General features: G+C 36.3%; 47 protein-coding genes, 3 pseudogenes and 1 riboswitch (1 of these 51 cut by a window edge). Of the genes and pseudogenes, 32 read left to right on the forward strand and 18 right to left on the reverse strand.

Annotated elements, in window-relative coordinates; genetic code table 11:
* Positions 1–168 precede the first annotated feature (168 nt).
* Positions 169–300, reverse strand: coding sequence for a hypothetical protein (locus NSQ40_RS04195; protein WP_003203194.1), 132 nt, complete (start codon positions 298–300; stop codon positions 169–171).
* A 334-nt stretch (positions 301–634) separates the two neighbouring features.
* On the opposite strand from NSQ40_RS04195, the gene NSQ40_RS04200 reads away from it, so the two are divergent.
* The 6 genes and pseudogenes from NSQ40_RS04200 to NSQ40_RS04225 all read left to right on the forward strand — a co-directional run.
* Entirely contained in the window at positions 635–1687 is a 1053-nt protein-coding gene (locus NSQ40_RS04200) for a DUF5667 domain-containing protein (protein ID WP_341286062.1), read from the forward strand.
* Positions 1688–1765: 78 nt separating this feature from the next.
* The gene (gene sigI, locus NSQ40_RS04205) at positions 1766–2488 is read left to right on the forward strand and encodes an RNA polymerase sigma factor SigI (RefSeq protein ID WP_033798662.1); all 723 of its coding nucleotides are present in this window, start codon (positions 1766–1768) and stop codon (positions 2486–2488) included.
* Complete coding sequence (locus tag NSQ40_RS04210; RefSeq protein ID WP_341286063.1) at positions 2481–3671, forward strand: anti-sigma factor domain-containing protein; 1191 nt, start codon at positions 2481–2483, stop codon at positions 3669–3671. Before sigI ends, NSQ40_RS04210 begins: the two co-directional genes overlap by 8 nt.
* 561 nt (positions 3672–4232) lie before the next feature.
* Positions 4233–4391 (forward strand): annotated as a pseudogene (locus NSQ40_RS04215) (IS6 family transposase); the annotation flags it as partial.
* Between the two features lie 136 nt (positions 4392–4527).
* On the forward strand, positions 4528–7881 hold the full coding sequence (locus tag NSQ40_RS04220; protein WP_098716173.1) for a glycosyltransferase: 3354 nt from the start codon (positions 4528–4530) through the stop codon (positions 7879–7881).
* A 79-nt stretch (positions 7882–7960) separates the two neighbouring features.
* Positions 7961–8099: pseudogene (locus NSQ40_RS04225) on the forward strand (tyrosine-type recombinase/integrase); the annotation flags it as partial.
* Positions 8100–8214: 115 nt separating this feature from the next.
* On the opposite strand, the gene NSQ40_RS04230 reads toward NSQ40_RS04225, so the two are convergent.
* The 3 genes from NSQ40_RS04230 to NSQ40_RS04240 form a co-directional block, all read right to left on the reverse strand.
* Positions 8215–9420: an ABC transporter permease gene (locus tag NSQ40_RS04230; RefSeq protein ID WP_098716172.1), complete on the reverse strand. Its 1206-nt coding sequence runs from the start codon at positions 9418–9420 to the stop codon at positions 8215–8217.
* A 69-nt stretch (positions 9421–9489) separates the two neighbouring features.
* Positions 9490–10914, reverse strand: coding sequence for an amino acid permease (locus tag NSQ40_RS04235; RefSeq protein ID WP_018767658.1), 1425 nt, complete (start codon positions 10912–10914; stop codon positions 9490–9492).
* Positions 10915–11065: 151 nt separating this feature from the next.
* A riboswitch (Lysine riboswitch) is annotated at positions 11066–11248 on the reverse strand.
* A 387-nt stretch (positions 11249–11635) separates the two neighbouring features.
* Positions 11636–13075: an NADP-dependent glyceraldehyde-3-phosphate dehydrogenase gene (locus NSQ40_RS04240; RefSeq protein WP_098716171.1), complete on the reverse strand. Its 1440-nt coding sequence runs from the start codon at positions 13073–13075 to the stop codon at positions 11636–11638.
* Positions 13076–13916: 841 nt separating this feature from the next.
* Here NSQ40_RS04240 and NSQ40_RS04245 point away from each other — a divergent pair.
* The 3 genes from NSQ40_RS04245 (at position 13917) to NSQ40_RS04255 (ending at position 18964) form a co-directional block, all read left to right on the forward strand.
* Positions 13917–15671 (forward strand): ABC transporter ATP-binding protein, encoded by a 1755-nt coding sequence (locus NSQ40_RS04245; RefSeq protein ID WP_018767656.1) that lies wholly within the window; start codon positions 13917–13919, stop codon positions 15669–15671.
* Positions 15668–17668: an ABC transporter ATP-binding protein gene (locus NSQ40_RS04250; RefSeq protein WP_098716170.1), complete on the forward strand. Its 2001-nt coding sequence runs from the start codon at positions 15668–15670 to the stop codon at positions 17666–17668. The genes NSQ40_RS04245 and NSQ40_RS04250 overlap by 4 nt, the downstream gene beginning before the upstream one ends.
* A gap of 453 nt (positions 17669–18121) precedes the next feature.
* The gene (locus NSQ40_RS04255) at positions 18122–18964 is read left to right on the forward strand and encodes a GNAT family N-acetyltransferase (protein WP_098159423.1); all 843 of its coding nucleotides are present in this window, start codon (positions 18122–18124) and stop codon (positions 18962–18964) included.
* 369 nt (positions 18965–19333) lie between these two features.
* Here NSQ40_RS04255 and NSQ40_RS04260 read toward each other — a convergent pair whose 3' ends face one another.
* Both NSQ40_RS04260 and NSQ40_RS04265 read right to left on the reverse strand, forming a co-directional pair.
* On the reverse strand, positions 19334–19603 hold the full coding sequence (locus NSQ40_RS04260) for a hypothetical protein (protein ID WP_003205990.1): 270 nt from the start codon (positions 19601–19603) through the stop codon (positions 19334–19336).
* Positions 19603–19902, reverse strand: a complete 300-nt coding sequence (locus tag NSQ40_RS04265; RefSeq protein ID WP_016104021.1) for a DUF2089 family protein — start codon at positions 19900–19902, stop codon at positions 19603–19605. The genes NSQ40_RS04260 and NSQ40_RS04265 overlap by 1 nt, the downstream gene beginning before the upstream one ends.
* An 857-nt stretch (positions 19903–20759) precedes the next feature.
* Here NSQ40_RS04265 and NSQ40_RS04270 point away from each other — a divergent pair.
* The 3 genes from NSQ40_RS04270 to NSQ40_RS04280 are packed head-to-tail and all read left to right on the forward strand — an operon-like array spanning position 20760 to position 23011.
* Positions 20760–21560 carry an amino acid ABC transporter substrate-binding protein gene (locus NSQ40_RS04270; RefSeq protein ID WP_003195492.1) on the forward strand — a complete coding sequence of 267 codons (801 nt, stop codon included), beginning with the start codon at positions 20760–20762 and terminating at the stop codon, positions 21558–21560.
* Positions 21547–22245 carry an amino acid ABC transporter permease gene (locus NSQ40_RS04275; RefSeq protein WP_098187958.1) on the forward strand — a complete coding sequence of 233 codons (699 nt, stop codon included), beginning with the start codon at positions 21547–21549 and terminating at the stop codon, positions 22243–22245. The genes NSQ40_RS04270 and NSQ40_RS04275 overlap by 14 nt, the downstream gene beginning before the upstream one ends.
* 31 nt (positions 22246–22276) lie before the next feature.
* Positions 22277–23011 carry an amino acid ABC transporter ATP-binding protein gene (locus NSQ40_RS04280; RefSeq protein WP_003195496.1) on the forward strand — a complete coding sequence of 245 codons (735 nt, stop codon included), beginning with the start codon at positions 22277–22279 and terminating at the stop codon, positions 23009–23011.
* 48 nt (positions 23012–23059) lie between these two features.
* Here NSQ40_RS04280 and NSQ40_RS04285 read toward each other — a convergent pair whose 3' ends face one another.
* A complete protein-coding gene (locus NSQ40_RS04285; RefSeq protein ID WP_003195499.1) occupies positions 23060–23257 on the reverse strand; it encodes an alpha/beta-type small acid-soluble spore protein in 198 nt (65 codons plus the stop codon).
* A 419-nt stretch (positions 23258–23676) separates the two neighbouring features.
* Between NSQ40_RS04285 and NSQ40_RS04290 the strand changes: the two genes are divergently transcribed.
* Positions 23677–23925, forward strand: a complete 249-nt coding sequence (locus NSQ40_RS04290) for a hypothetical protein (protein ID WP_003204734.1) — start codon at positions 23677–23679, stop codon at positions 23923–23925.
* Between the two features lie 285 nt (positions 23926–24210).
* Here the strand turns inward: NSQ40_RS04290 and NSQ40_RS04295 are convergent, their stop codons facing one another.
* Together NSQ40_RS04295 and NSQ40_RS04300 are read right to left on the reverse strand one after the other, a co-directional pair.
* Positions 24211–25881, reverse strand: a complete 1671-nt coding sequence (locus NSQ40_RS04295; protein WP_341286064.1) for an IS200/IS605 family accessory protein TnpB-related protein — start codon at positions 25879–25881, stop codon at positions 24211–24213.
* 170 nt (positions 25882–26051) lie between these two features.
* A complete protein-coding gene (locus NSQ40_RS04300) occupies positions 26052–27440 on the reverse strand; it encodes a YheC/YheD family endospore coat-associated protein (RefSeq protein WP_097786739.1) in 1389 nt (462 codons plus the stop codon).
* A gap of 768 nt (positions 27441–28208) precedes the next feature.
* Here NSQ40_RS04300 and NSQ40_RS04305 point away from each other — a divergent pair.
* The 7 genes from NSQ40_RS04305 to budA all read left to right on the forward strand — a co-directional run bounded on the left by NSQ40_RS04305 (position 28209) and on the right by budA (position 36136).
* Positions 28209–29366, forward strand: a complete 1158-nt coding sequence (locus NSQ40_RS04305; RefSeq protein WP_258248651.1) for a DUF445 domain-containing protein — start codon at positions 28209–28211, stop codon at positions 29364–29366.
* Positions 29367–29938: 572 nt separating this feature from the next.
* A complete protein-coding gene (locus NSQ40_RS04310) occupies positions 29939–30472 on the forward strand; it encodes a sigma-70 family RNA polymerase sigma factor (protein ID WP_098148866.1) in 534 nt (177 codons plus the stop codon).
* Between the two features lie 4 nt (positions 30473–30476).
* Positions 30477–30884 carry a PadR family transcriptional regulator gene (locus NSQ40_RS04315; RefSeq protein ID WP_098148865.1) on the forward strand — a complete coding sequence of 136 codons (408 nt, stop codon included), beginning with the start codon at positions 30477–30479 and terminating at the stop codon, positions 30882–30884.
* 7 nt (positions 30885–30891) lie between these two features.
* The gene (locus NSQ40_RS04320; RefSeq protein WP_098135236.1) at positions 30892–32157 is read left to right on the forward strand and encodes an FtsW/RodA/SpoVE family cell cycle protein; all 1266 of its coding nucleotides are present in this window, start codon (positions 30892–30894) and stop codon (positions 32155–32157) included.
* Between the two features lie 766 nt (positions 32158–32923).
* Complete coding sequence (locus NSQ40_RS04325) at positions 32924–33277, forward strand: YlbF/YmcA family competence regulator (protein ID WP_006093678.1); 354 nt, start codon at positions 32924–32926, stop codon at positions 33275–33277.
* Positions 33278–33667: 390 nt separating this feature from the next.
* The gene (gene alsS, locus NSQ40_RS04330; RefSeq protein ID WP_097786742.1) at positions 33668–35356 is read left to right on the forward strand and encodes an acetolactate synthase AlsS; all 1689 of its coding nucleotides are present in this window, start codon (positions 33668–33670) and stop codon (positions 35354–35356) included.
* A 21-nt stretch (positions 35357–35377) separates the two neighbouring features.
* Positions 35378–36136, forward strand: coding sequence for an acetolactate decarboxylase (gene budA / locus NSQ40_RS04335; RefSeq protein WP_003195514.1), 759 nt, complete (start codon positions 35378–35380; stop codon positions 36134–36136).
* Between the two features lie 26 nt (positions 36137–36162).
* Here budA and NSQ40_RS04340 read toward each other — a convergent pair whose 3' ends face one another.
* Entirely contained in the window at positions 36163–36777 is a 615-nt protein-coding gene (locus NSQ40_RS04340) for a DNA-3-methyladenine glycosylase (RefSeq protein WP_003195516.1), read from the reverse strand.
* Positions 36778–36912: 135 nt separating this feature from the next.
* On the opposite strand from NSQ40_RS04340, the gene NSQ40_RS04345 reads away from it, so the two are divergent.
* From NSQ40_RS04345 to NSQ40_RS04355, 3 genes are all read left to right on the forward strand, one after another.
* Positions 36913–37785 carry a Cof-type HAD-IIB family hydrolase gene (locus tag NSQ40_RS04345; RefSeq protein ID WP_003195518.1) on the forward strand — a complete coding sequence of 291 codons (873 nt, stop codon included), beginning with the start codon at positions 36913–36915 and terminating at the stop codon, positions 37783–37785.
* Positions 37786–37924: 139 nt separating this feature from the next.
* Positions 37925–39415 carry a coproporphyrinogen III oxidase gene (locus NSQ40_RS04350; RefSeq protein ID WP_003195520.1) on the forward strand — a complete coding sequence of 497 codons (1491 nt, stop codon included), beginning with the start codon at positions 37925–37927 and terminating at the stop codon, positions 39413–39415.
* A 479-nt stretch (positions 39416–39894) separates the two neighbouring features.
* Positions 39895–41451 carry a fatty acid--CoA ligase gene (locus tag NSQ40_RS04355; protein ID WP_097786743.1) on the forward strand — a complete coding sequence of 519 codons (1557 nt, stop codon included), beginning with the start codon at positions 39895–39897 and terminating at the stop codon, positions 41449–41451.
* A 35-nt stretch (positions 41452–41486) separates the two neighbouring features.
* Here NSQ40_RS04355 and NSQ40_RS04360 read toward each other — a convergent pair whose 3' ends face one another.
* Positions 41487–41957 (reverse strand): hypothetical protein, encoded by a 471-nt coding sequence (locus NSQ40_RS04360; RefSeq protein WP_003195524.1) that lies wholly within the window; start codon positions 41955–41957, stop codon positions 41487–41489.
* Positions 41958–42302: 345 nt separating this feature from the next.
* On the opposite strand from NSQ40_RS04360, the gene NSQ40_RS04365 reads away from it, so the two are divergent.
* Positions 42303–43781: a SulP family inorganic anion transporter gene (locus NSQ40_RS04365; RefSeq protein ID WP_098148861.1), complete on the forward strand. Its 1479-nt coding sequence runs from the start codon at positions 42303–42305 to the stop codon at positions 43779–43781.
* Positions 43782–43837: 56 nt separating this feature from the next.
* On the opposite strand, the gene NSQ40_RS04370 is transcribed toward NSQ40_RS04365, so the two are convergent.
* Positions 43838–45238 carry an O-antigen ligase family protein gene (locus NSQ40_RS04370; RefSeq protein ID WP_199667582.1) on the reverse strand — a complete coding sequence of 467 codons (1401 nt, stop codon included), beginning with the start codon at positions 45236–45238 and terminating at the stop codon, positions 43838–43840.
* 275 nt (positions 45239–45513) lie between these two features.
* Here NSQ40_RS04370 and NSQ40_RS04375 point away from each other — a divergent pair, with 275 nt between their 5' ends.
* From NSQ40_RS04375 to NSQ40_RS04385, 3 genes are all read left to right on the forward strand, one after another.
* Complete coding sequence (locus NSQ40_RS04375) at positions 45514–46302, forward strand: enoyl-CoA hydratase (RefSeq protein WP_003195529.1); 789 nt, start codon at positions 45514–45516, stop codon at positions 46300–46302.
* A gap of 61 nt (positions 46303–46363) precedes the next feature.
* Positions 46364–46687: a hypothetical protein gene (locus NSQ40_RS04380; protein ID WP_098101221.1), complete on the forward strand. Its 324-nt coding sequence runs from the start codon at positions 46364–46366 to the stop codon at positions 46685–46687.
* Positions 46688–46743: 56 nt separating this feature from the next.
* Entirely contained in the window at positions 46744–47070 is a 327-nt protein-coding gene (locus NSQ40_RS04385) for a nucleoside triphosphate pyrophosphohydrolase (protein WP_258248647.1), read from the forward strand.
* A gap of 302 nt (positions 47071–47372) precedes the next feature.
* Here NSQ40_RS04385 and NSQ40_RS04390 read toward each other — a convergent pair whose 3' ends face one another.
* Positions 47373–47570, reverse strand: coding sequence for a hypothetical protein (locus NSQ40_RS04390; protein WP_003206043.1), 198 nt, complete (start codon positions 47568–47570; stop codon positions 47373–47375).
* A 545-nt stretch (positions 47571–48115) separates the two neighbouring features.
* On the opposite strand from NSQ40_RS04390, the gene NSQ40_RS29400 reads away from it, so the two are divergent.
* Positions 48116–48214 carry an SEC-C metal-binding domain-containing protein gene (locus tag NSQ40_RS29400; RefSeq protein WP_170958726.1) on the forward strand — a complete coding sequence of 33 codons (99 nt, stop codon included), beginning with the start codon at positions 48116–48118 and terminating at the stop codon, positions 48212–48214.
* Between the two features lie 92 nt (positions 48215–48306).
* Positions 48307–49356, forward strand: a complete 1050-nt coding sequence (locus NSQ40_RS04395) for a M42 family metallopeptidase (protein WP_041488280.1) — start codon at positions 48307–48309, stop codon at positions 49354–49356.
* 263 nt (positions 49357–49619) lie between these two features.
* Here NSQ40_RS04395 and NSQ40_RS04400 read toward each other — a convergent pair whose 3' ends face one another.
* Genes NSQ40_RS04400 through NSQ40_RS04410 form a run of 3 tightly spaced genes read right to left on the reverse strand, consistent with a single transcriptional unit; the run spans position 49620 to position 53375 of the window.
* Entirely contained in the window at positions 49620–50723 is a 1104-nt protein-coding gene (locus tag NSQ40_RS04400) for a Ger(x)C family spore germination protein (protein ID WP_258248648.1), read from the reverse strand.
* The gene (locus NSQ40_RS04405; protein WP_003206036.1) at positions 50720–51823 is read right to left on the reverse strand and encodes a GerAB/ArcD/ProY family transporter; all 1104 of its coding nucleotides are present in this window, start codon (positions 51821–51823) and stop codon (positions 50720–50722) included. The genes NSQ40_RS04400 and NSQ40_RS04405 overlap by 4 nt, the downstream gene beginning before the upstream one ends.
* Positions 51824–51827: 4 nt before the next feature.
* On the reverse strand, positions 51828–53375 hold the full coding sequence (locus NSQ40_RS04410; protein WP_258248649.1) for a spore germination protein: 1548 nt from the start codon (positions 53373–53375) through the stop codon (positions 51828–51830).
* Between the two features lie 715 nt (positions 53376–54090).
* Here NSQ40_RS04410 and NSQ40_RS04415 point away from each other — a divergent pair.
* Positions 54091–55044, forward strand: coding sequence for a TRM11 family SAM-dependent methyltransferase (locus tag NSQ40_RS04415; protein WP_033796971.1), 954 nt, complete (start codon positions 54091–54093; stop codon positions 55042–55044).
* Positions 55045–55141: 97 nt separating this feature from the next.
* On the opposite strand, the pseudogene NSQ40_RS29405 reads toward NSQ40_RS04415, so the two are convergent.
* Positions 55142–55354, reverse strand: a pseudogene (locus tag NSQ40_RS29405) (IS66 family transposase); the annotation flags it as partial.
* A 6-nt stretch (positions 55355–55360) separates the two neighbouring features.
* Complete coding sequence (locus tag NSQ40_RS04425; protein WP_003195545.1) at positions 55361–55507, reverse strand: YflJ family protein; 147 nt, start codon at positions 55505–55507, stop codon at positions 55361–55363.
* A 393-nt stretch (positions 55508–55900) separates the two neighbouring features.
* On the opposite strand from NSQ40_RS04425, the gene NSQ40_RS04430 reads away from it, so the two are divergent.
* Positions 55901–57349: an amino acid permease gene (locus NSQ40_RS04430; protein WP_033794534.1), complete on the forward strand. Its 1449-nt coding sequence runs from the start codon at positions 55901–55903 to the stop codon at positions 57347–57349.
* Positions 57350–57365: 16 nt separating this feature from the next.
* A protein-coding gene (gene gabT / locus NSQ40_RS04435; RefSeq protein ID WP_003195549.1) for a 4-aminobutyrate--2-oxoglutarate transaminase crosses the window boundary here: on the forward strand, positions 57366–57671 show its 5' end (the start). 1023 nt of this gene lie beyond the right edge of the window; 306 of the gene's 1329 nt are visible here — the first part of the coding sequence; the start codon lies at positions 57366–57368; the stop codon falls past the right edge of the window.

The raw sequence follows: 57671 nt of genomic DNA on the forward strand, positions 1-57671 counted from the left end.
GACTTCATAAACGGGCGCAATTGTATAGAAACACGGGCAGAAAATGATCAAACTTTTTTATAAAAACTGTACACACAATCCCAAAGAAAGAGTCGATTTTGATCAATCTTTTTTCAAAATCGATTCTTTTTGTGTACCATAGAATGTGAGTTTGTAAGAGGTTTTTGATCAAACTTTATACCAAAGCAACAGTTGTACGAAACCAACATCTCTAGCAAGATCTCGTAAGATATTTGGAGATAAAAAGCTTTGAATCTCTTGAGCAAATAGTTGTAATTCATCAGATACAGAAATAGACATACAAAAACGCCATCCTTTCCTATGATTCTACAGAAAGAATAGCGTATTTTTTCATTTTAGGGGGTATTTTGTTTTATTGGCTTGATAGCGATGTGGTGCTACCCCATAAAGAATATTGATATGTGAGGGTTTTACTGCCCGCGAATAGCGAGATAAAATGAATGCGAGTATTTTTACATATGAATCTATGAAAAAGTTGATGAAATTGTCAGCTTTTTATTTTTGAAAAAAATTGTTTATCTATTTTTATAAAAAAATGTTTTTTTGACCCCTATAAAATTTTTATTTCCTCCGAATATGTATAGTGAAGAAAGCAAATGGAGGAAAAATCATTATGAAAAAAACACTATTAAAAGGCACTATGGTAACTATGATGGCATGCAGCCCGTTTCTGATGGGAACAGCAGCGTATGCTAGCGAAAACACAGATGCGGTAAAAACAACGGAAACTGAAAAAACATCTTTAGTACAAGGTGACGTCTTTTATTTTGTGAAAACTATGGTTGAAGATATTAAAATGGCTCTTGCGACAAACGATTTAGAGAAAGCGAAGCTATTGTCTGAGCAAGCCGCGGAACGAATTACTGAAGCAAGTGTACTAATTGAAAAAGGAAAAGGCGATCTTACACAAGATACATTAGAAAAAGCGGCGGAAGACTTAGAAAAAGCAGATAAGCTTTCTGGCGAAGAGAAAGCAGAAACAGAAAAACCTGCTGGCGAAGAAGAAAAAGAAGCAGCGAAAGTAAAAGTGCACATCGGAAACAACATCGAAGCATTAGCAAAAGTGCTAGATCAAGTGAAAAATCCGAAAGCAAAAGCTGCAATTACCAAAAATATAGAGAAGAGTTTTTCAAAGATTGCAGCTAAAATAGAGAAAGAGAAAGAGAAAGAGAAAGAGAAGAGAGAGAAAGAGAAAGAGAAAGAGAAAGAGAAAGAGAAAGAAAAACAAGCGGACGCTATTGCAAAAGAAAACAAGAAAGCAGATCAAAATACAGAAGTAACTCCAGCACAACCAGAACAAGTAACGCAACCAGAACAAGTAACACAACCAGAACAAGCAACACAAGCAACACAGCCAGCAAAACCGGCACAGCCAGCACAACCAGCAAAACCGGCACAACCAGCACAACCAGCAAAACCGGCACAACCAGCAAAACCAGCACAACCAGCAAAACCGGCACAGCCAGCACAACCAGCAAAACCGGCACAACCGGCACAACCGGTACAACCAGCGCAACCAGCACATAAACCGGCTGTTTCTCATGAGAAGCATGAGCAATCAAACCACAAGGGTCAAACAGAAAAGAATGATCATCAAGACAACGGTAAAAAAGTCGGTCACGAAAAGCATGAAGAACAGCAAGAAGACAAGCACAAAGAAAAGTAGTAAGAAAATGTGATGAAATGGTCACTTCTTTAGTGACCATTTTGCTATTTGAAGCAAAAGGAGGGAGGGGGATTACTAGTGTTGAGTTTAGTGATGAAGATCATAAAAAAACCGAAAATAGAAGATATCGTATGTAACATACAAAACAACGGAGGAGATAAGGAAGCTTTTATCGCACAGTATCGGCCTTTTATTCGAAAATCAATCTCGTCTGTCTGCCGCCGGTATATTACGGAGCAGGATGATGAATACAGCATTGGATTGTTTGCGTTTAATCAAGCAATTGAACAGTATTCATATAAAAAAGGAAAATCTTTTCTAGCGTTTGCTGAGCTTCTTATAAAAAGGGATGTAATTGACTATATACGCAAGGAGTCTAAGCATAATCTCGTCTTTTTAAAAGAAGACCAGCAAGAGGAAATGGTAGAAATGCAGGTATCGCTTACGGAGTATATGAAAGAGATGGAAAACAGAAACCGTAAGGAGGAGATTCTTCATTTTCAAATTGTGCTAGCTGAGTTTAAAATCACATTTTCAGAGCTTGCTAAGGAATCTCCAAAGCATCGTGATACGCGTGAGCACTTAATAGAAATTGTAAAGATTATTATAAAAGAAGAGAAAATGATGGAAGAGCTGTTCCGAAAGAAAAAGTTACCGCTTAAACACATTGAACCGCGTGTTAGGGCAAGTCGTAAAACGTTGGAGCGGCATAGAAAATACATTATTGCAATGTGTATTATCTTTGCAAACAACTATACATATATTCTTGATTATATAAGAGGGGGGAAGCATGATGAATAAAGGGATTGTGATGGATATAAAAAAACATAGCATAGTTGTTTTAACTCCGGATGGAGAGTTTATTACGTTTAAAAGAAAATCGCACTCTTATATGATTGGAGAGGAAATCTCGTTTAACGTACAAGAACAAAGAGTACCGCGTTTTTCAATCCCTTCTTTCTTAAAGCCTGCATCATTACTTGTTGCTTGTTTTCTATGTGTGTTTCTGTTTTTCTACAACCAACCGGAAGAAAAAGCATTCGCTTATGTCTCAATTGATATTAATCCCAGTTTAGAGGCGAGCGTAACAAAGGATCTTCGTGTTATAGATTTGCGAGCTTGTAATGATGATGGAAAGCGCATTTTAAAAGAAATGAAACGATGGAAAAATGAACCTTTGCAAGACGTAGTACGTACCATTGTAAAGCAAAGTCAAGAGGATGGATACTTAACGAAAGACAAGCAAGTTATGCTAACAGCTGTTACAAAGGACAAGTCGCTAGAACCACAGTTGGAAAAGACTATGCAAGGATTAAAGAAAGAGTATGAGACAAAACATGTTACAGTCGTATATCAAAGCAGTACGATGCAAGTGCGAGAGAATGCCAAGAAAGCAGGAGTTAGCACAGGCGTCTATATAAAGCAAGAGAATGAGAAGAAGAAATCGCTTACTCCTCCTGCACCGCCGTCTAATCAGGAGGAACACCCTCAGGAGATACATTCGCAACCAAAGTCATCATCCGATGCATCATCGGATTTGTCTCCTGTAAAAGAAGAAAGATATGAGAAGCAAGAGCAAATAGAACAAAAACAATCCCAGGAACAGCAACCCCAGCAATCAAAAGGAAATAATGGGCATCAGCAAGAAAACAACGGTAAAGAGTATAAACAAGAAAATAAAGAGTCTCAGCAAGAAAACAATGGTAAAGGGTATAAACAAGAAAATAAAGAGTCTCAGCAAGAAAACAACAGTAAAGGGTATAAACAAGAAAATAAAGAGTCTCAGCAAGAAAACAACGGTAAAGGATATAAACAAGAAAATAAAGAGTCTCAGCAAGAAAACAACGGTAAAGGATATAAACAAGAAAATAAAGAGTCTCAGCAAGAAAATAAAGGCAATATAAACGAAAACAACGGGCATAAAAAAGAGGACAAAAACGTTCCTGCCACGCAACATCAAGGGAAAGAAAAGAAAAATCCATAGAATATTTAAGAAGTATAGGGTACATTGTTTATCAAGACCTAAATGAAAAATTCCCAATAAGTAAAGGACAATACATATTTTATATAACCCCAAATATGATATTTTTATAAAAAAGTTTAATCAAAATTCACTTAGAATTCTTTACGTGAAGGGATAAAGCATCGCATCTTTTTTTAAAACGTCGCAACTTTCTTAAGAACTTCGCGTCTTTATTCAAAGCATCGTGATTTTATTTCAAAGCCAGAGTAAGAGTAGAAAAAATTGTAACGCTAGGGAATAATGAAGCTAAGTATTTTTATTTTTGGGACTTAGATGGAAATATGTTCGAAGCGGCTTGGTCGGTGTGGGATGAAACTGTATAAAGAATATTGATATGTGAGGGTTTTACTGCCCGCGAATAGCGAGATAAAATGAATGCGAGTATTTTTACATATGAATCTATGAAAAAGTTGATGAAATTGTCAGCTTTTTATTTTTGAAAAAAATTGTTTATCTATTTTTATAAAAAAATATTTTTTTGACCCCCATAAAATTTTTATTTCCTTCGAATATGTATAGTGAAGAAAGCAATTAGAATTGAAATCATTTCGTACAGCAACCTTGATTTTGAGAGGTATCGAAGCCATGCATATGATGAAAAAAGGGCAACTTCACCAAAGGGTGAAATCTGCCCAAAATGAGGTTGAAGTCATTCATAAGATATTTGGATTAGTCGTTTGATCTCAAAGTTAACAGGAAATTACTGTTCTATATTCCTATTAAGCTATTTTCGCACCAAAACCCTAGAAGGTCTATCTGTTAAAATAGTTTGCGTTTGTACTTAGAATAAAAAGAAAAGGAGTATGTAAAAAAAATAATGGAGAAAAAAATTCAACAAGAGAAAGATAACTCAAAACCCGTTTTCTATGATCCTAAAGGAAGAAGAAAAATAGCTTTCAGTTGGTTTCTATGTATCTCAATAGTTAGTATAAGTATTGTATTTTATTTTTTCTTTCGAAGTATTTTTTCAACACCAGAAATTCCAAATATGAATCCTTCTGTAAAGCAAGATACTAAACTTGTACCTATTAATCAAAAACTCAGCGACCAGCAGTTAAAGAAGGGAGAATTCAAATCTCCTAATACCGAAATAAACAATAATAAAAATTCAGAAAAATCAACAGACAATGGCGAACAACCTAAAGAAGTTTATGGTTTTTATGTAAACTGGGATGAAAATAGTACTGCTTCTTTAAAAGAAAATATCGATTCATTAACCATGTTAGTACCAGAATGGTATCACTTAAAAGCAAACTTAACAATTAGTAGTGAGATTAAACCTGAGATTGTAAAGTTAGCAAAAAAAAATCATGTAAAAATTATGCCGTTGCTTACTAACTATACGCAAGAAGCTTCTGGTCCTGATAGTAAACTTATTCATAAGTTACTGAATGATTCAGATGATGTACAGACAAAGTTTATTAATGATTTAGTAAAGCGAATTGAAGAGAATCAATTTGCAGGTATTAATATTGACTTTGAGTCAATACCTGAAGGCGATAGAGATAAATTAACAAATTTCATGAAAGAACTTACTACGGTCTTTCACAAACATCATTTGCTCGTAACGCAAGATGTCCCTGCTAATGATAAAGCCTTTGATTATGGTGCATTAGCCAAAGTAATAGATCGTATGATTGTAATGATGTATGATGAGCACTATGGAGCAGGGACACCAGGACCAATTGCTTCAAATAAATGGTTTGAACATACGCTCAATGATCTAAACATTCCCTCTGAGAAACTTATAGTTGCTTTCGGTAACTATGGATATGATTGGGAAGTAAATAGCAAAAAACCTGCGAAGTCTTTAACTTTCTCAGAAGTTATGACAATGGCTCATGATTCAAATATAAAAATTCAATGGGATAAGATCAGTGGAAATCCTTATTTTCGATATAAAAAAGGAGCGAAAGAACATACTGCTTGGTTCTTAGATGGTGTTACTTTTTATAATCAAGCAAAAATCGCAATGAACAACAATGCAAAGGGATTTGCATTATGGAGACTAGGAGCAGAAGATCCTACTGTATGGAAAGCTTTAAAAGATCCTATTGAGGTACAAAATAATCCTGATGCATTACATAAAATCGCTAGTTTAGATGAAGTAAATTATTCTGGGCAAGGCGAAATTTTACAGATTGAGAATGAAAGACAAAATGGATTGAGAGATTTTAAAGTAGGCAAAGAAGGTTATCTTACAGATGAAGTATATCAATCACTACCATCTGCATATCAAGTGCAGCGCTATGGAAAACCAAAAGGAAAACAAGTAGTACTAACATTTGATGATGGACCAGATCCTAAATACACACCGGAAATCCTAGATATATTAAAAGAGTATAAAGTAAAAGCAGCCTTTTTTGTACTTGGTGAAAACGCCCAAATAAATCCTAATCTTGTTAAAAGAATATACGATGAAGGCCATGAAATTGGCAATCATACCTTCAAGCATCCGAACGTAGCTGATACGTCTTTACTACGAACAAAAGTAGAGCTGAATACAACTCAGCGCCTGATTCAGGAAATAACTGGACACTCTACGGTTTTATTTAGGCCACCATATGAAGCGGATGCTGAGCTGGATTCACCAAATGAAATAGTACCTATTTTGCGTGCACAAAATATGAACTATACAATGGTGGCAGAAAAAGTTGATCCTGAGGACTGGGCGACGCCCTCAACAAGTGAATTGGTAAAGCGTGCTCTTAATCCCATTTATAAGGGGGAGGGAAATGTTATTCTTCTCCATGATGCAGGAGGAAATCGTACTCATACGGTAGAGGCGCTGCCAATTATTATTAAAGATCTTAAAAAGCATGGATATAGTTTTGTAACAATTTCAGATTTAATGGATAAAGAACGAGATGAAGTAATGCCTCCCGTTTCTTCTGAGGGTAAGCAATATTTACTTTACAACAAAGCTGTTTTTTCAGGAGCGGGGTATTCTAAGCATATATTAACAACTATTTTTTATATTGCTATTGGATTAGGTATTTTCCGATTCCTATTTTTAATTTATTTTGCATTCAAGCAAAAAAGGAAAACAAGATCTCGTTTATTTACTAATTCGTCTTATCAACCTTTCGTTAGTGTTGTGATAGCAGCATATAATGAAGAGAAGGTTATAACCAAGACGATTCGCTCAATTTTGGATAGTGATTATAGAGAGTTTGAAGTTATTGTTGTTGATGACGGATCGAAAGATGGTACGTCAAAAGTAATTCAAGAAGCATTCCATAAACATCCTAAAGTTTGTTTAATTCAGAAAGAAAATGGTGGGAAATCATCCGCAATGAATTTAGGATTTCAAAAATCACGAGGAGAAATTATTGTCACTTTAGATGCGGATACTATTATTGCGCAAGACGCTATTTCTCTAATGATTAGACACTTTGAAGATCATAATGTAGCAGCAGTTTCAGGCAATGTCAAAGTGGGAAATAGACGGAATTTGTTAACTACTTGGCAACATGTTGAATACATTACAGGATTTAATTTAGAACGCAGAGCTTTTGATGAGTTGAATTGTATCACGGTAGTTCCTGGAGCTATTGGAGCATGGCGTAAAAAGAATGTAGTTGAATCTGGATATTTAAGCGAAGATACACTGGCAGAAGATACGGATCTTACTATAACATTTTTACGTCAAGGGCATCGAATTGTATATGAAGAAAAAGCATATGCTTATACGGAGTCACCTGAAGATGTGAAAAGTCTCATTAAACAGCGATATCGTTGGTCGTATGGTACACTCCAATGTCTTTGGAAGCATCGAAAGGCATTGCTTAATCCAAAGCATAAAACATTAGGGTTTGTTGCATTACCTAATATGTGGTTGTTCCAATATGTCCTGCAGTTCATTGCTCCTTTAGCAGATATATTAATGATTATAGGGCTATTTGGTAGCAATCCGCTAAAAGTTTTGGGATTTTATCTTGTATTCTTTCTAATGGATCTTCTCGCTTCTCTTTTTGCATTTAAATTAGAGAAAGAGAATCCTAAACCATTAGCCTGGTTAATTTTACAACGCTTTATTTATCGTCAATTTATGACTTATGTTGTAATTAAATCTGTATTTTCATCTATTCGAGGGGTAGCGGTAGGATGGAATAAACTAAAGAGAAGGGGGAGTGTTAAGCACTCCTCTGAACATAATGAGGCATCATAAGAGAGCAGATAGTCTGCTCTCTTTTTTTACTAGTAGTTTCTTAATTTGAATAACAATAGTTGTGAATGGTGTTGAATGAAAAATGCAAGTGGTAGAAAAAGAGAGAAAGGGAAAGTATGCTTTCTTGAATGATTCTGAGGTAATATACCATTTTGTGCACTTACAAAAAGATAAGGATGAGAAGAAAAAATAGAAAAGAGGATACAGATGAATTCTTTAATTTACTCATTTTATTTTCCCTAATCTATTTGATTGTCGAGAATATAAAAACAGAAAGTGTAGCTTCTTTAGCTAAACTTTCTGTTTTTTCTTTCAGAATACACAATCATTCATTTAAATTTCCGATGAAGAAATTCGTTTTTTGGTTCTTGGTAAGATAATAAATTTGATAAAAAATATACTGACTATAATAGTTGAAAGAACAAGTAAAAACTGCTGGAGTGCAGCGAATATAATAATGGAAAATAACGCTAGCTGAACGACTGCTAATGAAAATACAAGAATGAGAAATTGATTTATTCGTGTGTCGTGTGAGATAGGATATAATGTCACAATATTATTTCCCGAAAAATATTTCCATAAAGTACGAAGCTGCATAGAGGTCATATATAAGAGACAACAAGTAATAGCGCCTTTTGCAAATACATTCGGTACGAAATATAAAATAAAAGAACCGATAATAGTCAAACGAATATATATACCAAAATAATCATTCGCACGTAAGAATGATAAAGTGTTCAAATATAAAAAAGTAGATTGTTTTTTATGTAATATAGGTTCTAGCCAACTTGTTAGCCATTTTCTTTGTTTTACTTGTTTTTTCAGCTGCGGGACATCGGTGAAAAAGTTTGCAAATTGGTAAAAGTGCATGTCCATTTTTTCTTCTTGCTCAATTATATATTCCCATCCAATTTGTTTTGTTGGTTGTTTTGTTGTATAAACAAATAGGAAGACAAGAAGTAATAGCATTGCACCTAATAGAACAACTGATACGGACTGAAAGAGCATATAAAGAATAAGTGCATTACAAGTGAAGCGAATAATAAACCAGATTTGGCTGTTATATTGATCACGCCATATCCAATTGATATATAGGTTCCAACCTTTTATTAACATTAAAATGAAAAAGATTGTACATAAGAATGGAACGGTTGTCTGTAATGTTTGCATTGCTAGCGGTGTAATGATTAGAAACGTAAATAGCAATGGAAAAAGTTGAATGACATAATTGTATAGAAGAGACTGTTTGAAATAAGATGTTAATTTCTCTTCGAGTGCCAGTAAATAGACAGCGTCAGGCTTCTGGATAAAAGTACGAATCGGGCATCTCGTTATCATGATGGTAAGCAGAGATATAATGATGATTAATGAAATGCCTTTAGAAGGAGATGTTTTAAGAAACTTGGCGTAATAATACGCACCAATGCATGAGACGAAGATAAAACTGTATAGTAGACCGCTAATCATGCGTGCAAAGTACATGATGACGTTTTGAATATGCTTTTGGAAACGAGTGCTCCATAGTGTTTCGATTGACATGTTTTTTCACCTCTGTCTTCTATTATATAGGTTTCTTTCTTATACAAAAATAAAAACGAGCAAATTGCTTTAAGCAATTTGCTCGTTTTTATTTTCTTCATTTTTTTTCTTATCGCGATTCATTAATGGATAAAATGCAAAGCCAATTACAAATAAGCCGATTCCAAGAAGGAATGTTTTTATATCTGAGGATCCAGTTTTAATGACCCACAGTGCATAGCAAAGTGCAATGACTGCGATAATACCATCCATAATCCTTGAACCGGGTTCGTTTTTATACGTTTCACCAGTTGCAACGAGTTTTAATTGGAAGATTGGTGAAACGAGATAAGGGATTAAGTAAGCTAGGGTTGAGACAGTAATAACGAATGTATAGGCCTCAGCAATGGTCCCTGATAACGTTGAGAAAAGGAAGACTTGCGACATAATATTTGTCAGTCTTAGTGAATAAATTGGACTTCCTTTTTTGTTTGTTTTTGCAAAGAAGGAAGGGAAGAATCCTTCTTTCGCCGCTTGATAAGGTACTTCTGAGCTTAATAAAATCCAGCCTAAGATAGAGCCGAATAGGGAAGTAAGAGCAAGTAGTGCCATCAATTTCCCGCCGCCGTGGCCCATTGCAGCATTTAATGCATCAGCTAATGGACGTTCAGAAGTTTGTAATTTATCGATGTGAAGAACACCCATTGTTAAAATGGTAATTCCTAAATAAATGGCAACTGTTATCAATAAACCAGCTACAGTTGCTCGTTTTACCGTTTTTGGAGACACAGCACGGTTTGATAAAAGAACAGCTGATTCAATACCGATAAATGCCCAAAGTGTTGTAAGAGCAGCTAAATTTATTTGTGAAAGTAGTCCATGTGACACGCCTTCTTTATCAATCATTGGTGTGTACCATTGTCCAAATTTTGAAGCTTGAAATGCAAACAAAGTCACAACAATGAATAGAAGGAATCCAGTCACCTTTGTTGTTGTTGCTAAGAAGTTTAACTTCCCAGCTCCGCTTACACCGTTTGTTAAAATCATATGTGTTCCCCATAGTAAGACAGAACAAATAGAAAATGTAATTAGTTTTCCAACTTCTATATCGAAAGAGCCAATCGAAAATAATAGGCGTGTGTCTTTCATAATCGGGAAGAAGAGTGATAAATATCCCGCAAAAGATGTAATAATAGCGACATTACTTGCCCAGTTTGCAACCCAATAGCCCCAAACCATACTGAAACCAGCCATTTTTTTCTTTTTTGGTGATGAGAATAATGCATATGCATGACTTTGTGGTCCTGTCGTTAAATCAGGACGACGAATTGCTAAATTACCGAAAACAAGAGCTAGCATTAAAACACCAAACCCTGTTGTTAACCAAGCTAAAGTGACACCGAGAGGGCTTGCTGTTTGTGCTAACGTACTTGGCACCATGAAAATACCAGCGCCAACCATGTTACCGACAACGAATGCTGTCAGTACCCAAAAACCCCATTTTTTTTGTTGCATAAAAAATACCTCCAAAGTTAGTATAACCAAGTCAAGCGAGGAGATATGTATGTCTTCCAAAAAGGGAAGAAAGGTAAGCTTCATACAAAACAAAAAAAGCACGTGTAATTGTCGCTACGTGCTTTCTATCTTATAGGAAACCCACGACATACCTCTCGATAGCTCTCCACAAACAAGTTGTTTGTGACAGTTCTGCACTTATTAAATAGCAGACCCAGCAAGAATGCACAGTGGGCATTTCTTACTTCGGCAACCATTCCTTTCCCATTCATTCATCGATGCCACTACATCTCCTGAAATGATACTCTTAATGACTGCAACCTCTACCTCACCGAGATACGAATGAGGATTTATGTATTAAATTAACATAATCAAGGGTAACAAATGAATTTTTATACGTCAATGGATATAGTAATAATCAGACTATAGTGAACAATTTGTCATTAAAAGAAGAGGGATTTTTTTAGAAATAGGCTCTGTTAATCTGTGTGTTAAACTAATGAAGCAAATATTTTTGATATTTTGTCTCACTTGAGTCTAGAAAAACAACATAGTTATTCTGTAACTTTACTTGAGAATGTGATGGATTGGTTAATGAGAGAAGAGAAAGCGGGCTCATTGTAGCTCTTTTTTCTGTGCTGAAATATTACCATATAACAGAGCCTAGGAATAAAAAAAGAAGCTAAGTCTACAACCGTAGATTAGCTTCTAACACGAAATATTATACTAAGTTTAATACAGTTACTTTTTCACGTGTCATAGACTCAAGGCTCTTACGAATACCTTGTGCTCCCATACCAGAACCCTTCACACCGATGAATGGGAAGTGGTCAGGACCACGCTCTGTACGTCCGTTAATTTGAACGGAACCAGTATCGATTTTGTTTGCAATTGCAAATGCTTTATTAATGTCTTTTGTGAAGACACTTGCTTGTAAGCCGAAATCTGATTTGTTCGCAATTTCAATTGCTTGTTCATCAGAAGAAACACGGATGATTGGAAGGATTGGGCCGAATGGCTCTTCCCAAGCAACTTTCATATCTTCTGTTACATTGTCAATTAATGTTGGGTAAATTAAGTTGCGCTCGCGTTTGTTACCAATTACGATTGTAGCGCCTTTTTCTACTGCATCGTCAACTAATCCTTGAACGAAATCAGCAGATTTATCGTCGATTAATGGCACGATTGTACTGTCTTGTTCTGGAGAACCAACAGTTAATTCAGCCACTTGATCTTTTAATAAGCTAACAAGCTCGTCCGCTACATTTTCATGTACAAGCACGCGCTTGATTGCAGTACAGCGTTGACCTGAGTATGAGAATGCGCCACTAACGATATGTTTTGCTGCTTCTTGTAAGTCAGCATCTTCACGTACGATACCAGGGTCTTTACCGCCAAGTTCTAATACAAGCGGAATCATAGCAGCTTTTTTCGCTAAGTGAGCACCTGTGTTTGTACCACCTGTGAACGATACCATATTTACGCCAGGATGTTCTACTAAGTAGTCGCCGATAACAGAACCGCGTCCTGTTGCTACGTTTACAAGTCCTTTTGGAGGACCTGCTTTATGAAGAGCTTCAACCATTTTAATACCGCTAATTGCGCCTTGTGTTGCTGGTTTAAAGATAACAGCGTTCCCCATAATAAGAGCTGGTGCAAGTTTTGCAGCAGATAAGTTTACAGGGTAGTTAAATGGTGCGATTGCTAAAATAACACCACGTGGTGCACGTTGAATGATTGCAAGCTTGGATTTAGATCCACCAGGGAAGCTATCGCCCATCATGCTTTCGCCATGCATGTGTAATGCTTCATCTACAGTATAACGAATTAAATCAGCTGTACGAACAACTTCTTTTTTCGCATCTTTATAACCTTTACCGACTTCTTTCATTACGATATCGGCAATTTCATCTTGCATATTTACGAGCTCATCAGCCCATTTATATAAATATTTTGCACGATCTTGAAGAGAAGCTTCAGCCCATTCTTTTTGAGCTTGTTGTGCTGATTTAATTGCTTCGTCAACTTCTTCACGAGTAATTGCTTGTACTTTACCAATTACTTCGTGTAAGTATGGTGATGGAATATCAATTGTTTGCCCAGAAGAGCTTTCTCTCCATTCACCGTTTAAATAAAATTTGTACGTATTGCTAGTTGTCATGATTTGTCCTCCTAAAATAGCAACTTGTAAGAGTGAGTATATGGTGATTGTAGGGGGTTTGAGAACATTTTTCAAACAAAATGTTTATGGAAACGATTTCTTATGTGATTTTTATTTTGTATGCCCTTTCTTAAAGGGGTTTACCTTATTTGTAAGTGAAATATAGGATTATCTATAATAATATCGATAGATAATTTTTTCGAGTATCGAAGTGGTATTGTACATCTTTTATTTTTGGTGATAAAAGTTTATTTTGTAAAATAATGAAAAAACAATTGACAGAAAAGTTGATAAAGTTATAAAATTAAAAATGGAAAATAAATGAAGGGGGTGCGCGTAATGATTGTAATGGTAAATATGACTGGCTTAGTTGGATTACATGGTGGGAAACATTCATATCATTACGCAACCCGTACGGAAAGATAGTGCTTTTTTGTTTTTTCAAAAAGCGTACGTTGCGTATTTCGTAACGTACGCTTTTATGCGTTTTTGCGCATATCGTCAAGCGGCGGTATGCGTTTTTTTGTCTCTATTTTGGTTGTTTCCATACTTTGTATGGTTTCGATAAAGTGAAACTTCCATTCGTAAGGGGGATTTATCTCCCACGGATGGTTAGTTGAACCAATCGGGCATTAACGGGCAGTTATCCCCTTATCTATCGTGTTCATTTCTTGCTGAATCTTGAGGTGGGGATTTTACTGCCCGCAAATAGCGGGGTAGAAAAATATGGAAGGTGAGAAGTTATGGTGAAACAGTACAATTGGTACGGTGTAAAAGCAGGGGCTTTTGATAGTGGATAACAGAAATAGACTGAAACAAAATCGAGAAGGGAGAGATTTCATTGTTTTCAGTATTACAAAAGTTAACATGGTTTTTTAAAGAACATTGGAAGAGGTATAGCATAGCAATTGGAGTGCTTCTAATTGTAAATGTAATAGAGGTAATTCCTCCGAAAGTAATTGGATTAACAATTGATCATATAAAAGTAGGTTCTTTAACAAACGAAGTGATTATACAGTATGTTTGGATTTTATTTGGGGCGGCAGTTGGTGGGTATGTACTCACCTACGTATGGCAGCACCAATTATTTGGCGGTGCATTCGTGCTTGAAAAAACGATGCGTTCAAAATTTATGGGGCACTTGTTGAAAATGACGCCGACCTTTTATCACAAAAATCGTACTGGTGATTTAATGGCGAGAGCGACAAATGATTTAAAGGCGATTGCTATGACTGCTGGTTTTGGGATTTTGACACTTGTTGATTCTAGTTTATATATGCTCACAATTGTTTTTATGATGGGATTTTCAATCAGTTGGCAACTTACAATTGCGGCACTTCTTCCCTTGCCGATTATGGCATATGCGATGAATATATATGGGAAGAAGTTACATGAACGCTTTACGATTGCTCAAGATGCTTTTGGAGATATGAATGATAAAGTACTTGAATCGATTGCAGGCGTGCGTGTTATCCGTGCATATGTACAGGAAAAAGCTGATGAGCAAAGATTTCATCAATTAGGAACAGATGTATATAAAAAAAATATGAAAGTAGCAAGAATTGATGCACTGTTTCAGCCGACGGTTAAGATGCTAGTTGGTCTTAGTTATTTAATTGGTCTTGTATATGGAGCATTTTTAGTGTTCCAATCGAAGGTTACTCTTGGTGAACTTGTGTCTTTTAACGTTTATCTTGGGATGATGATTTGGCCAATGTTTGCGATTGGTGAATTAATAAATGTCATGCAGCGCGGAAATGCTTCGCTAGATCGTGTCAATGAAACGTTAGCGTATGAGCCTGACGTGAAGAACGTGAAAAAGCCGACGCGTGTACACGAGCCAGAGTATATCGACTTTGATAAAGTTTCCTTTTCGTATCCTGCTTCACCTAAGCTTAATTTGAAAAATGTTTCTTTTTCATTAAAGCAAGGGGAAACGCTTGGTATTGTTGGGAAAACAGGGAGTGGTAAAACGACTCTTGTTCGCCAGCTCCTTCGTCAGTATCCACTTGGAGAAGGGGATATTACGGTGTCGAATGTTGCGCTTGATGAAATTTCAACCGAAAACGTACGAAGTTGGATTGGATATGTACCGCAAGAGCATATTCTATTTTCAAAAACAGCACGAGAAAATATTTTATTTGGGAACAGAGAAGCAAATGAGGAGGAGCTTCAAAAAGCAATTGAAATTGCAGCATTTAAAAAAGATCTGGAGTTTCTTCCAGAAGGATTAGAGACGCTTGTTGGAGAAAAAGGTGTTTCTCTATCTGGTGGACAAAAACAACGGATTTCGATTGCGCGAGCTGTGATTCAAAATCCGGAAATTTTAATTTTAGATGATTCATTATCGGCTGTGGATGCTCGAACAGAAGCAGCGATTATTGAAAATATACGGAGAGAAAGAAGCGGAAAAACAACAATTATAACAACGCACCGCCTGTCAGCTGTGCAGCATGCTGATTGGATTCTCGTTATGGATAATGGTGAAATTATCGAAGAGGGAACACATGATAGGCTCGTTTTGAATGGTGACTGGTATGCGGAGCAGTTTGAAAGACAGCAGGGCGAAAACGTAGAGGGTGAGGTGAAAATATGAGTGTTGGAAAACGGTTATTTCAATACGCTATGAAAGTAAAGGGAACCATTTTTGTGGCACTTGCAATGTTATTTATTTTCGTTATTGCAGAGCTTGCAGGCCCATTTGTAGCAAAGACAATGATTGATGATCATATTGTCGGTATTGAGAAACCATGGCATGAAACAGTGCAAGGGGACGATGCCGTACTTTATAACGGAGCTTGGTATAAGCGAAGCGACCGCTTTGAACAAGGTGAACAAAAAGGAAAAGAAGTTCGTATTATACAAGTTGGTTTCACTTATTATTTTGTACCTAATAAGGTTGCAGCAGAGGGAACACGTTCTGTAAAGGGAGATATTATTACAGTTCAAAGTGGAAAAGCAACGCAAGTGTATAAAGCAAAAATGTTAACAAACAAAGAAGTGTATTCGTTTTATGAACCTGAGATGAAACGATTACTTTTACTTGGCGGAGGATATTTTGCACTATTGTTAGTTGTATCTTTATTTGCATATGGTAAACAGTTTTTCTTACAGAAAGCATCTAATAAAATCATTCAAATTATGCGTGAAGATGTCTTTTCTCATATTCAAACATTACCGATTCGTTATTTCGACCATTTACCAGCAGGGAAAATTGTATCGCGTGTAACGAATGATACGGAGGCCATTCGGGAGTTATATGTAACAATTTTAGCGACATTTGTTTCTAGTTTTATTTATATTATCGGAATCTTTATTGCTTTATTTTTACTTGATATGAAATTAGCGCTGTTATGTTTAATTATCGTACCAATTTTAATTGTTTGGGCTGTTGTATATAGAAAATATGCCTCTGTGTACAATCATAAGATGCGCTCTCGGTTATCAGATATTAATGGAACAGTGAATGAATCCATCCAAGGAATGCCTATCATCCAGGCATTTCGTCAAGAACGTGCAATAAAGAAAGAATTTGAAGAATTAAATGAAGATTACTTTAAGTACCAAAATAAAATTTTAAATTTAAATGCAGCGACATCGCATAATTTAGTGGGTGTCTTACGCAACATTGCTTTTACAGCGGTTATTTGGTATTTTGGCGGTGCCTCTTTGAGCGCTGCTGGGATTATCTCTTTAGGGATACTGTATGCATTTGTCGATTATTTAACAAGGCTCTTCTCACCAATTACAAATATGGTAAACCAGCTTGCGAATTTAGAGCAAGCGCGCGTTGCATCGGAACGTGTATTTGAACTGCTGGATGAAAAGGGCGAAGTAGTGGAAGAGGAACGTATACCACGTCTTAATGGAAATGTTCGATTTGATGATGTTTCATTTTCTTATAATGGGAAAGATGAAGTGTTAAAAAATATTTCTTTCGAGGCAAAAAAAGGAGAGACGGTGGCCCTTGTTGGTCATACGGGATCTGGGAAAAGTTCTATTATGAATGTACTCTTCCAATTCTATGAGTTTCAAAAAGGAAAACTTACAATCGATGGGCATGACGTAAAAAATATACCAAAGCAAGCACTCCGCGAGCACATGGGAATTGTATTACAAGATCCATTTTTATTTAGTGGTACAGTTGCGTCGAATGTAAGTTTAGAACATCCAAAGATTTCAAAGGCTCGAATTGTAAAAGCACTGCATGATGTAGGGGCAGAACGATTTGCTAACAATATAGAAGAAGAAATTACGGAAAAAGGAAGTACCCTATCGACTGGAGAGCGCCAACTTATATCTTTTGCACGTGCGTTAGCATTCGATCCTGCCATTTTAGTGTTAGATGAAGCGACTTCAAGTATTGATACAGAGACTGAGGCGATGATTCAAGGGGCACTAGAAGTTGTAAAGAAAGGAAGAACAACATTTATTATTGCACATCGCCTTTCCACAATTAAGAGTGCAGATCAAATCATTGTGCTCGATCGAGGGACTATTCTTGAAAAAGGGTCACATGAAGAATTAATGCAGAAAAAGGGTCGTTATTATGAAATGTATAAAACGCAAATAGAAGGAAGTCAAAGTGCGTAACTTTCACGAAATGTTCAGAAAACTTTAAAGCAATGTTTACAAATGCTCCCATCCCTTTCCTTATCCATGTGATATGTTGGAAGCAAGGGGGAGATAGAGATGGAAGAATTATCAGTTACATTTAACATTGCTTTCTTTTTATTATTGTGCGGAATGATCGGGTATTGTGTATTAGATTCTTAAAGGCAAGCTCTTTTAAGAGTGTTGAGAAACAGGGGCAGCTGCCTCTGTTTTTGTCGTTGTTTGTCAAAATGATAACCCCATAGTTAGTAAAATGATTGTTGAGAGCAGTTAACCTCTGATAAACTTAATTTATCAGAATTTTCCGGACTGATGATTGTTTGATGTTTCGTTAAAGCATAGGATTGAGGAATAAGCATAAGAAAATTTCACTAAGTAATAACCGGATTTAGCAGAAGACTAACTATTAAATGGGAAAAGGGGATTATCTAAATGATACGTGTTTATAGGGGAAAAGAAGATAAGGTCAGTATATTAAATCTAATAAAAAGTATGGGGATAGAAGAAGAGGTAGGTTCTTTAGATGATATTGTCCTAAATTCTATGCAATTTCTCCTATATGAACAAAATGGAATTGAAGGGTTCTCATATTCATCTGTCTATGCAAATAGTGCTGGAGAGTCTATTGCTCAAATCAGTGTTTATGTAGAACCAGATTCCCGTTTAAAAGGTATTGGTTCTACATTATATAAAGCAATGGAAGAGGTAATTTCTAAAACAAAACCAGATTTTGTGTGTACTTATATGAGAGTCGAATCAGAAAATCCTATTGGCTTTGCTAAGAAAATGGGGTTTGAAAAATGGTGGGGTTCACTTGAATCGGTATACAAGGGAGGAACTTTTCCTAAAGCAGACATTGAGTTGATTAAATATGAAGATAGATTTTTTGACCAGTTTGTAAAAATGGTACAGGAATGTTATTACGAGTTGCACGAAAAGAATGATATTAAACCTTACCTTGCTCCAGAAGACGGTGTAAAAAAATACAAATTAAACAATAAAAATAATGTATATTTAGTGTTAAAAAATGAACAAATTGTTGCATCAGTTACTACTGGAGAAGGGATATTAGATAATTTAATGGTTGTTCCAAGTTACCAAGGAAATGGATATGGACGTAAGGCTTTACAATTCGGTATGAACGAGATGTTAGAAGAAGGATACGAAGAAATCCGAATATGTTTTCTAGAGGGAAATGAAAGTGCTGAGAGGTTGTACACCTCTTTAGGCTTTAAGCCGCTTCATAATACACAGGTTTATCGAAAGTTCTTGTAAATTAAACACTCATTATTCCACAATCGGGAGCTTTAAGGGAACAAGGGAACTCTGTTACTTTACCCATAAAATTGCCGCTAAAAGAAGCATATCTTTGCCGGAAATCACATGTTTTTGAGGAGTTTTAGTTGATTATTTGAGGAAAAAGGAAGTATATCTTTGCCGTGGATTAATTATTAACCCATAAGTTTGCCGTGAATGCTGTTGGTTCGTAATAAAGTTTGATTAAAAGCATGCTACAAAAATTGATTTTTCAACAGAAGAAACCCAAACATTTCGAAAAAATTTTGATCAAAATGCTTGGGTTATTTGTTGCTAGTGAATAATTTTTTATAAAAAAGTTTAATCATTTCTCTACCCGTATTTTCTCTATTTCATGTCGTGGGTTTTCATTTTATCCAATTCTTTTTGTATCTTCTTATGAAAATACTTTCTACCTAGATTCCATTCTATACATAAGAAAAACATCCCTACTAATAGATAAAGGATAAAACCAATAGTACTTTCAATACGATTCGTTATAAACAACCATGTCAGAAATACAATATGTGCTACTGGTAAAATCGCCCCCCAATAGATATTGTTTCTACTTGATAAGAAAAATTGAACAGCTAACATACCAGCATAAATAAGAACCATTATTCCCCATCTCTTTCTTGTTTATATTTTTCAATAATCAATTTTGCATCTTCTACACTTATCCGATCATCAATAGACAGGCTCTTGATAAATTTAATAAATTCCTCGTTTTCTACGGCATCATTCATTTTTATTTTATCGATTAATCGATCAAGTTTAAGTCTTACTGTTGGGTATGATACCTCATAAACCTTTGCAATCTCTTTTAAAGAACCCGAATGAAGTACTAAGTTTTTAACAAACTCTAAATCCTCATTTTCCAAGGCTAAAATCCAGTTTGGAATATTGTTAATATCCACAGCTTTGCCCTCCATTTACTTTTATTAATATTAGTTTAACATATTTTTTAATAATATTAATAAAATATTGAACTTTATTAAAAATAATTTTTATAATTTGTTTAATTAATTATAGAATAAAAAGAACCCATTTGAATTAAGTTACTCAAGTGGGTATTGCTTCACAATCTGGCCCTTTAGTGGAGTAACTTTATTGCTACTCAACAATTCCTTAATCCGCCTTTCAGTTCAGATTTTCTTTTCACTATAAAAACATCCTTTTAGATAAACAGATTCAAAGGGACAAAACATCGCGTCTTTTTTATAAACACCATGACTTTATTTAAAAGCGACATTAAAAATATTCTTCAAATCCTGGAAGCATAAGTTTGCCGCAAACTTATGGTTCATATCACAAACTCAATAATAGGAGTTCCCTTTCTTTATCTCAAAAAATAACAACATTGTTTAACATAGCTTGTTGTATAGAAAAATCCATATTGATCTTTCAACAGCCCAGTTATGACTATGAAGGAGAAAAGAAGACTTCTACTCATTTTCTCCTTTTGTTTTCACACGGCATGGGGCAAAAAAAGGCCCTGCCCACATTTATGCATGGTCGGATCCTCTCTCCCATCTAAAAAACAATGGTTTTGTCAATTTATATAAAAGTAAGTATTGTTTTACCTTTCTTCTTAGAAGTGCTATATTTAAAAATGTTACTTATTTTTTGTACGTAGTGATTTTATATCATGTTGTTTGATTATGAAAAAAAAGGATACACTAATGACGAACATTTTCATTGAAAAATTGTTCAAGATTGCATACAATCAATATAGTTTTTAAATTCCTATCAGAATACTTGGAGGACTAATATCATGAAGAAATTATTTTCAGTGCTTGCAGTAGCTACACTAGCAGTCGGTATTGTGGCGGGCTGTGGCAAAGAAGAGAAAAAAGATACAGCTACTAGTCAAGATGCATTGCAACAAATTAAAAAAAGCGGTGAATTCGTTGTTGGTACAGAAGGTACATACCCACCGTTTACATTCCACGATGGAAGTGGAAAATTAACTGGATTTGACGTTGAGTTAACAGAAGAAGTTGCAAAACGTCTCGGTGTGAAACCAGTATTTAAAGAAACACAATGGGATAGCTTGCTTGCAGGGCTTGATGCAAAACGTTTCGATATGGTTGCGAATGAAGTCGGAATTCGTGAAGATCGTCAAAAGAAGTATGATTTCTCTAAACCGTATATTTCTTCTTCAGCAGCACTTGTCGTTGCAAAGGATAAAGATAAACCTGCTTCATTTACAGATGTAAAAGGATTAACAGCAGCACAGTCTTTAACAAGTAACTATGCGGATCTTGCAAAGAAAAATGGTGCGAAGATTCAAGGTGTAGAAGGCTTTAGTCAAGCAGTAGAACTACTTAATACAGGTCGCGTTGATTTCACAATCAATGATAAATTATCAGTGTTAAACTATTTACAAACGAAAAAAGATGCAAATATTAAAATTGCAGCAACAGAAAAAGAAGCGTCACAAAGTGGGTTCTTATTCCGTAAAGGTAGCGATAAGCTTGTACAAGAAGTAGATAAAGCGTTAGAAGATATGAAAAAAGATGGTACGTATGACAAAATAACGAAAAAATGGTTCGGTGAAAATGTATCTAAGTAATGCATTGATTACAGATCGATTGTCTACATGGATAGATATTATGCAAGCATCCTTCATGCCTATGCTAGAGGGTGCTCTTTTCACGACAATCCCATTAACGATTATCATATTTGTGATCGGTATTATTTTGGCGATATTTACGGCTTTAGCACGTATTTCAAGTAGCCGCCTACTACAATGGATTGCTCGTATCTATGTATCTATTATTCGCGGAACACCACTTCTTGTACAATTGTTTATTATTTTCTATGGACTTCCAACTCTTAACATTGAGATTGATCCATATCCAGCAGCTATTATTGGTTTTTCATTAAATGTTGGTGCATATGCATCTGAAATTATTCGTGCTTCTATTTTGTCTATTCCAAAAGGACAATGGGAAGCAGCATATACAATTGGGATGACATATCCACAGGCGCTAAAACGCATTATTTTACCACAAGCGACACGTGTATCGATTCCACCGCTTTCGAATACGTTTATTAGCTTAGTGAAGGATACTTCATTAGCATCATTAATTTTAGTAACAGAGCTGTTTCGAAAAGCACAGGAAATTGCAGCAATGAACTATGAATTTTTAATTGTTTATTTTGAAGCAGGTCTTATTTATTGGGCGATTTGTTTCTTATTATCTATCGTGCAACAAATATTAGAAAAACGTTCAGAGCGTTATACGCTTAAATAATAATCCTTTTATAAAAGGAGTTTTTGTTTTTATGATTTCAATTCAACATTTACAAAAGAGTTTCGGTGATAACACGGTACTAAAGCATATTGATTTATCAGTGGAGAAAGGTGAAGTTGTTGTCATTATTGGGCCATCTGGATCTGGTAAGACAACATTTTTACGTTGCCTGAATGTATTAGAAACACCAAATGCAGGTATTGTTCGCATTGGTGACAAAGAGCTGGATTTCTCTAAAAAAGTAACGAAGAAAGATATTGTAAATCTTCGTACACAAACAGGTATGGTGTTCCAGCATCATAATTTATTTCCTCATTTAACAGCAATCCAAAATGTAATGGAAGGGCTTGTTACAGTGAAAAAAGTAGGGAAAGAAGAAGCGAAGAAAAAAGCGACATATTTCCTTGAGAAGGTTGGACTTGGTGACAAAATGGAGTTATATCCATTCCAACTATCTGGTGGCCAGCAACAACGCGTTGGAATTGCTCGTGCGCTTGCGATGGAACCAGAAGTTTTATTATTTGATGAACCAACGTCAGCGTTAGACCCAGAACTTGTACAAGAGGTCCTAAAGGTAATGAAGGAACTTGCACAAGAAGGAATGACGATGGTGATTGTAACGCACGAAATGCGCTTTGCTCATCAAATTGCGAATCGTGTTATCTTTATGGATGGCGGCGTTGTTGTGGAACAAGGTACACCAGAAGAAGTATTTACAGATCCAAAAGAAGAACGAACGAAGCGATTTTTACAAATGCTAGGGTAGAAAGAAAGGTCTCAAGCGAATGCTTGAGACCTTTTTTGCCATATATATTTATTTTTGGTATCCGCCAAGGCTTTGCTCAGCCATTGCTACTAAACGTTTTGTAATTTCGCCACCAACAGAACCGTTTGCACGAGCTGTAGAATCTGCTCCTAATTGTACACCAAATTCTTGAGCGATTTCATATTTCATTTGATCGATTGCAGCTGTTGCGCCTGGTACTACTAATGGATTGTTTTGGTTTGCCATAGGAATGTATCCTCCTTAAAGTATAGAAATTTTTTTGGTTGGATTAGCTGGAGTTGAACCAGATTATCGCCTCGTTTGGCGCTAATCCATCGTTTGAAGTGAATGTACTCATAGTATGGATGTTACGTAGAAAGATATGCGAGTTAATAATTTGTAAATTTTGTAAAAATATATACCGATTTTAATTTTTCAGCATATAAGTTACAGCTATGGATAACGAAAGGTGACCTGCACTCTTTTTCTCTCTGTGTTTTCACTTGGCATGGGGCAGGAAAAGGATCTGAATGCTTCTATGCATGGCCGGATGCTCCCTCCCACCTAAAAAGAAGGAGTTTATTTCGTTTTTTTAATTTGTATTTTTCTAAAAGAAGGTCACACTAATTGTAAATATGAAACCTCTATGATTGGAGGAGTTATAAATGGGAATATGTCCACTTTGCAATGCACTGGAAGCTCAAGTATATTCTTGTCAAAGTTGCCTGAATGTACTCCAAGATTATGGGAAAGTTGTAGATTATACAGATGCTTATAGCGCATATATGGATCAAGATTTATTAATAGAGGTAGACGGTTTAACAGGAGAGAATTCTCAGCAATATTGTGTTCATGTTTTCTATTGCGGGACGTGTGGTACACAAACTGAATTAACGGTGAAACTGGTGTATTGAACTACCCTCACCTACCTCTACAAGAGCTTGAGGTGGGGGATTCTCCTGTCTCTATCCTCACAAAACAGTTCCTCTCGTTCAACAAAGAGGATACAACGATATAGAGTTCGGTAGTGTCTGTATGTAAGACGACCCATTCTATCTTCCGACGAAAGGCAAACAAAATAGGTACAACTACTTTGTTCTTATATCGAGGATCGAACACTTTGTCATGCATCCAGTTCCTAGACTTGTTATCTGCTCTGGTAATAAGCGTAAAAATCTGGGACAAAGTGCTCTTTTTTATCATGCAAATCGTTTTGCTAGTTTTTTCTTTTCATTTTCAAACAAGTGTAACCGTTCGATTTGTAAAACTTCTTTCGGTTGATCTACATCGTATAGCTGATAGAAATGATGCGTGCGAATATCCAATCGATTGTTTAATTGATGCCAATGGCTCCAGTGATGTGCGTCTTTCTTTGGAAGATAAGGCTGAAGCACCCCAGGTACTTTTTCTTTATACCCTAACCCTCGGCGACCAATCGTAAAAGCCGCAGATTGATGAATAGAGATGCCGAATTTGCGCATGTATTTCATCTTTCCGGAGATTGAAGTGTAAGCGGGATTCACTTGAAAGACAGCCACGCCCCTTTTATCTGCACGATTCAGAATTGCACTTGTCATCTTCTCATAAGCGAACATACTCCTCATTCGATTCGCATGTTTATTTCCATATCGATTCCCTGTTTTCGATTGGGTTGTATCTAACTTCTCGATGACAATCGGCTTGTTATACCGCTCCGCTAAGTCCACTAAGCGAATCGCTTCCACTTCGATGATCTTTGTGATTTGTCCTGTGGATTTACCCATGATAGAAAAAACAAGGGCACCACTTCCTTTGTAATTTCCATCCTTCGTTACATTTGCCCAAGCAAAATGCTCAAGATTACAATCTACACCGATGACACCATCTGATGTACTGTAATTCGTATGAGGGTTTTCCGGTACATCGACTAAGCATTTCACAATATAATACTCACCATGGTCTTCCACAGCCCACGCAATCGGTTTGCCATGCTTTTTCTTATTCTTACACTGTAATTGGGTTGTGATTACTTTCTCAATGACTTCTTGTCCATACGGGAACGTAACAGCTGGAAACATAAGTGTTTTTCCGGAACTTGTCGTCATCCATAATCCCTTTGTCTCAGGCACATACTGAAACACAAAATTCCCATGTTTGGCATCTTTACGGCCAGATAGAATGAGTTGTTTATTTCGAGCACGGGAAAAGAATGTTTTCCATTTGTCATGGTTACGTACAAACTCGCGGGTGGTAAATTGAGAGCGAAATAGTTTTTTACTTCCAAATACTGCGCTCGGAATATGCGTTTTGTGTGATGTAAGTTTTTGTGTTAAGCGGTATTGCCGGTGGGTTAAAAGGCCGATTTTCGCCTGAATCCTTTTCATTTGAACATCCAAGTATTGGTGCTCAAACAGATATTCATTCAGCCAAATCAATGTGTCTTTTTTACGAGATAAGGAGATGAGGTTGTTGTGCTTCGCCAAGCGAGTGTTTTTCGGAAACGTCAGCTTTCCTTTCACACAACTTTGTTTGATTTTACGAAGATTTGTCAGTTTTGTCCGTTCTTGTTTCAACTTTTTCTTGAGCTTCTTGATTTTCTCTTGTATTTGTTTCTCATATAGCTTTTGTAACTCCATTAAACCTGTAAACAACGCCTTCGCTTCTTGCGCCGCACTGTTTGCATAATAATCATTCAATTGATAGTTCCGCTTGAGAACGAGATGAAGACTGTCTGTATATATCTTACGGTTCCAACGTTTTTCCCGAACAATCATTTGAAACGCAAAGCGCTTCGCCTGATTAAATATTTCGATTGTCTCTGCCAATGCATCTACCATTTCATGCGGTACATCTATCTTATAGATCCGTTTCGAAAAATACGCTTTCTTCACCTGTTCTCACCTCATTTTATTTGATAAGATCATTATGCACCGGAACAAACATACGTTCTACAAAAAAGAGACGTTTTCTTTAAAAAGAAAAAAACCGAGAAGACCCCCACCTGCACTTCATTTAGAGGAGGGGGTCTTCTCGGTCAAAATGATAAAAAAACTTCCACCTATTATAGGGTGGAAGTTTTATCTTCTGGTAATAGCCTTTTCGGACGAGAAAGATGATGTTCTGTTAAATGCATGGCGTACTCGTAAAATAGCTGTCTCGTCAGTTCACTATATTCTTGTAATGTTTCGGATTGAAATATAGTTCTTCCAGGTTTGGAATTGGCTTCAAATAGCCAAATCTTCTCATCTTTATCTAAACCTAAATCAAAACCAATTTCTCCAATATTTCCTTCCGTTTGCTGATCTAAAATAGAACTTAGTTGCAAGGCTGCATCTGTCAATTTATTCGTGATTCGAACACGCTCCGTTGCATCAGAAAAAATATCTTGGAGTAGTTTTACTTCTCCGCCGCTATTTATATGAGTTGTCATACTGCCTTTCCCGGCGATTTTTGCAACGATGGCACTGACTCTCCAATTCCCAAAACGATTTTTATTTGTATGAATGCGAAAGTCTACTGGCTGCCCACCTATACGTAATAATACAATTCCTTGTTGAACAATAAATGTTTTTAAATCATGGCCTTGCATAACATGATTGATAAGTGTTTCTAAAGAGTGATACTTTCGTAATTTATTCTGCCCTGCCTCACGGTAACGACAATAATAACTGTTTTCTGAAGTGGAATAAAGAATTTGATAAATATTTCGTCCAAGACTACCATGCACAGGTTTCATATAAATGTGTTTATATGATGATAAGAAATTCTCTACTTGCTCGAAGTGCTGAAATGTTTCTGTTTGAGGTAACAGAGAAGCGACTGTTTTTTCATTTGTAAGCAGCTGGTGTATATTCCATTTGTTAAAAAAACCTGGGTTAAACCATGGAATGGTGTACTTCGTTTGTAATCGTTTTTTTGTTCTGAGAATAGGTTTGTAAAGTTCTGCTTCTCGATTAGGTAGCCGATCATAAATAACGTTTGGAAAAGGAACTTTACATTGTATCCAGTTTTCCTCTTTAAAAAAGTATCCATCAATTGTTTCCTCATCCCAGTTCATATGTTGTGCACCAAATAAGAAAACAAATGGATGTAAAGAGTGGGGTGGGGTCAGTAACTCCTTGAAACTGATGGAACGATTGCCAATTGGATTAGTAGCTGATTCTGTAAAACCTGTTGTGAAAATACCGATCAATGGCCCAAATACAAGTGTTTGATTTTGAATGAAAGCATGCACGGTAGTTGGAAATGGAAGATAAAGTTCTTTCGCAATTTGTTCGCCAATTATAATTTCGTGAGCATAAGTATAATGAATTTCAATATTTTCACATGTCGTATTTCGTGTGCCGAAGGAAAGAAATGTAAGGGGAGAAGTACTAGAAAATATATAGGGCAATGTTAGCGATCTTGGATGATCGATAGAAATTTGTAATGTGTAAATATGATCTTTCAATGTAATAGTCACTCCTTTTTCAGTTACGGTGTAAATCGATTAAACCGTAATGGGCCGCGGGAAGCTTCTTCGGCCAGTGAATAATCATGCTGTTTTCGCATTCGCATATATAATTCTAAGTGCTCTATTTTATCCATTATGTAAAAAGAGAAGAGAGAACTGCTCAATTGTTTTTTATTTCTATTGTGCAATTGCGCGAATGGCTTCAGTACATTGCAAACATGCTCCCATATCATTATACTGTTGTCCGTATAACGATATTCTATTTTTGGATGATCTATGTTTTAGGGCGAGAGAAGCCAAATTGAAAGACATTCTTTTTTAGAGGTAAGAGAGGATCTGATCAAGCATAGAAGCGGTCAGGTCCTTTTTTAGCCCCACGTCACGTGAAACCAAAAGGAGAAAATAAGTGGAGATTACTTTTTGTTTTCATAGCAGTGACTGATGTATGGAAAGATCGAAATGGATTTATGTACATACAAATGGAAAAACCTTTTTTTTAGAGGGGAGGGAGCATCCGTCCATGGATAGAAGCGATCGGATTCTTTTTCGGTCCCATGCCAAGTGAAAACGAGTGGAGGTCATCTTTTGTTCGTCATGACAGTGATTAGATTTTTGAAAAATTCCTGGTAGTAAGTTCGCGTCTTAAGCCATGAGAAATCGCAAAAGGTAGCTGATGGATGGAGAAAGTCAGTGTATCTCAAGATAAATGGCTGGTTGTGTATTGTTTTTGTAACAGGTTGTAGTAAGATATATATATTTGGAGAAATGGAAGGCTGGTATTGTGTAATGAATATGTGGTTAAATATGTTAACAACGACAGGGTTAGGAGCAATAATTGGTGGGTATACGAATCATTTAGCGATAAAAATGTTATTTCGCCCGCATCGCCCTATTTATATTGGAAAGTTTCGAGTACCTTTTACGCCCGGATTGATTCCAAAGCGTCGTGATGAACTTGCTGTTCAATTAGGGAAAATGGTTGTGGATCATTTGTTAACACCAGAAGGGATCGGGAAGAAATTAACAGATGAAAACTTTCAGCAAGAGCTTATTCAGTGGGGACAAGTAGAGATAGATAAAATTTTGGTGAATGAGCAATCATTACGAGAGGTTTTAGAAAAATGGGGTTTGGAGCATGTGGAAGGGAAGACCATCCAAAAAATTGAAAGTATGATTGTGGAAAAAATTGATACGTTTTTATCACAATATTATACATATACGTGGGAACAAGCTTTGCCTAGTTCTGTTCATGAAAAAGTGGAGCAAATGATTCCGAATGTAGCATCATTTATTTTAGAAAGAGGTAAAAGCTTTTTTGAAAGTGAAGAGGGAAAAGAGCGGCTTGCCAAAATGATTGATGACTTTTTTGCTTCGCGAGGTACATTATTAAATTTAGTAGGTATGTTTTTAGGGAATGTAAGTTTAGTGGATCGTCTGCAGCCAGAAGTGATTAAGTTTTTAGGACAAGAAGGAACGAAGCAGCTTTTAAGTGATGTACTGCAAAAAGAGTGGGAGAAATTAAAGGGAAGAGAAGTGAAGGAACTAGATTCCTTTATAGAGAAAGAAACGATTGTAAAGTCAATCCTATCAACAGTTAAAATAGAGGAAACTGTAAGAGGATTTTTCAATCAGTCTGTTCAAAAAGTGTGTGAACCAGTTCGGGAAAAAGTTGTACAAACAATGATTCCAAGTTTAGTGAAAAAAGGTTTAGCATGGGGGACAAACAATACCGAACAGATTTTGAAAAATTTACATCTTGCTGAAATTGTACAACAAGAAGTATCTACATTCTCAACAGAGAGATTAGAAGATCTTGTGTTATCAATTACGAAGAGTGAATTGAAGATGATTACATATTTGGGAGCGTTGTTAGGGGGGACAATAGGTTTGATTCAAGGTATAGTGTTGCTTTTTCTAATGTAACGCTTTGTCTATATAAATCCATGTTACTTTTTCAATATACAAATCACTGTGATATGAACCATAAGTTTGCCGGAACGGCAAACTTATGGTTCTTTTTGTTTATGGCAAACTTATGCTTCCGGTAATTTTGATGTTTTTGAATTAAAGCTAAGAAGGAATTCTTCAACCTTGGTACCAAAAATCTTTTATGAGCTCATAAAAGATTTTTAAGTACTTTTAATTGTGGATTTAAAACAAAGTTAAACCGTTTATATGTGGATTTCTGATAATGTAGGATTTTTTTCTTATTAAGCAAACGGGCCATTTAATTGAGTAAGTCTTATTAAACGAACGGTGGCAGGATAATGAATTTCATGGGGTAAAATAAGAAATTAGAGTAGAGAATTATTTAGAAAAGAATAAGGGATATGCCTTTGTTAAAATAACAGATTTATTTTTAGTAAAGAAAAATTAAGCCTGAAATAAAGATAGGTTTAAAAAAACGGTATGGACATGGCCAGCCGTTTTTTGGGGGGATTTATAAAACTTTTCAATGGAGTGCGTCGTCTAATAAATTGGAAGGAGGAACTGATGTGGATGAATTAACAGCAGAGGTGTTTGAAATAGAAGATAAGGAGGACCTTATAGATGAGATAATGAACAAGTATGGACAGGAAATCTTACAGCTTGTTTATTCATATGTGAATAATAAAGAGGTTGCTGAGGACTTAACGCAAGATATATTTGTTAAATGTTATAAGTCCCTTCATACATACAAAGGGAAATCAAATTTAAAAACATGGTTGTGGAGAATTGCCATTAATCATTGTAAGGACTATATAAAAAGTTGGTATAACAAAAAGGTAATCGTTACAGAGAATGAATCTACGTATATTGAGATTCAAAAAGAAAGTGTTGAACAAACTGTTATTCAAAATGCTGAGGACCGTAGGCTGGCTTCTGCAGTAATGAATTTACCAATAAAATATCGAGAAGTGATTTATCTCTTTTATTTTGAAGAATTGCCAATCAAAGATATTGCTATGGTAATAGAAGTGAAGGAAAACACTATAAAAACAAGACTTAAAAGAGCCAAGGAACTCTTGAAGAAAGGATTGGAGGAATAATCAAATGGAAGATCGATTAAAAGGGCTACGAAAATCAATGGAGAATACAACCTTTAAACATTTGAGTTTTTCTGATCAGCATCGAAAGCAGGTACACGAAAAAATCAATAAATCATACGAAAATGAAGAAGATATCTTTTTAGCAGTTTTACAACTTCTCATTAATGAAAAAACAGGATACGAATTGGCACGGCTATTGCGGGGGAGAGGGATTCGAAAATTCGAAGGCAATGAAGGTTTTTTATACACCTTATTACATCGTCTAGAACAGAATCGTTTTATCCAATCAAGTTGGGATCATTCAGGAGTTAAATATTATCAATTAAATGATAAGGGAAGAAAGATACTAAGAAAGGCAGAAAAAAATTCTGCAAAGGCAAGATTTATATTAAAAGAATTAGTACAGGGGTGAGACAAAATTGAACAAAAAAGGGGATCATTTTTTAAAAGAAGTCACCAATCATATTAAATCAAAAGAAGCAAAGAATCTTGTGGCAACTGAATTGGATTTTCACTTGAAGAAGGCTAAGAACATGTGGATAGAGAAAGGGCTAAGTGAGGAAATTGCTGAGGACAAAGCTGTTGAACAAATGGGAAGTCCAATCAAACTTGGTCAAGAACTTAACAAACTTCATAAGTCAAAGGTTGATTGGTTGATTATTATTTTATTGGTGACTGCTATGGGGCTAGGTTTCTTGCCAATAGTAGCTCTTGGATATACGAATCATTTTCTAATCAATAAGGTGATATTTGTTATTCTCGGTGTTGCGGCAGCTTTTGGGATGATGCTGATTGATTATCGGAAATTAGAGAGACTGGGATGGCTGTTTTACACAATAGGAGTACTCATCCTGTTAATGATAGGCTATTTTCCAAACGCTTCAATTAATGGAGAACTGTTAATAAAGATTGGTCCCATTGCAATTGGATGTTTAATGGCAGTGCCGTTCTTTTTTCTAGCTTGGGCTTCCTTTTTCAATAACAATAGGTTAAAGGTTATACATCTTGTGATATTGTATCTATTTTCTTTGTATCTATTCTTAACTACATCAATTCTTTCAACAATTTTTATCTATATCATGATGGTATTCGTTATGCTTTGGTGGAGTAAGTTAGGAAAGAAACAGGCATTGATCATTACAGTTGTACCAATTTGTTTATTTATTATCGGTGGTTTATTTTTCTGGTCTTCAGTAAAAGAACGCTATTCGGCTAGGATTTTAGGGTATTTAAACCCAGAGCACGACGCAGGTGGTCCAGGGTATATGTATTTACGTTTAAAAGAGTTAATGTCGTCAGCAGGGTGGTTTGGTACATCTAGAAATATAGAGTTCCTCCCTGCTGCACATACTGATTTTGTGTTTGCAAGTTTGACTTACTATTATGGGTATTTGCTTGCACTGATCCTTGTTTTGATTCTTTCTCTTTTTGTAGCGAGGATAATAGTCATATCTTATAAAATAAATGATCGTTATGGTAAATTGCTTCTTGTTGGTGGAATGACTCTTTTTGTAGTCCAGTTCATTTATAACGTTGGAATGATCATAGGCTTATTACCGATCACTTCTATATCCTTGCCTTTTATTAGCTATGGATTGATGCCAACTCTGTTTAATGCGTTTTTAATAGGTATCGTGTTAAGTGTGTATCGACGTAAAAATTTGATATCAAGTAGTTTCATTTAGAATTGAATCTAAAATTTCTTTAAATTAATTTAACAAAGAAACTTTACATTGACATGGGTATTTAACTTATTCCAGAATAGGGCGCTTTAATGGAAGAAGGATCACAGAAATGAACAGACTTTTTTATAAAAGAATGATTCAATTAAATAAATTAAGAGCGTGTTTTGAAGAATTTTTTTCAAAACACGCTCTTTCTTTTTGCTCGTTTATCAAGATTATTAGTATCAATTTGACCAAACATTATTCCAAAGCTGCATTAATAAAACACACAGCAAGCTTATGGGTTAATAATTAACTCACGGCAAAGTTATGCTTCCATTTTCTTTGGACAATTAGTTAAATATCTTCTAAAATAAGCGATTTCCGGCAAGTTTATGCTTCCAACTGTGGCAAACTTATGAGTAAAGTGACAATCACGGCCATGAAAACAACAGGAGACATCCACTTATGTTCTCCTATTGTTTTCACATAGCATGGGGCCGATCGCTTTTATGCATGAACAGACGCCCTCACTTCTAAAAAGAAAGGTTTTATATCGGTTTTTCAATTTGTAATACATACTATTGAACTACCCCCACCTACCTCTACAAGAGCTTAAGGTGGGAGATTCTCTTGTCTCTGTCCTCACAAAAACAGTTCCTCTCGATAAATAAAGTGAAATTTCTTCACATCTCGTGCATAGTTTGTTATTGTAAGAAGGTGCGTATCAAAAGGTACTCAAAGGGCGGGGACAATAGACCAAGCCCGTTAAAGGAGGAAAAATACAATGACAAAAAACATTCATGATGTTGCATATGAATTACAAAAAGCAATTGCAGAAAATACAGATTTCCAAGCTTTAAAAGCAAGTTATGCAGAAGTACAAGGGGATGCGGCATCAAAACAACTGTTTGATCAATTCCGTACAATGCAAATGGGCTTACAACAAAAGATGATGCAAGGACAAGAAATTACAGAAGAAGATAACCAAAAAGCACAAGAAGTTGTAGCGCTTATTCAACAAGATCCAAAAATCGTAAAGTTAATGGAAGCAGAGCAACGCTTAAATGTTGTAATCGGCGATATTAACAAAATTATTATGAAGCCACTTGAAGAATTATATACTGCATATCAAGCTTAATGAGAAAGGCGTTTCCTGAGAGGGAAGCGTCTTTTTTTATGGAGTTCGCAGAAGTTCCTTTTCTCAATCAATTGCATAAAAGGAAAGTTTTACAGGAAATAAAGTAAAGATAGGCAAGGAATATTTGTTGAGAAAACCTTTAAAAATATGTGATACAAATGTAAAAATTTATAAAAAATATTATTTTGATATAACAAAATACATGTAAGGGTTTTCATTTTTTATTGTCAAAATAATTTCGAATTCATATTGTTGGAAAAGTAATACATTTATAATATAATAATCAACAAGATATATTACACCACGTTAATTAATCAGGTGTAATATATGGCTGATTTACATAATAACTAGCTTTATTGTACACGATTTTGACATAAAGGGATGATTAGTTTGAGTACAGAAGTAAAAGCAAACAACGTGAAAACAACAACAAAAGGAGCCGATCTTGTTGTCGATTGTTTAATCGAACAAGGAGTTACACATGTTTTCGGTATTCCAGGTGCAAAAATTGATTCTGTGTTTGATGTGTTGCAAGAGCGTGGACCTGAGTTAATCGTTTGTCGTCATGAACAAAACGCAGCATTTATGGCAGCGGCTGTTGGGAGATTGACAGGGAAACCAGGTGTATGTCTTGTTACATCGGGACCAGGGACATCAAATTTAGCGACAGGTCTTGTTACTGCTACGGCAGAGAGTGATCCCGTTGTTGCTTTAGCGGGTGCAGTGCCGCGTACAGATCGTTTAAAACGTACGCATCAATCTATGGATAATGCTGCACTATTCGAACCAATCACAAAATATAGCGTAGAAGTAGAGCATCCTGATAATGTGCCAGAAGCACTTACAAATGCATTCCGCAGTGCAACTTCTACTCATCCGGGAGCAACGCTTGTTAGTCTTCCACAAGATGTTATGACTGCTGAAACGTCCGTTTCATCTATTGGCACGCTTTCTCAGCCACAACTTGGTATCGCTCCCATACATAAAATTGCAGCAGTTGTAGAACAAATTAAATCTGCAAAATTACCAGTTATTTTACTTGGTATGAGAGCGAGCACAAATGAAGTAACGAAAGCAGTTCGTGAGTTAATTGCTGATACACAATTGCCGGTTGTTGAAACGTATCAAGCAGCTGGAGCAATTTCACGTGAATTAGAAGATCATTTCTTTGGACGCGTTGGGTTATTCCGTAATCAACCAGGCGATATTTTATTAGAAGAGGCTGATCTTGTTCTATCTATCGGTTATGACCCAATTGAGTATGATCCGAAGTTTTGGAATAAGTTAGGGGATAGAACGATTATTCATCTTGACGATCATCAAGCTGATATTGACCATGACTATCAACCAAATTGCGAATTAATTGGTGATATTGCATTAACGGTAGATAGCATTGCAGAGCAATTACCAAGATTTATCTTGTCAACAAAATCAGAAGCTATTTTAGATCAATTACGTGCGAAATTATCAGAGCAAGCCGAAGTGCCAGTTCGCGATTCACAAGGGCTTACACATCCACTGCAAGTCATTCGTACACTTCGTTCATTAATTGATGATGAAACAACTGTTGCATGTGACATCGGTTCACATTACATCTGGATGGCAAGATGCTTCCGCTCTTATGAACCACGCCGTTTATTATTTAGTAATGGTATGCAGACATTAGGTGTCGCACTTCCTTGGGCAATTGCAGCGACATTGGTGGAACCAGGTAAAAAAGTGGTTTCTGTTTCTGGAGATGGTGGTTTCTTATTCTCTGCAATGGAACTAGAAACAGCAGTACGTCTCAAAGCTCCGATTGTTCATCTTGTTTGGAGAGATGGTACATATGATATGGTTGCCTTCCAACAAATGATGAAATACGGCAGAACATCAGCGACAGAATTTGGTGATGTTGATATTGTAAAATATGCAGAAAGCTTCGGTGCTATTGGACTTCGTGTGAATTCTCCAGAAGAGTTAGAAGGGGTATTACAAGAAGCACTGAAAGCAGAAGGTCCTGTAGTTGTAGATATTCCAATTGATTATCGCGATAACATTAAATTAAGTGAAAAATTACTACCAAACCAATTGAACTAGTGGTAAAGGAGTAGAATAGACATGAGTATTGCACAATTATTAGATATTGATGCGAAAAAGATGAAAACGAATAATGAAGTATATCAAACATCAACAATGCTAGCTTTATTGGATGGTATATATGATGGCATTATCAACTTTGATAAATTAAAAGAGCACGGCGATTTTGGCATCGGTACGTTTGATCAATTAGATGGTGAAATGATTGCTTTTGATGGGGAATTTTATCATTTGCGTTCCGACGGTTCTGCAGAAATGGTAGCACCGGAAGAAACAACACCGTTTGCCACTGTAACATTTTTTGAAAAAGAAATGAGTTATACAATTAATCGTCCAATGAATCGTGAAGAAGTAGAAGCTTTATTACATGAATTAATGCCAAGTAAAAACTTATTTTATGCGATTCGTATGGATGGAACATTCCGTGAAGTAAGAACAAGAACCGTTCCGCGTCAAGAAAAACCATATACACCACTTGTAGAAGTGACAAAATCACAGCCGATTTTTTCTTTCTCTCATACGAAAGGAACAATGGCAGGATTTTGGACACCAGATTATGCGCAAGGTATTGGAGTAGCCGGTTTCCATCTACATTATATTGATGATGAACGAAGCGGAGGCGGACATGTTTTTGATTTTACTGTAGAAAACTGTACGATCGAAATTTGTCAAAAAGCACATATGCATTTAGCACTTCCAGAAACAGCTGATTTTATGGCAGCGGATTTATCTAGAGAAAATCTTGAAAATGATATTGCGACTGCGGAAGGTGCGGAGTAAAAAAAGAAGCCGATTTGGCTTCTTTTTCATTTAGAGACAAATGGATGGTTCTTAAAATAAAAACGCCAAGGATAATGAACAGCTTCTTCAGCATAGTCAATATTGATGCGTGGGCCTGTTACAATTTCATATTGAGAAGATAGCTGCTCTGCTTCTGGCACCAATTCAATATATAATTCATCACCTTGTAAGGATAAGCCACGTTCTTCTAAAGTAATGCCAAGTGCGCGGCATAGCTTTCCAGGTCCGTTCGTTAAATTTTTGTATTGTGATTTCGTAAGATCTGTTTTACCGTAACGTGCCATTTTTATGTCTTCTATTCCATCGACTGGCTCTAATGCCCGAATAAGAACGCCTTGCGGGGTACCAACTGGAGCTGTAATGACATTAAAACAATGATACATACCATAGATGAGATATACATAAGCGTGTCCTGGTGCGCCAAACATAACTTCCGTTCGCTTGGTTCGTCTTCCCCCATAGCTATGTGCAGCTTTATCATCTGGTCCTTTATACGCTTCTATTTCTACAATGAATCCACTTCGTTTTATTCCATCTACTATATGTACAAGTTTATGACCAAGTAAATTTTTAGCAATTTCTAATGTATCACCCTCATAAAAAGAAGGAGGTGCTTTCATATTGGTATCCCCTTTACTGATGATATACGTATATATTAAACCAAATTTGCGTACGAAATTCTAACTCGTTCTAATTAACGAATTTAGTTCATAAATTATGGATAGAGTAAAAGCAGCTAAGAGGAGGAATGCGACGTGATTTATCGCTTGTTGGCTCTTAATATAGATGGGACGCTCCTGCAGAAAAATGGGAAGATACCAAAAGGAACACGAGAAGCTATTGAATTTGTAAAGCGAAAAGGTGTATATGTTACGCTGTTTACAAGTCGGCACTTTCAATCGGCTCATAAAATAGCAAAGTCATTAAAACTAGATTCTATATTAATTACGCATAGCGGTGCTTTTATTTCTGCTTCATTAGATAAGCCGCTTGTTCAAAAACGATTATCAGAAGAAAAAACGTTTAATATCGTGCAAGTGCTCGAACATTTTGAATGTAATGTCCGTATTTCACATGAACGTTTTTCTATCGGTAACCGTGAGCGAAATACACCAAACTTAATTGCACGCACTGTATTATCAAGTTCGGATCCGTTATTTTATCCTGTTCAATTTGTAGATTCATTAGGTGACGCACTGCGTGATCAGCCTGTTGCAGCTCCGAAAATTGATGTTGTCTTTGCAAGTAGAGGAGAAAGAGAACGCGCGCTTAAAACGTTGAAAAAAGCATTTGAAAATGTTGAGTATATAGAATCCGGTGGGGGAAGGGTAGAAATTCTTCCGCTTCATGTATCGAAATTAAGAGGATTACAATTATTAGGAGAACACCTTGGGATCGAATTGAATGAAATGGTGGCAATTGGAGATAGTTTGGAAGATTTAGATGTCATCGCGGGTGTTGGATTAGGAGTTGCAATGGGAGATGCACCTATTCCATTGAAGCAAGCAGCAGATTGGATTACACGTTCCAATAGTGAAAACGGAGTGGAATATATGATTAAGGAACATTTTCGAAAGCAATTTCCACTTCCATTTTTAAAAAATCACTCGCAGGTTCATAAATGGTGACAAGATGACGAAAGAACGCAGCCTGAAAGCTGCGTTTCTTAGTGTTTGTCTTTCCGGGAAAATGAGGAAAAGCTTCTATATTGACCTCTAGTCACCCTTCAAGTAAACTAAAGAGAGTTTACAAATGAAAAGGTGATAAGTGTTGTTAATTTCAATAAAAACGTTACAAGATGATCGTTTTTTACGTCCGCTACAAAATATTAGCGGCTTATTTTTTGAAGAAAGCACGATAGGATTTGAGAAAGAAGATGCGAATCTTATTGTTGAGATAAAGATAGAAGGAAACGTGACAGCTTCAGCACGTTTAACAGACGTTGCAACTGGAAATGTATATGAAGAAACGTTTGAAAAAGATTTATCTTCCTTCACAGTAGAAAAAGAACGTATGAAACAAGTAAAACATGTTGTTTCATATGTGTATCTTTCTGTCTTGCAACAGCTAACTGGAATTGAGCAAAGTTGGGGGATTTTAACAGGAGTACGTCCAACGAAACTTCTTCATAAAATGCTTCAAAATGGCATGTCAAAAGAAGAAGCGCATAAAGAACTTCGTGAAAGCTATTTAATTCATGAAGAAAAAATTGAACTTCTGCAGCGCATCGTGGACTGTCAATTAGCAGTTGTTCCAGATTTATATCGTTTGAAAGAAGAAGTAAGTATTTATATCGGTATTCCGTTCTGTCCGACAAAATGTGCATATTGTACATTCCCGGCGTATGCGATTAATGGACGTCAAGGATCGGTTGATTCTTTCTTAGGAGGCTTACACTACGAAGTTCGTGAAATTGGTAAGTTCCTAAAAGAAAAAGGTGTTAAGGTTACAACAATTTATTACGGAGGCGGTACGCCAACAAGTATTACAGCAGAAGAGATGGACATGTTGTATGAAGAAATGTACCAATCGTTCCCGGATGTGAAAGAAGTACGCGAAGTAACAGTTGAGGCAGGTCGTCCTGATACGATTACGCCAGAAAAACTAGAAGTATTAAATAAATGGAACATCGACCGCATTAGTATTAATCCGCAGTCGTACCATCAAGAAACGTTAAAAGCAATCGGGCGCCATCATACAGTGGAAGAAACGATTGAAAAGTATCATTTAGCACGTCAAATGGGAATGAACAATATCAATATGGACTTAATTATTGGTCTTCCAGGTGAAGGGCTAGATATATTTAAACATACGTTAGATGAAACGGAAAAGTTAATGCCGGAATCATTAACAGTTCACACATTATCATTTAAGCGTGCTTCTGAAATGACGCAAAATAAGCGTAAATATAAAGTGGCAGGTCGTGAAGAAATTACAGCGATGATGCATGAGGCTGAAGAGTGGACGAAAAATCATAACTACGTACCATATTATTTATACCGCCAAAAGAACATTTTAGGTAACTTAGAAAATGTTGGCTATGCGATGCCATCGCAAGAAAGTATTTATAATATCGTGATTATGGAAGAAGTACAGTCTATTATCGGTCTTGGCTGCGGTGCATCAAGTAAATTTGTGCATCCAGAGACAGGGGCAATTACACATTTTGCAAACCCGAAAGATCCGAAATCATATAATGATGGTTATATCAAATATACAGAAGATAAGCTTGAAATTTTAAAAGAGTTATTTTCATAAAGTGAAACTTTAATCCGTGGTGGTTTTTCTCATCCCCCACGGATTATTAGTTGAACCAATCGGGCTTTTACGGGCAGTTTATCTCACACCTAACTTCTTGGCTTCTGCTAAAATTTAAGGTGGGAGTATTACTGCCCGTTAAAGCGGAGTATGAGGCTGGCCTAAAGGTTCGCATATTGCGAGTTTTTAGGTTTCAGTCTCTTTTTTTAATAAAAACCATTCTTTGGATGGGAGAGAGAATCCGTCCATGCATAGATTGCTTTTTTAGCCCCAGGCCAAGTAAAAACAAAGGGAGAAAATGAGTGGAGAACTCCTTTTGTTTTCATAGCAGATACGTGTATGCCTACAAATCAAAATGAATATATATTTGTAAAACGCTGTCGAGAATGATCAGAAAAAGAAGGTAAAAATGTAGAGGAAATGTCTACTTATAGACGAAATGATAGAATTATGAAAGTTAAAAGGGGGCATATTTTGACATGTATATGACGATTGGGAGGATTTTTGATTTAACGGTAGGGAAATATGCAAATAAAGAAGCGTTAGTAGAACCAGAAAAGAACATTCGTTGGACATATAAAGAATGGGATGAACAGATCAATAAAACAGCGCAAGCATTATTAGCAGAAGGTGTGAAAAAAGGAGATACTGTATCTGTTTATTTATATAACTGCCGTGAATTTGTAAACGTTTACCTTGCTTGTGCGAAAATCGGTGCGATTTTCAATCCGATTAATTTCCGTCTAAAAGCAAAAGAAGTAGCTTATATCCTCATGGATGCATCCTCAAAAGTCGTTGTATTTGAAAAAGCCGTTGAACAGACAGTTGCTGCCATTGAACGAGATTTCCCAAATAGTTCTTTTTGGTACATAGAAGATGACGCGCCTTCATACGCTGCTTCTTATCATGAAAAGGTAAATGCAGCTTCATCTGAGGCAGTGGATATTGTCGTTAAGGAAACAGATTATTGTTCGATGCTCTATACAAGTGGTACAACGGGTCATCCAAAAGGGGTGCTACATCGTCATCGTGATATGGCTGAACATAGTATGATTTGCACGTATTTCTTAAAATATAACCGTGATAGTATTGGCCTTGCAGTAGCACCGTTATATCATTGCGGTGAATTAAATGCTGGTATCATACCACGAATTCAAGTGGGTGGGAAAAATATCATTTTACACCACTTTGATACAGAGACGGTTTTACATACAATTCAAAAGGAAAAGATTACAACATTCTTTGCGGCGCCAACGATGTGGAATATGCTGTTACAAGAGGATTTATCACAATATGAATTACGGTCGATGAAAATTGGAGTATATGGCGGAGCTGCGATGGCACCAGCGCTCGTAAAAGAATGTAAAGAGCGTCTGCATATCGATCTTGTTCAAATTTATGGAATGACAGAGATGGGTCCCGTTATTGCATTCTTAGTAGAAGAAGATCAAATTACGAAAGCTGGTTCAGCTGGAACGCCTTGTTTTAGTCATGAAATTCGAATTGTAAAACCGAACGAAGAGGGGCCGGCAGAACCAGATGACGTGTTACCACCTTATGAAGTGGGAGAAATTATTTCACGTGGACCAACTATGATGGCAGGATATCATAATCGTGAAGAAGCAACAGCAAAGTCTATGTATAAAGGATGGTATCACTCAGGTGATTTAGGTTATTTAGATAAAGATGGTTATTTATACGTTGCCGATCGTTTGGATGATATGGTCATTAGCGGCGGGGTAAATATTTATCCGCGTGAAATTGAAGATTTCCTGCATAGTCATCCTGGGATACTAGATGTTGCAGTACTTGGTGAACCAGATGAATTATGGGGTGAACGTGTTGTTGCGGTAGTGGTCAAAAAGGATGAACATATTACGGCGGAAGATTTAGAAAAGTATTGTAAAGAAAGTGATGAATTGGCAGACTATAAACGACCACGCCACTACGTATTTGCAGATGAACTTCCTCGTAATGCGAGTGGGAAATTGCAGAAATTTGTACTTAGAGAGTCATTAAAAGGTGCTAAACAATAAAAAAAATGCCTTTCCAATTTGGAAAGGCATTTTTTTTATTTGCGTGAGAAACCTTCTTCATCAAGGTATTCTGCAGCTTCTGGATAGGAATTGAATGTTCCGTCTAAGTTACTACCTGCGTACACATTCCACATATCGTCTTCTTGGATAAGAGTAAGAATATGGCCGTCTTCATTATGCCATTCTTCTTCTTTAGTAGGTGCAGCCTGTGCGACTACTTCTTCCGGTTCTTGGGATAGAAGTTCAATTGATTTTTGAATTAATGAGCGTAGTTCATCTGCTGAAAATTCACGGATGTTAACCATGCCTTTATCGTCTGTTTTATAACCGTTAATGCCGCTAGCGTATACAAAGCCATTTCCATTTGGATGTAAATGATAAACAACGTTCTTTTTGTCTAAGCGACTTTCTTCAAAGTGAAAGTTTACACGTTTTAATGACACGTTCTTTCTTTCTAATTGCGGGAAAGATTCGATAATCGATAATTTTTCTTCAAAAGTTAGCATAGTGCCTCCAAATATATAGTAAAAGATTTAATCCGTTCATTATAGCATAGGGGGATTTTTTTCTAAAGCGTTAGCGAGAAAGGAATGTGAAAAATGAAGACGGTTACTTCACGATACTGTAAAGAGTTTCTTCTAAAAGGCGCTGACGAACGCGCCTTTCTCACGTTACAATGGAACGTGGACATTATCCTGCATGTAACACTTCTACCTCAAAATTTAGCGAAAGCAAGGAAGTTAGTGAGAGAAGAACTGTCAGTAAAAGCCCGATTGGTAAGGGATAATAATCAGTGGGGCTGAAGACTCCCCACTGATTAAAGTTTCATTTTATGTAGAGGTGATTTTTTTATGGTTCAAAAAATAGCAAAAGAATGTTTAGCGGGTTTTACCGTGGCGATTGTTGCACTGCCGCTCGCAATTGCATTTGGGATTGCCGCAACGGGGACATCTGAAGGAGCGTTAGTCGGATTGTATGGTGCGATTTTTGCGGGATTATTTGCAGCGCTGTTTGGTGGCACAGCAGGGCAAGTAACAGGTCCTACAGGTCCAATTACGGTGATTGCGACAGGAGTTATCGCAACTCATGGACTCGAAGCAAGTTTTATCGCATTTATGATGGCCGGGTTGTTTCAAATTTTATTTGGTGTATGTAAGCTTGGAGCTTATATACGTTATATTCCATATTCCGTTGTTTCAGGGTTTATGAATGGAATTGCACTTATCATTATTTTAGGTGAAATGAAGCATGTAAAGAATAGCTTTTTACTTGTTCTGTTAACAATTCTCGTTATGCTTGTTGCAGGGAAGTGGATTAAAGCGATTCCGGCGAGTCTAATTGCGTTAGTTGGAGTTACGGCAACATTGCCATTATTTTCTCATGTATTACAAGGACTTACGATTCAATTACCTTTTGTGGGAACGATTCCTCTAAACAAGATGATTGAAAAAATTGGAGCAATTCCAGAAGCAATACCTTCTCTTCATGTACCATCTTTTAGTGGATCAGTAGTGCTTGAACTTATTTTTCCAGCACTTAGTATCGCATTATTAGGATCAATTGACTCTTTATTAACATCTGTTGTGATGGATAACGTAACAGGTACGCGCCATAAAAGTAATAAAGAATTGATTGGCCAAGGGTTAGGGAATATCATGAGTGGATTGTTTGGCGGATTAGCAGGAGCAGGAGCAACTGTAAGATCGATTGTGAATATAAGAAGTGGCGGGAAAACAGCATTGTCAGCTTGTATGCATAGCATCATTTTATTTATTTTCATTATTGGACTTGGTGCGGTTGTACAATATATTCCACTTGCAGTACTATCGGGTATTTTAATTTTAACAGGTATCGGAATGTTTGATTGGGATAGCATGAAAAAGATGCATGTAGCCCCAAAAGGTGATACTGTCGTTATGCTTTTAACAATGGTGATTACAGTGAAATTTGATTTAATGATTGCGGTTGCGTTTGGCATAGTGCTTTCCTTCATTTTATATATAGTGCAATGTAAAGAACGAAAAGCTTCTATTGTAAAAGAAGAAGGGGAAGATGCATTGTATATGATTCGGGGGCCGCTTTCCTTTCTATCTGTTGACCGTATTTTCTCTTCTTTGCAAGAAGTCAAATCTCATTTGACATTACGTTTGAATGATGTGCATTATATGGATATTTCAGGAGCGATGGCGCTATTAAACTTTGTGGATCATACGGAGAAAATGGGTGCAAGTGTAACGCTTGAGCATTTACAGCCGCATGTTGAACAGACGCTGCTAAGTTTGGCAAATGATGAACAAAGAAAAAAGTTACAAATGGTGAACGAAAAGTAGAGTTGAAATGATGAAAAGCAGCATCCACATAATTGGATGCTGCTTGTAGCGTTTTCTTAATCTGCTTTTAAATCAACAATGACATAGGCTAATATTACGACAAAGAAAATACTAACAGCTGGTGCGGTTAATACATGTCCAGCCGTAAAGGCAATACCTAGTGCTAATACTAGCACACTGGCAAGGAGCATATATCTTACAGTTATAATGGATTTGAAATTTGTAATGACGCGAATGAATAATCGAATGCCAAAATAAACAAATGGTAACAGATAAAGCAGAAAACCAATGATTCCAAATGAAAAGAATAAATCATGAAAGTCCATTTCAATTAGTTTAACTGCATCTTTATCTTTATAGTTTCCTGCGTATCCCATACCGAATAACTTTTGTGATGTAGGGGCTTCTTTATAGTATTGTTTATACACTTGTAAGAATTTATCACGGTCACTATAAATTAAACTATTCATTTCTCCACTTGTTAATTTTCCTTCTGCACGTCTTTTTGCTTCTTCAGGATCCTCTGTAATTACTTTCCCTTCTTTTCTTGCTTGTTCTTCGCTTGCTAATTTTTTATCTTCATATATTTGTAAATGAATGCCCATATTTTTGGCGATAGGAGTAAGTGGTGTAACTGCCAATAAACCACCTAGTACAACAAGAGCAACAAAGGTATTAACAAGATGTGTAATTCCTTTACCTACTTTTTTACGTTGCATCATATATTCAATAATAGAAAAGAGAAGTGCAACGCCTAGTGTAAGGATAATTGCTCCATAGCCCACTTTTGTTCCGACCATAATACTGGCATACATCGCTAAAATTGTTGGAATCCAGTAGTATACTTTAGAAAAAGAAGTTGTTTTCTGTACAGAGTAGAGTACAACCATTGGGAACGTGATTGCTAAAATAGAACTCAATTCATTTCCCGCGAAGAACCATCCTCTAGAGCCGGTTTTTTCGTATGAATAACTTGAGAAATCTGTTCCGGATGCTATAGATACAATCATAACTATACTCACAATTAACGATGCATATAAGAAATATGTAATGAGTTTATCAGAAGCATACTGTTTATCTTTTAGTTCTTTAAATACAAGAATATATCCAAACAATAAAACGATTGGATATGTACTTTTCAAAATGAATTTAATTTCCTCGCCAAAAGAAACGGGGTGCTTGACGATCATATTGTTTACAAGTCCAGCAGCAAGTACGATACCGAGCAAGACTAGATAGAAAATATATTTCTTATTACCAGGTTGTTTCCAATTAAAAAGTAGATATCCTAAAGCGAGAGTCATAAAGGCAAATCTTACTACAATTCCGACTGTCGCACTCATGTGTAATGTGTAGATAGAGAAAGATGTTAATAAATCTAAAACTGGTTGCAACACGATGAATAGTAACAGGAAATGTGGGAAGTAGTTATTCGTTTGTTTCAACTTGTTAACCATGTTTTCCTCCATTTCTTCATTTTCGCATGATTGGATGAACGAATTTCTATGTCCATTTGATACATCAACATAAGAATACACCATTTTATTATAATGGTAAATAGACGAGGATATGTGGCAAATCTCTTGAAAAGAAGTTATTTTCTTTCATTCATAATAGGGAATATGTAAATTTTCGAGTGTATTAGACAGAAAATTACGAAAAAAGAAGGATTTTACACATCTTTTCTTTAATTATATAAGTATAATCTTTAAGGAAGAAAGAGGGATATATAATGGAAGTAAAAAGTAAAGCTGAGTCTGTAGTTGTGAAATATGAAGGACGAGTAGCAACGATTATGATGAATCGCCCGGAAGTATTAAATGCATTAGATGAGCCTACGCTCAAAGAATTGTTAGCAAAGCTGAAAGAAGTAGCTGAGAGTTCCGTTCATATTGTCGTATTATGCGGGAATGGACGTGGTTTTTCTGCGGGTGGAGACATTAAATCTATGCTTTCTAGTAATGATGAAAGCAAATTTGAAAGTATCATGAATACCATTTCTGAAATTGTTGTAACGTTATATACAATGCCAAAACTTGTGATCAGTGCAATTCATGGCCCAACTGCGGGGCTTGGTTTAAGTATTGCGTTAACAGCTGATTATGTATTGGCAGACATTTCATCTATCATTGCGATGAATTTTATTGGAATCGCTTTAATACCAGACGGCGGGGGGCATTTCTTCTTACAAAAACGTCTCGGTGAAAATATGGCAAAACAAATCATTTGGGAAGGTAAAAAGTTACCAGCAACAGAAGCGCTAGAGCTTGGATTAATTGACGAAGTTATCGGAGAAAACTTCCAAGGTGCTGTAAAACAAAAAATAAATGAATGGCTTCAAAAACCAATTAAATCCATGATTCAAACGAAACAAATTTTATGCGAAGTCAATCGCTCAAGCTTAGAACAAACGCTTCAGCTTGAAAAGCGCGGACAATACGAAATGAGAAGAACAGCTGACCATAAAGAAGGAATTACTGCATTTTTAGAAAAACGTCCGCCTGCGTTTAAAGGGGAATAAAAAAAGAAAAAGTGTTAACACATCCTAAGTGTTAGCACTTTTTTAAGTAATGAGGGAAAAGATGAAAAGAAAAGTTATAGTTATTATCGGTTTATTTATGCTAATCTATTTTGCTCTACATAGCACACCAACGCTTGCTGTTCGCACGGCGTTATTTTTTGAGGGCCATCCTAAGGTTGCTACAGGGGGAGAAATTACGAAGGAAAGAAATATAGAGAAAGAAGCACTTCCTGTAGCTTATCAAACATTGTATGGAACAGAAAATAACGAACCAGATCATTACTTCTTTCCTCAAGTACAAGCTCATGGAACGGGGATTGATATGATGAGTGCGTGTGTGAAAAAGAAATGGTTTTTCTATAAAGCAGAGCTAGGATGCTACTAAATATGGAAAGAAGATATGCTATAGTATAAGTATGATATTTTGGTGGAGGTAGAACTATGTCAACTTATAATAAACTAGTTAGAGATCTCGTTCCAGAAAAGATTTTAATGTCTGGAAAAACATATACTTCAAAAAAATTAACTGGTCAAGCATACATACAAGCATTAGCGAAAATCGGAACAGAGGAAATTCGTGAATTCGCCTTAATGAAAGAACGTGAACACGCATTAGATTCACTGGCTGATGCACTAGAAGTCATCATCTCACTAGCGCGTGCAGAAGGCGCAACATTTGAAGATATTGAGCGTCTTCGTAAGCAAAAAGAAGAAGAACGCGGTGGGTTCCAAAGAGGGATTTACTTGCTGGATGTTTCGGAGGAGTAGTTAACTGTGAATTATATAGAGATATAAAACCTTTCTGTTTTTGGGTTCCAAAGAGGATTCGTCCATGCGTAGAAGCGGACTCGGCTTTTTTCTGCCCCGTGCTGGGTTTGAAACAAAGGGAGAGAATGAGAGTAAAACGTTCTCTTTTGGCGTACAAAACAACAAACAATAAGCTAAATGGGTTACGAAATCGCAAATGATTTCGTAACCCATTTAGCTTGTTGATATATAAGTATTTTTGGCACTCTAGCAAGCCAATTCGCATAAGAAAACGCAAGTAAATTATCATGGTAGAATGAGACTTATTTTCCCCATATTTTTTTAAACGACTTAGCATATGTTATTACAAGTACAGATTGTACAATTAGAAATAGTGATGCAGTCAATGTTTTTACATTATGGTCCAATGCACCTAATACTCCTATAATTAAGCCAATTAAGATAAAAAGTACACTTAGGAAAGGCGTAACTTTCATTAATATTTCAAACTTTTTATTCATAGAATGACCTCCTATTTTCTGTGGATTTTAACTATTATATAGGATTTATTATAAAATTAAAATATTTAAATTATATGTAAATAACCTATCTAAATTTAAAGGCCTTTAATTTTGTATCTGAATGAGAGGTGTGGAATTGCACCAAAAGTTTTTTGCTCTTAACAGAGTCATTTTTGGGGGAGCATTGTTTTTAATAAAGAATGATTGAATTCCCTCCCTATATAAGTAAATAACGAGGGGCTTCTGAAAAACATCTACTGTTATTCTCCTGAATCCTCTTCAAAAACGTCTCTTGTATATAATAACTATACATTATATACAAGAAGAAAGGTAAACTTAATTGGTAATTACATCAATTTATGTATATTAAAACAATTTTATTTATTTTTTCCTATTTTAGGGTGGAGAGAGAGTCCGTCTATGCGTAGAGGCGGTCAGTGCCTTTTTCTGCCCCATGCCGGGTTTAAAACAAAGGGAGAGAATGAGAGGAGGTCTCTTTTTGTTTTCATAGCAGCGACTGAGATATTGGGAAATCAATATATATAGTGAAAAATCGATATAAACCCTTTCTTTTTTTGGGTGGGAGAGAGGATCCATGTATATGCGGAAGTGGAAAGAAATATAAAAAATGTTGTTTAAAATAAAGGCTATATAGGAGAAACGCCATCTATAAGTGGTGGTTTTCTAATGATTCCTGTATACTGAATATTAGAAAAATGAAGTGGAGGAACCTACATTGGCACATCATGCAAAAGAAACAATGGAACTTATTAAACAGCTTGTTTCCATCCCAAGTCCATCTGGAAATACAGGTAAAATCATTAACTTTATTGAAAACTATGTAAAAGAGTGGAATGTAGAAACGAAGCGTAACAATAAAGGTGCGCTTATTTTGACGTTAAAAGGGAAGAACGATGATCAGCATCGTTTACTAACTGCTCACGTTGATACTTTAGGTGCAATGGTAAAAGAAATTAAATCTGATGGTCGCCTTCGCTTATCGATGATTGGCGGATTTCGCTGGAACTCTGTTGAAGGAGAATATTGCGAAATCGAAACAGCGAGCGGAAAAACATATACGGGTACAATTTTAATGCACCAAACATCTGTCCATGTATACAAAGATGCAGGTGAAGCAAAACGTGATGAAAAAAATATTGAAGTTCGTATCGATGAGCGCGTATCTTCAGCAGATGAAGTTCGTGAACTAGGAATCGAAGTAGGGGACTTTGTCTCATTTGACCCACGTGTCCAAATTACAGAGAGCGGCTACATAAAATCACGTCACCTAGACGACAAAGTAAGCGTGGCAATTCTACTAAAATTAATTAAAAGATTACAAGATGAAAACATTACATTGCCATACACAACACATTTTTTAATCTCTAATAATGAAGAAATCGGGTATGGTGGTAATTCCAACATCCCAGAAGAAACAGTAGAATACTTAGCTGTCGACATGGGAGCATTAGGAGATGGTCAAGCATCAGATGAATACACAGTATCCATCTGTGCGAAAGACTCTAGCGGCCCATACCACTACGGTTTACGCAAGCATTTAGTTGAACTTGCGAAAGCAAACAACATTGAATATAAAGTAGATATTTACCCATACTACGGATCAGATGCATCCGCAGCAATCCGCGCAGGATTTGATGTGAAACACGCGCTAATTGGAGCAGGAATTGATTCTTCTCATGCATTTGAGCGTACACATGAGAGTTCGATTGCACATACAGAGGCGCTTGTGTTTGCTTATGTGATGTCAGAGTTGATTGGAGAATAGCGAAAAGAGGTTACCTGGTATCGGGTAACCTCTTTTGTATGGCGAATGTTGTCGGATTGACACTCCCACGGCTAAAGCCAGTGAAATTCTTGCTACTAAAGGCGGAGTAAACTCTTACAGGTGCTTTCTCGTATCGCAAAATCTGTAATCTCCTTACATACTACATGTGAAGGTTTTTTTATGAAAAAACAGCTATTAAAGAAATTAACCTTCCTAAAATTGAAGGGCTTGTAATTTTAGTATGAATCTTAGTTGAACTCATGTTACTTAATCGTTCCCATCCCACCAATTTCTACACTTACCTTGACGTTTACATCGCCCTTTGCTAATGCCTTATTCCATTTGTTTTGGACTTTTTTCCATTCTGGATATGTGTAAGTTCTTGCATATACCCCAAGCCCAATAGGGTCGATTTTGGCAGTTTGTATTTTCTTTATTAATTGCTTGAAATCAGCTTCCAGCTTAGTTTCAATAGCTTTTTGTAATTTTTCTGCGTCCTTTCTTGTATTGAACGAAAAAAGCCGTTCTGTAATACTAATTCTCATCTTTACATCTATATTAAATATAAAATGATTATCATACTTTACCTTTGTCTTTACTTTAATATTTTGAGCACTAAAGCTTATCCAATCTTTATCCTGGCTATCTGACTTTAGTTTAAGTGCAATTGTAAATGGAAACTCACCTTTCGTTTCTTGCTGCAAAATGCGTAATAATTTGTTTTCATCGGATTTTAGCGTTAATTTATACCTTCCTTTTTCATCCAACAAAGCTGTACCTGTCACCCATATTTTATTCTTTTTTTTCATCTCAGTAATACTTGCTGTTATCCCTTTGTCTGCTATTTGTTCATGTAATTTTTGAAGAGTTGTTTTTACTGCGATATTTCGTAAATAGGCTGTATCAACTAGTTTTGTTAAATATAAAGGAAGCCGCGGCTTATCTTTTGGGTGATAAAAGATGACGTCCGAAACAGGTCCATCTACAGCAACAACTCTTGTGGTAACTGTATTTTTTGGGTCTCGGTAAAATGGGTCGAGGTAATTTTCCCAGTTTTTTCGTTTTATTAGCCGTTTTCCAACTAAAATAACCTGTGTTTTACTTCCCGAGGTTAGCGCCATAACTGTAGCGTCAAATTTCTCTCTAGAATTTCGAATCGTAACAGATTTCACACCAGTAGTTTCTTCTTTTACCTTTGCTTCTTTATTAAAAACAGGACTTGATATGTACACCAATAAATTATTATTACGATCTAAATCGATACCAAGGATAAGAGTAAGGGAAACATCTTCAACATTTGTTTGATCAAAGCATCCAGTCATCATGAACACTGATAACAAAATACAACATAGCACCTTTCTTTTCAATGTATCCCCCCCTGGCGAGACTTCTCATATACCCAGCTATACATCCATAAAATGATAGGTGATATATACGTTAATCCTAATCCAGCATTCGATACTACCTGTTGCCAAGTTTCGGCTTGATTCCAACTAGGATGAGTCCAAAATATTAAGCCGATAATGAGTAATAATAGAACAACAACATGAGAGGTGTGATCTTGTTTCCCAAGTAATTGGCTAGAACAAAATACAGCGCAGTATATGCAAGGAATCCAGGCTGTGGAAACAACGGTTAAGTAAGCAGCTAATAAAATCATGTCAAAACGTTCTAAAAAACGAAATTCAATTACTTTAAGTAAATTCAGTACCGGCTGGTTAAATTCTGTAATGCTATCAGGGCTAAAATAGGAAAAGCAAACAATAGTAGCAAATAAATAAAATAACATCGTTAAAGTGTTTGCAATAACGATTCCATGGACTGCATACTGTTTTTTTTGTAAAAAGGGATATAAAAAGAACGCAATATCAAATCCTAAATAAGAAAAAATAGTGGTCGGTACAGCCGTTAATACCGGTTTCCACCCTTCTTTTAAGAGCGGAAAGAAAGGCAGCAGGCTTCCGCCCTCTCTTAGCGGTATCAAAAAAAACAGCGGAATCCAAAGCATCATATAAAAATTAAGTTCACAGTACCGCCCTATAATACGAAGGCCGTTGCGTACAACAAGAAAGGTAGGAATCGAAAACAAAAAGATAATGATATAGTCAGGCGTTTTCGGAAGAAGCCATCCCTTAAGATAAAGCATAGCGTTCACAAGAATGGTACCGGAATAAAAGGCAAAATATATCATGTAAATAACAATTAGTGCTTTCCCTACTATTTTTCCAAATAATCGTATAAGAATGTCGTAAAGCGTGTCCTCGGGATATCTTGCAGCTGTTTTCACGATAAAAATACCTGATATTGTGGAGAATACCCAGCCGATAAGTATAGCTATCCATCCATCTGTTCCAGCTTTTTCTGCAAGCAATCGTGGGAGAGATAAAACTCCAGTTCCTACCTGCATTCCATTAATTAAAAAAATATATTGCAGAAGAGTAATGTCATTATAGGCATATTTTTTCATAGTTTCACCTTTTATTATGGTTCTTTCCTTGTCGAATAGATTGAATGGCTCCTGTACCCTTAGGACGACTTCTCATGGCCCATAGAGGAAAGCGTACAAAAGCATCCTTCATATCTGCAAAGCGAAACGGTGCTAACGGCGTTCCATAAGGAGTTCCTAGCGATTCAAGACTGATAAGATGCGCAATTAATGTCATCCACCCGATAACAAGTCCGACAATTCCAAATAAGGCAGCTGATAGCATCATCGGAAAGCGTAAAAGTCTGACTGCCGCCCCCATATCATAATTAGGGATAATAAAAGAAGCGATGGCTGTAATAGCAACAACAATAATCATAATGTTGCTGACAATTCCCGCCTGAACAGCCGCTTGTCCAATAATAATTCCGCCTACAATTCCAATCGTCTGACCGATCGGAGTAGGCAGCCGCAAAGCCCCTTCCCTCATCATTTCCAATGTCATTTCCATAAGCAGTGCTTCCATAACTGGAGAAAATGGTACGCGCGTTCTTGATTCAGCAATAGATAAATAAAGCTCTACAGGAATGACTTCAAAATTAAAGGAAATAAACGCAACATAACTCGCAGGCAAAAATAGAGCAATCATAAAAGCGACGAAACGAAGTATACGAATAGACGAGGCAACTAACCAACGTGTCCCGTAATCATCAATTCCTTGAAAAAAGGAGATAAAATTTGTTGGAGCAATTAATACACTTGGGGAATGATCCGTTACAGTTACAAATCTACCCTGTAAAATGTGAGATACTGCTAAATCAGGTCTTTCAGTTAATATAAATTGGGGAAACGGTGAGTACGGGTTATCTTCAATGAATTCGATAAGTTCACCAGTACTAGCAATAGCGTCGACCGTAATACTTTGAATCCGTGTTTCTAATTCCTTCAGCACATCTTCAGAAGCTACATCTTTCAAATATAAAATAGAAATCCTCGTTTTGCTTCGTATACCAATTATTATTTCTTTTATCATTAATTCGCGATGAGGAATATATCTTCGAATCATTGCGATATTTTGACTTCCAGTTTCTACAAATGCTTGATGCGCACCTTTTAGAGCTATTTCGTTATGAGCATCTTCGATATTTCTTTGTGGCCATCCTTTCGTATCCAATTGATGCGCTGTTGTTCGGCCGTGGATTAATAAAACACTATCTCCTCCAAAAATAGCATTTTCAAACTGACTCCACGTATTAATAATTTTAATATGTCCTAATGTAATTGGAAGTTCCGTATTCGTATCAAAAACACCATTCATTAAAGGATTTAGAACGTGATTTTGAATCAATTGTTTATCTGTTAATCCAGACAAATACACTAAAGCTGCTTCTAATCCATCTACTGTCATTTGAAACCGACGAATCACTAAATCAGGTGCTTGACGAAATACATTCTGAATATCAGCTATGTTTTTCGATAAATCAGCGTCTAAGAGGGAGTCCTGTATATTTTCTTCCGAGAAATGAGTGTTGTCTCGTATTGAAAATGACTTACGATTGCTTCTATATTTTAACCGTTTCAGAAATTTAGCCATGACTCCCTCACTTTCTACGTGCCTTCTATAGTATGTTTAGTATGCATATATTAAGAAAAAATATCCTAATAACTAGAGAGGCAACGCCAGAATTATTACTATAGATGTCCACTAACCAAATTTCTAAAATAAAAAAGTATTTCTCTCTGTATGACTAGTAGAAAGAAATACTTTTTATAATAATCTTCTATAATTTCTTTAGGAACCATACTGCCACCTGTCCCTCACATGACGTGTGTAGCATTTTCTAGTTTGTCTGTTTTAATTGAGCATACAGAGGCGCTTGTGTTTGCTTATGTAATGTCGGAGTTGATTGGAGAATAGAAGAGGAATGCTTTTCTGAATGAGTGATTGGTAGTTGTATACCAATCACTTTTTTTATTCCGCTATTCGCGGGCAGTAAGACTCCCGCTTCGAAATTCAGCAAAAGCAAAGAGGATAGGTGAGTGTGATTAAAGTTTCACTTTATTTGAATCATATGATATCATTTAACTTTATTAAAAGAGTATGTGAGCGATTGTAAGGAGTTAGGAATACGAGCTAATTCCTAGAAATAAAATGTTCTTTAATAAGTAAAGAATCCGATGAAAAGGACTAATAAAAAGAGACAAACTTGCCTCGGCTTATTCGTCCCTTTTTCATATATTTCATGTTATATGGTGCTACTGAGAATGATAGGGAAGAACAATTTAAAATGATAAAGGATGCGAACAGATTGAATAATCACAGCACAACACCGGCGTTTATATATACGTATGCATTCCGCGAGGATGAACGATCTTTATGTTATATGGAGATGCGCTCTCTTTTTGGAGTTGAGTCTCATGTTAACATTTTGAAAAGTAATGTTAAAATTGAGCCGAGCCGAAGTCCGTTTATGAAAGAACGAATCGAAGTGATGTATGAAGGAGACGACTTGGCAAATATTTTAGAACAAGTAGAACAAATTGATTTGGCAGGAGCTACATTCAAAGTTATTTTTGTTAAAATTAATGACCTCAATGAATCGAACAAGATAGAATACGGACAGAGGCGTGTAATTGAGAGAGAAATCGGCATGCAGATTGAAGGGGAAGCGGACGTGCATCATCCAGAGCGTGTATTTGGAATTGTTCCTCTTGGTGGTCGTTGGTATTTTGGAGAATATATTGAAAGTGAAGCTGTTTGGTATCATCACGTGAAAAAACCACGCAGCTATTCTACGTCACTTAGCACACGTGTTGCGAGAGCTGTTGCGAATATCGCTGTGCCAAATCCTGATGGAGTCAAAGCGATTGACCCGTGTTGTGGTATAGGAACGGTACTGGTAGAGGCACTGTCCATGGGAATTGACATCGTGGGCCGGGATATAAATCCTCTTGTTGTAATTGGATCTAGAGAGAATATTGCGCATTTTGGATTTGAAGGAGACGTAACGGTAGGGCCGATTGCGGATGTCACAACTAATTACGATGTAGCAATTATCGATATGCCGTACAATTTATTTACACATGCGACACCAGAAGATCAATTCTCAATTCTTACACATGCGCGTCGTTTTGCAAAAAAAGTAATTGTTGTAACCATTGAGACAATGGATCACATGATTAAAGAAGCTGGATTTGAAATTACAGACCGCTGTATAGCTAAAAAAGGGACATTTTCTAGGGAAATTCTTGTTTGTGAATAGGGGAAGTCTTTTGTAATGAAAAAAGGAAAGTGATTGGTATATATGCCAATCACTTTTTTCTTTATCACTCAAAGGAATTGTTTAATCGTGGAAACTCACTGCGAATGCGACAAAATACAACGCCATCCTGTTCGTTTCGAAAGGTACCAGAGATATTTTCCTTTACCTTGGCCATTCGCAAGTCACGCTCTGCTTGATTGTTGCCAAACGGGACAAACGCATTCCGAATATGGTGATAAACGGTCGATATATTTGAAAAATCGCCGATATATTCGAAAGAACAGTCGATATCGTTGTATCGATGAATCATAATAGATTACTTTTCTTTGAGTTCTTCTTGCTTTGCAACTAATAAATTGCGTAAAACATGTCCCCGATAGCTCTCTAACTTCCGTCCTTCAAAATAACGAACTCCTAATTTTTTCAGTTCAGCTACGTACCATCCTTTTGTTCCAAAATACATGGAGATCACTTCCTTTTTCTGCTTTTAAACAGTATATGTTTGGGGAGGGGGAAATTTCGTTTTTTATACTATATAACTGAATTTAAAATAAATGTTGAATATTCAGTCTATTTGTATTATTATTAGTTTATCATCGGATGACAGTGATTAGCCTCTCTGCATGCCCGGATATGATTTCGTTCAATTTAATCGAGGATGATTGGCTTCTTTCCACTTGAACTTCCTTAGCAGGAAGACGAGCCATAAGGATAGAGACAGTAAAATCCAATGTAACTTTGTACATTGTTTTTCTGGCTCTTTTTATTGTTCCTATTTATAGGAGGATTTTAAGAAAGCGTTATCAATAATGGGGATATTTCAATCTTATGTATGCTCACTTTAAGAAAAGGATTTATGAAAATAAATACTTATAGGTTGGTGATCTTTTTGGCGAAAGAAAAACAAGAATTGCAAAAAGACTTAAAAACCAGACATATCACGATGATTTCAATTGGTGGGGTAATCGGGGGCGGATTATTTGTAGGAAGTGGGACAATTATTCAATCAACCGGTCCAGCGGCCATTTTGTCCTATATCATTGGCGCTTTAATGGTTGTACTTGTGATGCGGATGCTCGGGGAGATGGCTGCGGTAAACCCTGATAGTGGTTCATTCTCAACATATGCACATAAGGCAATTGGACCTTGGGCAGGGTACACAATCGGTTGGTTATACTGGTTCAATTGGCTCATCATTATCGCAATCGAAGCGGTATTGTTAGGAGTGATGATCAATAATTGGTTTCCTTCCATACCAACATGGATAGCGAGTTTGTTCGTGATTATCATGATGACAATGACAAATGTTTATTCAGTGAAGTTATATGGGGAGTTTGAATATTGGTTAGCATTTATTAAAGTTGTAGCGATTCTAGCATTTTTAGTTTTAGGAGTTTCTATGATTTTTGGACTTGTGCCTAATGTAGATAGACCGGATCTTTCAATGATCTCTGAAAACGGGGGCTTTTTTCCAAAAGGAATTATGCCAGTATTACTTAGCGTTGTGTTTATTTCTTTCTCTTTATCGGGGAGTGAAGTAGCGGCGATTGCGGCCGGAGAGTCTGATAATCCAGAGAAGAATGTAATAAGAGCGATTAACAGTGTTGTATGGCGTCTTATGATTTTCTTTGTAGGGTCTGTATCGATTTTGGTCATTTTTATGCCGTGGAACAATGCAGAATTATTGAAATTGCCGTATGCAAGTTTATTTCAGATGGCAGGAATCCCTGCGGCTGCGGAAATTATGAATGGGGTTGTATTTCTGTCGCTCCTTTCGGTTATGAATTCCGGAATATACACGAGTTCTCGTATGTTATTTTCACTTGCGAAAAAGGGAGACGCTCCTTTTATTTTTTCAAAGTTAAACAGTAGAGGGACACCAGTTTGGGCGATATATGCAAGTATCATTTTCGCATTCATTTGCGCCATGCTAAAGTTCATATCTCCTGATAAATTATTTGCTTTTTTAGCGAATAGTTCGGGCGGGGTTACGATGCTGATGTATATGTTCGTTGCCGTTTCTCATATCAGGTTGAGAAGAAAAGCTGAAAGAGAAGACCCAGGGAAACTAAAGGTGAAAATGTGGCTATTCCCTTATCTCACATATGCAACACTTGCGATGATCATTACGATATTTGTTGCACAAGCGTTTATAGCGGATATGCGTATGCAATTTTATATGACGATGTTAGCAACTGCCGTAGTAATCGCAATCTATTTCCTAAGAGATAGAAATAAGCGAGTGCCAATAAAAGAAGATTTTACGATTATACAAGATTCGAAAGTTAGTTTAGAGAAGGAGTAAGAAAGGGGTATGTTCCATGTTAAAAGAAAAACAAAATATTGTAACGACAAAATCAAATAGTCTACATGAGAGAAGAAACAATGCGGTGCCTGGGGGTCCTTATAATATTACGCAGTTATATGTCGGGTCGGCAAAAGGGGCAATCATTACGGATGTAGATGGTAACGAATTAATAGATTTTGCAGGCGGGATTGGTATGCAAAATATCGGGCATTGTCATCCGAAAGTAGTACAAGCCATTCAAAGCCAAGTGGAATCTTCTATTCATAGTTGTTTTCATGTAGCGCCGTATGAAAGCTATATTGAGTTGGCTGAGAGATTG

The organism is Bacillus sp. FSL K6-6038 (genome assembly GCF_038050455.1).
In the GTDB taxonomy this organism is placed as follows: Bacteria; Bacillota; Bacilli; order Bacillales; family Bacillaceae_G; genus Bacillus_A; species Bacillus_A pseudomycoides.

Excerpts from the sequence above, each read along its gene's own strand:
- NSQ40_RS04195 (WP_003203194.1), bottom strand. The coding sequence starts at position 300 with ATGTCTATTTCTGTATCTGATGAATTACAACTATTTGCTCAAGAGATT.
- NSQ40_RS04200 (WP_341286062.1), top strand. The coding sequence starts at position 635 with ATGAAAAAAACACTATTAAAAGGCACTATGGTAACTATGATGGCATGC.
- NSQ40_RS04210 (WP_341286063.1), top strand. The coding sequence starts at position 2,481 with ATGAATAAAGGGATTGTGATGGATATAAAAAAACATAGCATAGTTGTT.
- NSQ40_RS04220 (WP_098716173.1), top strand. The coding sequence starts at position 4,528 with ATGGAGAAAAAAATTCAACAAGAGAAAGATAACTCAAAACCCGTTTTC.
- NSQ40_RS04230 (WP_098716172.1), bottom strand. The coding sequence starts at position 9,420 with ATGTCAATCGAAACACTATGGAGCACTCGTTTCCAAAAGCATATTCAA.
- NSQ40_RS04235 (WP_018767658.1), bottom strand. The coding sequence starts at position 10,914 with ATGCAACAAAAAAAATGGGGTTTTTGGGTACTGACAGCATTCGTTGTC.
- NSQ40_RS04240 (WP_098716171.1), bottom strand. The coding sequence starts at position 13,075 with ATGACAACTAGCAATACGTACAAATTTTATTTAAACGGTGAATGGAGA.
- NSQ40_RS04250 (WP_098716170.1), top strand. The coding sequence starts at position 15,668 with ATGAGTGTTGGAAAACGGTTATTTCAATACGCTATGAAAGTAAAGGGA.
- NSQ40_RS04255 (WP_098159423.1), top strand. The coding sequence starts at position 18,122 with ATGATACGTGTTTATAGGGGAAAAGAAGATAAGGTCAGTATATTAAAT.
- NSQ40_RS04260 (WP_003205990.1), bottom strand. The coding sequence starts at position 19,603 with ATGGTTCTTATTTATGCTGGTATGTTAGCTGTTCAATTTTTCTTATCA.
- NSQ40_RS04270 (WP_003195492.1), top strand. The coding sequence starts at position 20,760 with ATGAAGAAATTATTTTCAGTGCTTGCAGTAGCTACACTAGCAGTCGGT.
- NSQ40_RS04275 (WP_098187958.1), top strand. The coding sequence starts at position 21,547 with ATGTATCTAAGTAATGCATTGATTACAGATCGATTGTCTACATGGATA.
- NSQ40_RS04280 (WP_003195496.1), top strand. The coding sequence starts at position 22,277 with ATGATTTCAATTCAACATTTACAAAAGAGTTTCGGTGATAACACGGTA.
- NSQ40_RS04285 (WP_003195499.1), bottom strand. The coding sequence starts at position 23,257 with ATGGCAAACCAAAACAATCCATTAGTAGTACCAGGCGCAACAGCTGCA.
- NSQ40_RS04290 (WP_003204734.1), top strand. The coding sequence starts at position 23,677 with ATGGGAATATGTCCACTTTGCAATGCACTGGAAGCTCAAGTATATTCT.
- NSQ40_RS04305 (WP_258248651.1), top strand. The coding sequence starts at position 28,209 with ATGGAAGGCTGGTATTGTGTAATGAATATGTGGTTAAATATGTTAACA.
- NSQ40_RS04315 (WP_098148865.1), top strand. The coding sequence starts at position 30,477 with ATGGAAGATCGATTAAAAGGGCTACGAAAATCAATGGAGAATACAACC.
- NSQ40_RS04325 (WP_006093678.1), top strand. The coding sequence starts at position 32,924 with ATGACAAAAAACATTCATGATGTTGCATATGAATTACAAAAAGCAATT.
- budA (WP_003195514.1), top strand. The coding sequence starts at position 35,378 with ATGAGTATTGCACAATTATTAGATATTGATGCGAAAAAGATGAAAACG.
- NSQ40_RS04340 (WP_003195516.1), bottom strand. The coding sequence starts at position 36,777 with ATGAAAGCACCTCCTTCTTTTTATGAGGGTGATACATTAGAAATTGCT.
- NSQ40_RS04355 (WP_097786743.1), top strand. The coding sequence starts at position 39,895 with ATGTATATGACGATTGGGAGGATTTTTGATTTAACGGTAGGGAAATAT.
- NSQ40_RS04360 (WP_003195524.1), bottom strand. The coding sequence starts at position 41,957 with ATGCTAACTTTTGAAGAAAAATTATCGATTATCGAATCTTTCCCGCAA.
- NSQ40_RS04365 (WP_098148861.1), top strand. The coding sequence starts at position 42,303 with ATGGTTCAAAAAATAGCAAAAGAATGTTTAGCGGGTTTTACCGTGGCG.
- NSQ40_RS04370 (WP_199667582.1), bottom strand. The coding sequence starts at position 45,238 with ATGGTTAACAAGTTGAAACAAACGAATAACTACTTCCCACATTTCCTG.
- NSQ40_RS04375 (WP_003195529.1), top strand. The coding sequence starts at position 45,514 with ATGGAAGTAAAAAGTAAAGCTGAGTCTGTAGTTGTGAAATATGAAGGA.
- NSQ40_RS04380 (WP_098101221.1), top strand. The coding sequence starts at position 46,364 with ATGAAAAGAAAAGTTATAGTTATTATCGGTTTATTTATGCTAATCTAT.
- NSQ40_RS04385 (WP_258248647.1), top strand. The coding sequence starts at position 46,744 with ATGTCAACTTATAATAAACTAGTTAGAGATCTCGTTCCAGAAAAGATT.
- NSQ40_RS04390 (WP_003206043.1), bottom strand. The coding sequence starts at position 47,570 with ATGAATAAAAAGTTTGAAATATTAATGAAAGTTACGCCTTTCCTAAGT.
- NSQ40_RS04405 (WP_003206036.1), bottom strand. The coding sequence starts at position 51,823 with ATGAAAAAATATGCCTATAATGACATTACTCTTCTGCAATATATTTTT.
- NSQ40_RS04410 (WP_258248649.1), bottom strand. The coding sequence starts at position 53,375 with ATGGCTAAATTTCTGAAACGGTTAAAATATAGAAGCAATCGTAAGTCA.
- NSQ40_RS04425 (WP_003195545.1), bottom strand. The coding sequence starts at position 55,507 with ATGTATTTTGGAACAAAAGGATGGTACGTAGCTGAACTGAAAAAATTA.
- NSQ40_RS04430 (WP_033794534.1), top strand. The coding sequence starts at position 55,901 with ATGAAAATAAATACTTATAGGTTGGTGATCTTTTTGGCGAAAGAAAAA.